At 69.9% G+C, this 56216-nt stretch carries 52 protein-coding genes and 3 tRNA genes (1 of these 55 running past the window's edge); 24 read left to right on the top strand and 31 right to left on the bottom strand.

Annotated elements, in window-relative coordinates:
• From ABZ948_RS26645 to ABZ948_RS26630, 4 genes are all read left to right on the top strand, one after another.
• A protein-coding gene (locus ABZ948_RS26645) for a hypothetical protein (protein WP_359763574.1) crosses the window boundary here: on the top strand, window positions 1–446 show its 3' portion. 265 nt of this gene lie to the left of the window's left edge; 446 of the gene's 711 nt are visible here — the last part of the coding sequence; its start codon lies beyond the left edge, outside the window; its stop codon occupies window positions 444–446.
• Between the two features lie 114 nt (window positions 447–560).
• Window positions 561–1379: a DUF5819 family protein gene (locus tag ABZ948_RS26640; RefSeq protein ID WP_359763573.1), complete on the top strand. Its 819-nt coding sequence runs from the start codon at window positions 561–563 to the stop codon at window positions 1377–1379.
• A 19-nt stretch (window positions 1380–1398) separates the two neighbouring features.
• Complete coding sequence (locus ABZ948_RS26635; protein WP_359763571.1) at window positions 1399–2538, top strand: HTTM domain-containing protein; 1140 nt, start codon at window positions 1399–1401, stop codon at window positions 2536–2538.
• Window positions 2539–2901: 363 nt separating this feature from the next.
• Window positions 2902–3945 carry a hypothetical protein gene (locus ABZ948_RS26630; protein WP_359763569.1) on the top strand — a complete coding sequence of 348 codons (1044 nt, stop codon included), beginning with the start codon at window positions 2902–2904 and terminating at the stop codon, window positions 3943–3945.
• Window positions 3946–4050: 105 nt separating this feature from the next.
• Here the strand turns inward: ABZ948_RS26630 and tuf are convergent, their stop codons facing one another.
• From tuf to ABZ948_RS26605, 5 genes are all read right to left on the bottom strand, one after another.
• Complete coding sequence (gene tuf, locus ABZ948_RS26625) at window positions 4051–5244, bottom strand: elongation factor Tu (protein WP_030233924.1); 1194 nt, start codon at window positions 5242–5244, stop codon at window positions 4051–4053.
• Between the two features lie 156 nt (window positions 5245–5400).
• Window positions 5401–7527, bottom strand: a complete 2127-nt coding sequence (fusA, locus tag ABZ948_RS26620; RefSeq protein ID WP_359763567.1) for an elongation factor G — start codon at window positions 7525–7527, stop codon at window positions 5401–5403.
• Window positions 7528–7566: 39 nt separating this feature from the next.
• Complete coding sequence (gene rpsG, locus ABZ948_RS26615) at window positions 7567–8037, bottom strand: 30S ribosomal protein S7 (protein WP_003998848.1); 471 nt, start codon at window positions 8035–8037, stop codon at window positions 7567–7569.
• 2 nt (window positions 8038–8039) lie between these two features.
• Window positions 8040–8411 (bottom strand): 30S ribosomal protein S12, encoded by a 372-nt coding sequence (gene rpsL, locus ABZ948_RS26610; protein WP_003948652.1) that lies wholly within the window; start codon window positions 8409–8411, stop codon window positions 8040–8042.
• A gap of 347 nt (window positions 8412–8758) precedes the next feature.
• Window positions 8759–9280 (bottom strand): DUF1707 and DUF4190 domain-containing protein, encoded by a 522-nt coding sequence (locus tag ABZ948_RS26605; protein ID WP_359763564.1) that lies wholly within the window; start codon window positions 9278–9280, stop codon window positions 8759–8761.
• A gap of 193 nt (window positions 9281–9473) precedes the next feature.
• On the opposite strand from ABZ948_RS26605, the gene ABZ948_RS26600 reads away from it, so the two are divergent.
• From ABZ948_RS26600 to ABZ948_RS26575, 6 genes are all read left to right on the top strand, one after another.
• On the top strand, window positions 9474–10178 hold the full coding sequence (locus tag ABZ948_RS26600; protein ID WP_359763562.1) for a Crp/Fnr family transcriptional regulator: 705 nt from the start codon (window positions 9474–9476) through the stop codon (window positions 10176–10178).
• Between the two features lie 123 nt (window positions 10179–10301).
• On the top strand, window positions 10302–11042 hold the full coding sequence (locus ABZ948_RS26595; protein WP_359763560.1) for a hypothetical protein: 741 nt from the start codon (window positions 10302–10304) through the stop codon (window positions 11040–11042).
• A complete protein-coding gene (locus ABZ948_RS26590) occupies window positions 11039–13153 on the top strand; it encodes a hypothetical protein (RefSeq protein WP_359763558.1) in 2115 nt (704 codons plus the stop codon). The genes ABZ948_RS26595 and ABZ948_RS26590 overlap by 4 nt, the downstream gene beginning before the upstream one ends.
• Window positions 13154–13174: 21 nt before the next feature.
• Complete coding sequence (locus ABZ948_RS26585) at window positions 13175–14146, top strand: SPFH domain-containing protein (RefSeq protein WP_359763556.1); 972 nt, start codon at window positions 13175–13177, stop codon at window positions 14144–14146.
• Window positions 14143–14649 carry a Pycsar system effector family protein gene (locus ABZ948_RS26580; protein WP_359763555.1) on the top strand — a complete coding sequence of 169 codons (507 nt, stop codon included), beginning with the start codon at window positions 14143–14145 and terminating at the stop codon, window positions 14647–14649. The genes ABZ948_RS26585 and ABZ948_RS26580 overlap by 4 nt, the downstream gene beginning before the upstream one ends.
• 37 nt (window positions 14650–14686) lie before the next feature.
• The gene (locus tag ABZ948_RS26575) at window positions 14687–15691 is read left to right on the top strand and encodes a M48 family metalloprotease (protein ID WP_359763553.1); all 1005 of its coding nucleotides are present in this window, start codon (window positions 14687–14689) and stop codon (window positions 15689–15691) included.
• A gap of 55 nt (window positions 15692–15746) precedes the next feature.
• Here the strand turns inward: ABZ948_RS26575 and ABZ948_RS26570 are convergent, their stop codons facing one another.
• From ABZ948_RS26570 to ABZ948_RS26525, 10 genes are all read right to left on the bottom strand, one after another.
• Window positions 15747–19646 carry a DNA-directed RNA polymerase subunit beta' gene (locus ABZ948_RS26570; protein ID WP_359763551.1) on the bottom strand — a complete coding sequence of 1300 codons (3900 nt, stop codon included), beginning with the start codon at window positions 19644–19646 and terminating at the stop codon, window positions 15747–15749.
• Window positions 19647–19739: 93 nt separating this feature from the next.
• Complete coding sequence (gene rpoB / locus ABZ948_RS26565; RefSeq protein WP_359763549.1) at window positions 19740–23225, bottom strand: DNA-directed RNA polymerase subunit beta; 3486 nt, start codon at window positions 23223–23225, stop codon at window positions 19740–19742.
• Between the two features lie 574 nt (window positions 23226–23799).
• Window positions 23800–24189: a 50S ribosomal protein L7/L12 gene (rplL, locus tag ABZ948_RS26560; protein WP_031118799.1), complete on the bottom strand. Its 390-nt coding sequence runs from the start codon at window positions 24187–24189 to the stop codon at window positions 23800–23802.
• Between the two features lie 114 nt (window positions 24190–24303).
• On the bottom strand, window positions 24304–24834 hold the full coding sequence (rplJ, locus tag ABZ948_RS26555; RefSeq protein WP_031118800.1) for a 50S ribosomal protein L10: 531 nt from the start codon (window positions 24832–24834) through the stop codon (window positions 24304–24306).
• A gap of 312 nt (window positions 24835–25146) precedes the next feature.
• On the bottom strand, window positions 25147–25977 hold the full coding sequence (locus ABZ948_RS26550) for an SCO4651 family lipoprotein (protein ID WP_359763546.1): 831 nt from the start codon (window positions 25975–25977) through the stop codon (window positions 25147–25149).
• Window positions 25978–26069: 92 nt separating this feature from the next.
• The gene (locus ABZ948_RS26545) at window positions 26070–26927 is read right to left on the bottom strand and encodes an SCO4651 family lipoprotein (RefSeq protein ID WP_359763544.1); all 858 of its coding nucleotides are present in this window, start codon (window positions 26925–26927) and stop codon (window positions 26070–26072) included.
• Between the two features lie 128 nt (window positions 26928–27055).
• Window positions 27056–27781: a 50S ribosomal protein L1 gene (gene rplA, locus ABZ948_RS26540; RefSeq protein WP_030233947.1), complete on the bottom strand. Its 726-nt coding sequence runs from the start codon at window positions 27779–27781 to the stop codon at window positions 27056–27058.
• A gap of 76 nt (window positions 27782–27857) precedes the next feature.
• Complete coding sequence (gene rplK / locus ABZ948_RS26535; RefSeq protein WP_003992325.1) at window positions 27858–28292, bottom strand: 50S ribosomal protein L11; 435 nt, start codon at window positions 28290–28292, stop codon at window positions 27858–27860.
• 789 nt (window positions 28293–29081) lie between these two features.
• Window positions 29082–29645 (bottom strand): GNAT family N-acetyltransferase, encoded by a 564-nt coding sequence (locus ABZ948_RS26530; protein WP_359763541.1) that lies wholly within the window; start codon window positions 29643–29645, stop codon window positions 29082–29084.
• On the bottom strand, window positions 29642–30415 hold the full coding sequence (locus ABZ948_RS26525) for a GntR family transcriptional regulator (protein ID WP_359763539.1): 774 nt from the start codon (window positions 30413–30415) through the stop codon (window positions 29642–29644). The genes ABZ948_RS26530 and ABZ948_RS26525 overlap by 4 nt, the downstream gene beginning before the upstream one ends.
• Window positions 30416–30607: 192 nt before the next feature.
• Between ABZ948_RS26525 and ABZ948_RS26520 the strand changes: the two genes are divergently transcribed.
• From ABZ948_RS26520 to ABZ948_RS26500, 5 genes are read left to right on the top strand one after another with little or no spacing between them, the layout of a single operon-like run.
• Window positions 30608–30946 (top strand): hypothetical protein, encoded by a 339-nt coding sequence (locus ABZ948_RS26520; RefSeq protein ID WP_359763538.1) that lies wholly within the window; start codon window positions 30608–30610, stop codon window positions 30944–30946.
• Entirely contained in the window at window positions 30943–31155 is a 213-nt protein-coding gene (locus tag ABZ948_RS26515; RefSeq protein ID WP_359763536.1) for a hypothetical protein, read from the top strand. Before ABZ948_RS26520 ends, ABZ948_RS26515 begins: the two co-directional genes overlap by 4 nt.
• A 26-nt stretch (window positions 31156–31181) precedes the next feature.
• On the top strand, window positions 31182–32579 hold the full coding sequence (gene repSA / locus ABZ948_RS26510; protein WP_359763596.1) for a replication initiator protein RepSA: 1398 nt from the start codon (window positions 31182–31184) through the stop codon (window positions 32577–32579).
• The gene (locus ABZ948_RS26505) at window positions 32576–32770 is read left to right on the top strand and encodes a helix-turn-helix domain-containing protein (protein ID WP_359763534.1); all 195 of its coding nucleotides are present in this window, start codon (window positions 32576–32578) and stop codon (window positions 32768–32770) included. Before repSA ends, ABZ948_RS26505 begins: the two co-directional genes overlap by 4 nt.
• Window positions 32770–34017, top strand: coding sequence for a tyrosine-type recombinase/integrase (locus ABZ948_RS26500; protein WP_359763532.1), 1248 nt, complete (start codon window positions 32770–32772; stop codon window positions 34015–34017). Before ABZ948_RS26505 ends, ABZ948_RS26500 begins: the two co-directional genes overlap by 1 nt.
• A 75-nt stretch (window positions 34018–34092) precedes the next feature.
• Here the strand turns inward: ABZ948_RS26500 and nusG are convergent, their stop codons facing one another.
• The 3 genes from nusG to ABZ948_RS26485 all read right to left on the bottom strand — a co-directional run bounded on the left by nusG (window position 34093) and on the right by ABZ948_RS26485 (window position 35463).
• Window positions 34093–34917 carry a transcription termination/antitermination protein NusG gene (nusG, locus tag ABZ948_RS26495; RefSeq protein WP_359763530.1) on the bottom strand — a complete coding sequence of 275 codons (825 nt, stop codon included), beginning with the start codon at window positions 34915–34917 and terminating at the stop codon, window positions 34093–34095.
• An 80-nt stretch (window positions 34918–34997) separates the two neighbouring features.
• Window positions 34998–35282 carry a preprotein translocase subunit SecE gene (gene secE / locus ABZ948_RS26490; RefSeq protein ID WP_030839741.1) on the bottom strand — a complete coding sequence of 95 codons (285 nt, stop codon included), beginning with the start codon at window positions 35280–35282 and terminating at the stop codon, window positions 34998–35000.
• Between the two features lie 108 nt (window positions 35283–35390).
• Window positions 35391–35463, bottom strand: a tRNA-Trp gene (locus ABZ948_RS26485).
• 306 nt (window positions 35464–35769) lie between these two features.
• Between ABZ948_RS26485 and ABZ948_RS26480 the strand changes: the two genes are divergently transcribed.
• Together ABZ948_RS26480 and ABZ948_RS26475 are read left to right on the top strand one after the other, a co-directional pair.
• A complete protein-coding gene (locus ABZ948_RS26480; protein ID WP_359763528.1) occupies window positions 35770–36996 on the top strand; it encodes a pyridoxal phosphate-dependent aminotransferase in 1227 nt (408 codons plus the stop codon).
• A 131-nt stretch (window positions 36997–37127) separates the two neighbouring features.
• Entirely contained in the window at window positions 37128–38159 is a 1032-nt protein-coding gene (locus ABZ948_RS26475; RefSeq protein ID WP_359763526.1) for an adenosine deaminase, read from the top strand.
• 78 nt (window positions 38160–38237) lie between these two features.
• On the opposite strand, the gene ABZ948_RS26470 is transcribed toward ABZ948_RS26475, so the two are convergent.
• From ABZ948_RS26470 to ABZ948_RS26435, 8 genes are all read right to left on the bottom strand, one after another.
• On the bottom strand, window positions 38238–39293 hold the full coding sequence (locus ABZ948_RS26470) for a UDP-N-acetylmuramate dehydrogenase (RefSeq protein WP_359763524.1): 1056 nt from the start codon (window positions 39291–39293) through the stop codon (window positions 38238–38240).
• Between the two features lie 124 nt (window positions 39294–39417).
• Window positions 39418–40854: an MFS transporter gene (locus tag ABZ948_RS26465; RefSeq protein ID WP_359763522.1), complete on the bottom strand. Its 1437-nt coding sequence runs from the start codon at window positions 40852–40854 to the stop codon at window positions 39418–39420.
• 100 nt (window positions 40855–40954) lie between these two features.
• Entirely contained in the window at window positions 40955–41521 is a 567-nt protein-coding gene (locus ABZ948_RS26460; protein WP_359763520.1) for a TetR/AcrR family transcriptional regulator, read from the bottom strand.
• 110 nt (window positions 41522–41631) lie between these two features.
• Window positions 41632–42060 carry a MaoC family dehydratase gene (locus ABZ948_RS26455; RefSeq protein WP_359763594.1) on the bottom strand — a complete coding sequence of 143 codons (429 nt, stop codon included), beginning with the start codon at window positions 42058–42060 and terminating at the stop codon, window positions 41632–41634.
• A gap of 8 nt (window positions 42061–42068) precedes the next feature.
• On the bottom strand, window positions 42069–42521 hold the full coding sequence (locus ABZ948_RS26450) for an FAS1-like dehydratase domain-containing protein (protein ID WP_359763518.1): 453 nt from the start codon (window positions 42519–42521) through the stop codon (window positions 42069–42071).
• A 100-nt stretch (window positions 42522–42621) separates the two neighbouring features.
• On the bottom strand, window positions 42622–42786 hold the full coding sequence (gene rpmG, locus ABZ948_RS26445) for a 50S ribosomal protein L33 (RefSeq protein ID WP_003948671.1): 165 nt from the start codon (window positions 42784–42786) through the stop codon (window positions 42622–42624).
• Window positions 42787–42875: 89 nt separating this feature from the next.
• Window positions 42876–42948, bottom strand: a tRNA-Met gene (locus ABZ948_RS26440).
• A gap of 47 nt (window positions 42949–42995) precedes the next feature.
• Window positions 42996–43068: transfer RNA gene (locus ABZ948_RS26435), tRNA-Thr, on the bottom strand.
• Window positions 43069–43316: 248 nt separating this feature from the next.
• Between ABZ948_RS26435 and ABZ948_RS26430 the strand changes: the two genes are divergently transcribed.
• Both ABZ948_RS26430 and ABZ948_RS26425 read left to right on the top strand, forming a co-directional pair.
• Window positions 43317–44576, top strand: coding sequence for an amidohydrolase family protein (locus ABZ948_RS26430; protein ID WP_359763592.1), 1260 nt, complete (start codon window positions 43317–43319; stop codon window positions 44574–44576).
• A 64-nt stretch (window positions 44577–44640) separates the two neighbouring features.
• Window positions 44641–45297 (top strand): NAD(P)H-binding protein, encoded by a 657-nt coding sequence (locus ABZ948_RS26425; RefSeq protein ID WP_359763516.1) that lies wholly within the window; start codon window positions 44641–44643, stop codon window positions 45295–45297.
• A 55-nt stretch (window positions 45298–45352) separates the two neighbouring features.
• Here ABZ948_RS26425 and ABZ948_RS26420 read toward each other — a convergent pair whose 3' ends face one another.
• Window positions 45353–45565: a hypothetical protein gene (locus tag ABZ948_RS26420; RefSeq protein ID WP_359763514.1), complete on the bottom strand. Its 213-nt coding sequence runs from the start codon at window positions 45563–45565 to the stop codon at window positions 45353–45355.
• A 190-nt stretch (window positions 45566–45755) separates the two neighbouring features.
• Here ABZ948_RS26420 and ABZ948_RS26415 point away from each other — a divergent pair, with 190 nt between their 5' ends.
• The gene (locus ABZ948_RS26415; RefSeq protein ID WP_359763512.1) at window positions 45756–48188 is read left to right on the top strand and encodes an MFS transporter; all 2433 of its coding nucleotides are present in this window, start codon (window positions 45756–45758) and stop codon (window positions 48186–48188) included.
• A gap of 112 nt (window positions 48189–48300) precedes the next feature.
• A complete protein-coding gene (locus tag ABZ948_RS26410; RefSeq protein WP_359763511.1) occupies window positions 48301–49374 on the top strand; it encodes a terpene synthase family protein in 1074 nt (357 codons plus the stop codon).
• A gap of 25 nt (window positions 49375–49399) precedes the next feature.
• Here the strand turns inward: ABZ948_RS26410 and ABZ948_RS26405 are convergent, their stop codons facing one another.
• Window positions 49400–49939, bottom strand: coding sequence for a CAP domain-containing protein (locus ABZ948_RS26405; protein WP_359763509.1), 540 nt, complete (start codon window positions 49937–49939; stop codon window positions 49400–49402).
• 210 nt (window positions 49940–50149) lie between these two features.
• Between ABZ948_RS26405 and ABZ948_RS26400 the strand changes: the two genes are divergently transcribed.
• On the top strand, window positions 50150–50404 hold the full coding sequence (locus tag ABZ948_RS26400) for a hypothetical protein (protein WP_359763507.1): 255 nt from the start codon (window positions 50150–50152) through the stop codon (window positions 50402–50404).
• Window positions 50405–50473: 69 nt separating this feature from the next.
• Here ABZ948_RS26400 and ABZ948_RS26395 read toward each other — a convergent pair whose 3' ends face one another.
• The 3 genes from ABZ948_RS26395 to ABZ948_RS26385 all read right to left on the bottom strand — a co-directional run bounded on the left by ABZ948_RS26395 (window position 50474) and on the right by ABZ948_RS26385 (window position 53476).
• The gene (locus tag ABZ948_RS26395; RefSeq protein ID WP_359763505.1) at window positions 50474–51235 is read right to left on the bottom strand and encodes an ABC transporter permease; all 762 of its coding nucleotides are present in this window, start codon (window positions 51233–51235) and stop codon (window positions 50474–50476) included.
• Entirely contained in the window at window positions 51232–52116 is an 885-nt protein-coding gene (locus tag ABZ948_RS26390; protein WP_359763503.1) for an ABC transporter ATP-binding protein, read from the bottom strand. The genes ABZ948_RS26395 and ABZ948_RS26390 overlap by 4 nt, the downstream gene beginning before the upstream one ends.
• Window positions 52117–52432: 316 nt before the next feature.
• Window positions 52433–53476, bottom strand: a complete 1044-nt coding sequence (locus ABZ948_RS26385) for a polyprenyl synthetase family protein (protein ID WP_359763501.1) — start codon at window positions 53474–53476, stop codon at window positions 52433–52435.
• A gap of 373 nt (window positions 53477–53849) precedes the next feature.
• Here ABZ948_RS26385 and ABZ948_RS26380 point away from each other — a divergent pair, with 373 nt between their 5' ends.
• Both ABZ948_RS26380 and ABZ948_RS26375 read left to right on the top strand, forming a co-directional pair.
• Complete coding sequence (locus tag ABZ948_RS26380; RefSeq protein WP_359763591.1) at window positions 53850–54524, top strand: HNH endonuclease family protein; 675 nt, start codon at window positions 53850–53852, stop codon at window positions 54522–54524.
• Window positions 54525–54847: 323 nt separating this feature from the next.
• Window positions 54848–55870: an aldo/keto reductase gene (locus ABZ948_RS26375; protein WP_359763499.1), complete on the top strand. Its 1023-nt coding sequence runs from the start codon at window positions 54848–54850 to the stop codon at window positions 55868–55870.
• Window positions 55871–56216 lie beyond the last annotated feature (346 nt).

Here is a 56216-nt window from a genome sequence, read left to right as displayed (position 1 = left end):
GTGACATCGGACTGACGACGGGGCTCATCGGCCTGATCGGCGGATCCAACGGGACCAACGGCCAGAACGGCACGAACGGCACCAATGGCACGAACGGTACCAACGGGACCAATGGAACCAACGGTACCAACGGTGAGACCACCAACCCGCGTCCCGCCGAGTGGTGCTCCCCCGGCTACTGGCGCCAGGACCAGCACCTGGACTCGTGGGTGGAGACGGGCTACAGCCCCGACGACAACTTCGAGGACGCGATCGGGGAGCCGGCCACCCGGTCCAACCTGGGGGTCATGCAGGGCGCTCCGGAAGACCCGACGCTGTTCGAGGTCGTCGACAACCCGCAGTGGTACGGCGGTGACGACACCAACAAGGTCGCCGACCTGCTCAGCGACGCCCACCCGGACATCAACTACCAGGGCACCCGCGTCGCCAACTGCCCCCTCAACTGAGCGGTAGGACATCCCGTCACAGGCCCGGCGATCGTCTCCGACGAGGCGCCGGGCGTGCGGCCCGTGTGGTGCAGGGTTCTCCCACCGCGCGGGCCGCCGGGCGTAAGGAACACGATGGAACCATCCACGCAGTCCGCGACCGAAGGCACGGCACGAGCGGTCCCGGCGGCGACGCAGTATCTTCCCCCGCCCCGGCCCGGCGCCCCGGCGGAAGAAGCGGACGGCGCGCGTCTCCCGCCGAGCACGGCCGGCGAGGACAGCGAGAACACCGCGGGCGGCGCGGGCAGCGCGGCCGGCACCAGCGGCACCGACCACACCTGGTCGCGCGCGTCCCTCGCCGCGCTGGCCGGCACCGCCGTCCTGCTGGCCGGTGCCGTGCTGACGCACACGGTCATGCTCTTCCTGACCCTGGCCCCGCCCAACGTGCTCACGGTCCGCCACCGCGGCGCGGTCAACGCCTACGTGCAGCCGGAGTTCGGCCAGGACTGGAAACTGTTCGCCCCCAACCCGAAGCAGCGCAACGACTCCATCGGCGTCCGGCTGCGCACCTCGGGGAGCGACGGGGGCCGCCGCGTCTCCCCCTGGATCAACCTCACGGCCCGGGACGTGGCACAGATCCAGGGCCACCCGGCCCCGAGCCACGTGCACCAGAACATGCTCCGCTCCGCCTGGGACAACTCCGAGTCCTGGCTCGGGCCGAACGACCGTCCCAAGGGCGTGCGCGGAGCCGTGGCCGCCGCCTATCTGAAGCGCGTCGTCCTGCAACGGGTCGGACGCCAGTGGAAGGGCGAGCGGATCACGGAGATCCAGATCGCGGGCCGCTACGAGCTCGTGCCGCCTCCGTCGTGGAGCTCCGAGGAGGCGAGCGACACCACCACCTACCGGGTCCTGCCGTGGTGGCCGGTGACCGACCAGGACTACAAGGGGCTGTGACGTGAACACCGTGACCCGTATGCCGGCCGTTCTCCGGGCGGTCTGCACCACCCGAGCCCCCTACCAGGCCGCCGTCTTCCGTATCGGCCTGGCCCTGGTCATCGCCGCGTTCCTGCTCCGCGAGTGGCCGCACCGCCGGGTGCTGTACGGCGACCGCAGCCCGCTGTCGTTCGAGATGGCGCTCGACCTGGCCCGGCTGGACGGCGCCTTCAGCGTGCTGCACTGGTCCGGCGGCCGCGCCTGGTTCGAGATCGTCTACGCGCTGACCATCGCCTCGGCCCTCGCGGTCCTGGTGGGCTGGCGGACCAGGACCACGAGCGTGCTCCTCATGGTCGGGCTGATGTCCGTGGAGAACCGCAACCCGCTCGTGGGGGACGGCGGCGACAACGTCCTGCGCATCATGGTGATCTACCTGGTCTTCACCCGCTGCGCCCAGGTGTGGTCCCTGGACGCCCGCCGGGCGCGGCCCGCGCACCCGCGGCCCAAGGACCCCAAAGCCCCCCTAGGCACCAGGGACACCACAGGCATCGTCCTCTGGGCGACGATCGGTCTGTTCCTGCTGGTGGCGTTCGGCTGGGAGACGGGATGGCCCCTGGTGCTGTGGCTCATGTGGGCGATCCAGGGTCTCTGGTACGCCGTCGACCGCGCTCGCTCCGGGACCGAGGCCCGCGCGCTGCTGGACGCGGGCGCGGCCATGCTGCACAACGCCGCCATGCTGACGATCGCCATCCAGGTCTGCCTGATCTACGCCACGTCCGGCTGGTACAAGGTGCAGGGCTCCCGGTGGCAGGAGGGCAGCGCCCTGCACTACGTGCTGGAACTGGAGTACTTCACGCCCTGGCCCTGGCTCTCCGCGTTCCTCGCGGCCCACACGGTGCTGGTCCTGCTGCTGAGCTACGGCACGGTCGCGCTCCAGGTGGCCTTCCCCTTCACCCTGGCCAACCGCAGGATCAAGAACGCCCTGCTGGCCGTGATGATCCTGGAGCACGCGGGCATCGCGGTGCTGCTCGGCATCCCGTTCTTCTCCCTGGCCATGATCGCCTGTGACGCGGTGTTCCTGCCCACGGCGTTCCTGGTGTGGCTGGGAGCGCGCTGCACCCGCCCGCGGCGACGGCCGACGGTGACGGAGTCGCCCGCAGGGGCCCCTGCGACGGTGTGAACGCCCCGCGAACTGCCCACCTGGGTGCGCGACTTCAGCCTCCGGCTGTCCGCCACCCCGCAGTGCCCGTCTCGCCGTCTCGCTCGTCTCGCCCGTCTCCTGGCGACGGAACGACTGCGTTCCTGGGGCTGTCCCTGGACCCGGCCGCGCAGCTCGTCGGGGAGCTGTCGACCACGCCGCCCCCCATGGCCGCCTCCCGGGGCGCGACGTCCGGCTGCTCCGGCTCGTCGACGCTCTCGCCGACCGCTGGGGCGTCCCCCCGGGCCTGCCCCCGCGCCAGACCCTCTGGGCAGAACTCGACCTGTGACCGAGCCCCGCCCCGGACGAGGTCCGGCTGTCAGTGCGGGCCCCTATCCTGCGCGCATGACCCGCACCACACCGCCCCGTCCGCTGGACGTCACGGCGCTGTACCCCGAGCTGGCCCCGCTCGCCCGCACCGCCGTCCGGCTGCATCCGCGGGCCGGGGCGCCCACCACCGCCGACAGTTCCGTCGGCGGTCCCCTGCTGTGGCCGGCCGACGAGCCGTGGCCGGGGTGCCCGGAGCACGCCGGCCCCTGGCATCTCGGGCTCGACCCGGAGAACGTCCGGCTCCGGCGGCGGATCCTGGCGGAGGCCTGGGCCCGGCCCCGCGCGCAGGGCGCCGCCCTGCTGACCGACGAGGAGCGGGTGATCGTCGACCGGGCGGCCAAGGAGACCCGCAGAACGCAGGACGGGCCGGTCCCGATGGTGCCCGTGATGCAGCTCTACGCCTCGGACGTGCCGGGCCTGCCCTGCCCCGACGGCACCGATCTGCTGCAGGTGCTGTGGTGCCCCTTCGACCACGACCCGGACTACCTGCCCCGCACGGAGCTGCGCTGGCGCACCGCCGCCGAGGTGGTCACGCCCCTCGCGGAGGCACCGCGGCCGTCCGTCATAGGCAACGACGACTACCTGCCCGAGCCCTGCGTCCTCCACCCCGAGCCGGTCACCGAATACCCGGCCCCGCACGAGCTGCCCGAGGAACTCGCCGAGCGGATCGAAGCCTGGGAGGAGCAGAACGAGGAGGAGGCCGAGGAAGGGGAAGAGGAAGGGGCAGGAGACGGGGAGGCCGACGTCTACTACCAGTACGACCTCTCCGTCGCGCCCGGCAGCAAGGTCGGCGGCCACGCGCCCTGGAGCTTCTCCGACCCCTTCCCCATGTCCTGCCCGGAGTGCGGCTCGGGCGTGCGCCCCCTGCTCACCATCGACGGCACCGAATGGGACGGCGGCAGCGGCAGCTGGCGCCCGCTGGAGGACGCCGACTACACCGGCCACCACACCGACGGCCCGGCCTGCGCCACCCACCTCAACATCGGGCGCGGCTACTGCCTGCAGCTCTACGTCTGCGAGACCTCGTACGACCACCCGCACCTGCAGAACATGCAGTGACGGCGGCGCAAGCCCCCTGGCACGGCAAAGGGGCCCGTACGACCGAAGTCGTACGGGCCCCTCCGAGCCACTCAGGTCAGTGGACCCTCAAGCCAGTCCGAAGACTCACTTGTTGATCTTGGTGACCTGGCCGGCGCCCACGGTCCGGCCACCCTCACGGATGGCGAACTTCAGGCCCTCCTCCATGGCGACGGGCTGGATGAGCTCCACCTTCATCTCGGTGTTGTCACCCGGCATGACCATCTCGGTGCCCTCGGGGAGGGTCACCACGCCGGTCACGTCCGTCGTACGGAAGTAGAACTGCGGGCGGTAGTTGTTGAAGAACGGCGTGTGGCGGCCACCCTCGTCCTTGGACAGGATGTAGGCCTGCGCCTCGAACTCGGTGTGCGGGGTGACCGAGCCCGGCTTGATGATGACCTGGCCGCGCTCGACGTCCTCGCGCTTGATGCCGCGGAGGAGCAGACCGACGTTCTCACCGGCCTGGCCCTCGTCGAGGAGCTTCCGGAACATCTCGATGCCGGTGACCGTGGTGGTGGTCTTCTCCTGCTTGATGCCGATGATGTCGACGGTCTCGTTGACCTTCAGGACACCACGCTCGATACGGCCGGTGACGACCGTACCGCGACCGGTGATCGTGAAGACGTCCTCGATCGGCATCAGGAACGGCTTGTCGACGTCGCGCTCGGGCTCCGGGATCGCCGTGTCGACGGCGTTCATGAGCTCGAGAACCGAGTTGCCCCACTCCTTGTCGCCCTCGAGGGCCTTCAGAGCGGAGACCTTGACGACGGGAACGTCGTCGCCCGGGAACTCGTACTCGGAGAGGAGCTCACGGACCTCGAGCTCGACGAGCTCCAGGATCTCCTCGTCGTCCACCATGTCGGCCTTGTTCAGGGCGACGACGATGTACGGAACGCCGACCTGGCGGGCCAGGAGCACGTGCTCCTTGGTCTGCGGCATCGGGCCGTCGGTGGCGGCGACCACGAGGATGGCGCCGTCCATCTGCGCCGCACCCGTGATCATGTTCTTGATGTAGTCCGCGTGACCGGGGCAGTCGACGTGGGCGTAGTGACGCGTCTCGGTCTGGTACTCGACGTGCGCGATGGAGATGGTGATACCGCGCTGGCGCTCCTCAGGAGCCTTGTCGATCTGGTCGAAGGCCGAGGCCTCGTTCAGGTCCGGGTACGCGTCGTGCAGCACCTTGGTAATGGCGGCCGTGAGGGTCGTCTTACCGTGGTCGATGTGACCGATGGTGCCGATGTTGACGTGCGGCTTAGTCCGCTCGAACTTCGCCTTCGCCACTGGGGTCCTCCTGTGGAGTGGTTCTGGTACGCCTTACTCATCGGCGCCAGGTGATCTTTGCTGGAAAGCCCGGGCCCCGGGGCATTCTCACCATGATTGCGGCGGAATGCCCCTCAAGGCTCCGGAGTCAAGCCTACGGCGTGTAGACGCGGTGCGTTACTCGCCCTTGGCCTTCGCGATGATCTCCTCGGCGACGTTCCGCGGAACCTCGGCGTAGGAGTCGAACTGCATGGAGTAGCTCGCACGGCCGGACGTCTTGCTGCGCAGGTCGCCGACGTAGCCGAACATCTCCGAAAGGGGCACGAGGCCCTTCACGACGCGGGCACCGGCCCGCTCCTCCATGGCCTGGATCTGACCACGGCGGGAGTTGATGTCGCCGATGACCTCACCCATGTAGTCCTCGGGCGTGGTGACCTCGACGGCCATCATCGGCTCGAGCAGCACGGGGCTGGCCTTGCGCGCGGCCTCCTTGAAGGCCTGCGAACCGGCGATCTTGAACGCGAGCTCGGAGGAGTCGACCTCGTGGTAGGCACCGTCGAGCAGCGTCACGCGGACACCGGTCATCTCGTAACCGGCGAGGATGCCGAACTGCATGGCCTCCTGCGCACCGGCGTCCACCGAAGGGATGTACTCCTTCGGCACACGGCCACCGGTCACCTTGTTGATGAACTCGTACGAGGCGTCGCCGCCCTCGATCGGTTCGATCGCGATGATGACGCGGGCGAACTGGCCGGTACCACCCGTCTGCTTCTTGTGGGTGAACTCGACCTTCTCGACGGCCTTGCGGATCGTCTCGCGGTAGGCGACCTGCGGCTTGCCGACGTTGGCCTCGACCTTGAACTCACGGCGCATGCGGTCGACCAGCACCTCGAGGTGCAGCTCGCCCATACCGCCGATGATGGTCTGGCCGGTCTCCTCGTCCGAGTGGACCTGGAAGGACGGGTCCTCCTCGGCCAGGCGCTGGATCGCGACGCCCAGCTTCTCCTGGTCGCCCTTCGACTTGGGCTCGATGGCGACCTGGATGACCGGCGCCGGGAAGTCCATGGACTCCAGGATCACCGGGTTCTTGTCGTCGGACAGCGTCTCACCGGTGGTGGTCTGCTTCAGGCCCATGACGGCGACGATGTCGCCGGCGCCCACCGACTCGATCTCCTCACGCTTGTTCGCGTGCATGCGGTAGATCTTGCCGATGCGCTCCTTCTTGCCCTTCACGCTGTTCAGCACCTGGGTGCCGGCGTGCAGGCGGCCGGAGTACACACGGACGAAGGTGAGCTTGCCGAGGTGCGGGTCGCTCATGATCTTGAACGCCAGCGCGGCGAGGGGCTCGTCCTCCGACGGCTTGCGCGCGATGACCTGCTCCGGGTCCTTGACGTCGTGGCCCTCGATGGCCTCGACGTCGAGCGGGGTGGGCAGGTAGCGCACGACGGCGTCGAGCAGGGGCTGGACGCCCTTGTTCTTGAACGCGGTGCCGCAGAACACGGGGGTGACGGTGGTGCCGCCGCCCTTGCCGGACGCGATGGTGATGCGACGGATCGCGGCGTAGAGCTGCTCCACGGTGGGCTCGGTGCCCTCCAGGTACAGCTCCATCAGCTCTTCGTCGTTCTCGGCGACGGCCTCGAGCAGCTTGCCGCGGTACTCCTCGGCAGCCTCGGCGTGGGTGTCGGGGATGTCGACGGTGTCGTACATCTCGCCCTTGGTCGCCTCGGCCGACCAGACCAGGGCCTTCATCGTCACGAGGTCGATGACGCCCTTGAAGTCCGCCTCGGCACCGATCGGCAGCTGCATGACGAGCGGCTGCGCGCCCAGGCGGTCCGAGATCATGTCCACGCAGCGGTGGAACTCGGCGCCGGTACGGTCCAGCTTGTTGACGAAGCAGATGCGCGGCACGCCGTAACGGTCGGCCTGGCGCCACACCGTCTCGGACTGCGGCTCGACACCGGCGACACCGTCGAACACCGTCACGGCACCGTCGAGCACGCGCAGGGAGCGCTCCACCTCGACGGTGAAGTCGACGTGACCCGGGGTGTCGATGATGTTGATGGTGTAGTCGTCGCCCTCGAGCGGCCAGTGACAGGTGGTGGCAGCAGAGGTGATCGTGATGCCACGCTCCTGCTCCTGCTCCATCCAGTCCATGGTGGCAGCGCCGTCGTGGACCTCACCGATCTTGTACGAAACGCCGGTGTAGAACAGGATCCGCTCGGTGGTGGTCGTCTTGCCCGCGTCGATGTGGGCCATGATCCCGATGTTGCGGACCCTGGCCAGGTCAAGCGAAGTGGTAGCCATAAGGCTTCAGTCTTCTCTCGGTCTCGATGGGGTCTGCGACTACCAGCGGTAGTGCGCGAAGGCCTTGTTGGACTCGGCCATCTTGTGCGTGTCCTCGCGCTTCTTCACAGCGGCGCCCAGGCCGTTGCTGGCGTCGAGGAGCTCGTTGAGCAGACGCTCGGTCATGGTCTTCTCGCGACGGGCGCGGGAGTAACCGACGAGCCAGCGCAGCGCCAGGGTGTTGGCACGGCCGGGCTTGACCTCGACCGGAACCTGGTAGGTGGCACCACCGACACGGCGGGACTTGACCTCGAGGGTCGGCTTGATGTTCTCGAGAGCGCGCTTGAGCGTGATGACCGGGTCGTTGCCGGTCTTCTCGCGCAGGCCCTCCATGGCGCCGTAGACGATGCGCTCGGCGGTGGAGCGCTTGCCGTTCAGCAGCACCTTGTTGATCAGGGAGGTCACCAGAGGAGAGCCGTAGACCGGGTCGATGATGACCGGGCGCTTCGGGGCGGGGCCCTTACGAGGCATTCTTACTTCTCCTTCTTGGCGCCGTAGCGGCTGCGGGCCTGCTTGCGGTTCTTGACACCCTGGGTGTCGAGCGAGCCGCGGATGATCTTGTAGCGAACACCCGGCAGGTCCTTCACACGGCCGCCGCGCACGAGCACGATGGAGTGCTCCTGCAGGTTGTGTCCCTCACCCGGAATGTAGGCCGTGACCTCGATGCCGCTGGTCAGACGCACACGCGCGACCTTACGGAGGGCCGAGTTCGGCTTCTTCGGGGTGGTCGTGAACACACGCGTGCAGACGCCACGACGCTGAGGGGAACCCTCGAGTGCGGGCGTCTTGTTCTTCTCGACCTTGTCCTGCCGGCCCTTGCGGACCAGCTGCTGGATCGTAGGCACTACTTCTCCGGTTTCTGTGTGCCGATGGGTACAGCTAACCTGGAACGTCGCCGACCCACGCGGTCGGGTGTGTCGAATCCCGCGGACTCCCGCCGCCAGGCAGAATTAAGCGCAGATTACGGTGGCCGGTATCAGCTCGCCGTGCGGTTGAAGGCACGCACGGGAGCCAGGGCACACCCCAGGCACAAGGTCTGAGCGTACCTATCGCATTCGCTGCGGTCAAAACAAATGGGCACCGCCCGCATCGCCAGGCGGGACATGTCAAGACCCTCGGCCGTTGTCGATCTTCAATTCGGTGGTGACTGTCCGATTCGCACACATCTCTTGCAGGTGTGTGCTGCGCACGGTCAGCCGGCCGCGATGGACACCACGGTGAGCAACACCAGGACGAGTGCCCAGCCTGCCGTGGACAACCATCCGAGTACGAGCCCGGTCAGCGCGAGCCCGTCGCCCAGCTCCCCGCGGCTGCGGATCTCGGCCCGCGCCACATGCCCGAGGACGACGGCCGGGATCCCGGTCAGCCCCATGCTCGGCACGCACAGCAGCCCGCACACCGCGGCGGCGACCGCCTTCCCGTTCGTCTGCGGCCGCGGCACCGACAGGAACGCCGGCGGCACGGACACGGCCGGCACCGACTGCGGCAGGGGCCCCTGGGGCAGATCGGCGACGAGCAGCGCCAGCTCCCCCACGGTCCGCGCGGCATACGCCCGCGCCACCCGCCTCTCGAACTCCCCGTGCTCCATCCGGCCCTCGCCGTACCCGGCCCTGAGCACGTCCACGGCCCGCTCCCGATCGGCGTGCGAGGCGAGCATCGAGGGAACCCTGGCCCCCTGCCAGGGCTGCCAGGACGGATAGGGCGGCTGCGACACGGAGCACCTCCCCGGAACCGGAGTCCTTCCATGATGCGCCGAAGCGGGGCCTTCCCGCACCGGGGCGTCGGCGGCCGGGCGTGGCGCGTCGGCCAGGCGGCCGATTGTCGCCCGTTGTTTCCATGGTCACTTCCAGTACGTTGACGCCTGTACACGGCACGCATCGACACGGATCAACGCGGGGGTCGGCGGGATGACCGGGGGGCAGGCACGTGTGTGGGACGACGACGGCGTCCCGTTCCTAGCCCGGCTGGAGCGGGAGGACCGCGCCGCGCTGCTCGCCATCGGCCGCCCCCTGCACTACCCGGCACGCGGCGTCATCCTGCACCAGGACGAGCCCTCGGCCCACGTCCTGCTGCTGCTCCACGGCTGGACCAAGGTCACCGCCATCGCGGCCAACGGCTACGAGGCCCTGCTCGCCCTGCGCGGCCCCGGCGACATCATCGGCGAGGGCGCGGCCCTGAGCGGCCGTGGCCGGTCGGCGACCGTGACGGCACTGGAGCCGGTCGAGGCCGTCGTGATCGACCAGCACCGTTTCACGGTGTTCGTCTCGAACAATCCCCGGGTGGCGCTGCACCTGCTGAGCCTGTCCACGGACCGGCAGCGCTCGACCGACCGCCGCCGGCTGGAGTGGGCGGCCCTCAGCGTGCGGGAGCGGCTGGCCGTCCTGCTCCTGGAACTCCTCCGCACGCACGGCAGCCGGACGGACGAGGGCATCGAACTGACCATCGGACTCAGCCAGCAGGAGTTCGCCGGTTCGGTCGGCTCCTCGCGCGAGGCGGTGGCCCGGCTCCTGAAGGAGCTGCGGGACCGGCAGGTCGTCGCCACCCGGCGGCGCCGGATCGTCGTACTCCGCCCCGACGTGCTGCGCCGCATCGCCGGCGAGAGCTCGGCCTGAGGCACGTCCGGGCGCTGCCGTCTGCGCACACGGTCACAGTCCGTCCGTGTCATCGGCCCTCCGCCGCTCGCCCCGGGCCCGCGATCGTGCTGGTCGACGGACACCGACGTGCGAGAGGCAGCCATGACCGACCCCGTGTACCGCACGATCCTCCTCTTCGACATCGAGCAGTACGGCTCACGCGACGACGTGGAACAGGCGTTCCTGCGGCGGGTCCTGTACGACGTCGTCGACACGACCCTGAACACCGCCGCGGTCGACGAGACCGCCCGGCTGCGCGCCGACCGCGGCGACTCCGTCATGGAGCTGATCGACACCGCGGTCCCCGTGCCGGCCCTGGTCAAGACCCTGCTGACCGAGACCCCGGCCCTCCTCCACAACAAGAACCGCCTCCTCGCCGCCAGCGCGCGCATGCGCCTGCGCATCGTCCTGTCCTCCGGCTACGTCGCCGTCGACGAACTCGACGGCTGGGTCGGCTCGGACCTCAACCACGCGGTCCGCCTCCTGGACTCCGACGCCCTGCGCGACGCCCTGAAGCAGCGGGAGGCCGACAGCGTCCTGTGCGTGTCGGACGACGTCTACCGGGGCGTGGTGCGGCACGGGCCGCTGGGAGTACGGCCGGAGGAGTTCCACCGGGTGACGGTGGGGACGAAGGAGGGGCCTACGGTGGCTTGGGTGCACGGGCTGCCGGGGACGCCGGGTTCCTCGGAGGTCGCCGCCGACGTCGCCCCGGGGCCGGACGCGCCCGCTCCCCGGCACACCGACATCCGCATCGGCGGTGACCAGTACGGCCAGGCGGGCGGCACCCACTACGGGGATCAACGCTTCGACTTCACCCGTCCGGCCCGGGACGAGCGCCGATGAGCCAGGACGCCGCGGCGGGCGGCGCGGCGAAACCGGCCGAGGAATCCGCGCCGGACGACGAGAAGAAGCAGCAGGACGAGACGGCCGGGGAACAGCCGAGGCAGGAGGCGTGGGCCGCACGCCGGGACCTGATCGCCCACGGCCCGGACATCGTCTCCACCCTCGTCGCCCGCGACCAGTTCGGCCAGACGGGCGGCTACCACTACGGCGACCAGCACTTCCACTTCGGTGGCCGGGCCGAGGCGCGTCCCACGCTGTCCGGGCCGATTCCGCAGTCGGAGATCGACGAACTGGCGGGCGTCTTCCGGGGCTGCGACAGCTTCGACGAGGCCCTGAAGCGGCTGCGGGACGACCGGTTGGTCATCCTGTCCGGCGGGCGCGAGACCGGCCGCCGTTCCGCCGCGCTGATGCTCCTGCACCGGCTGGGCACCGGCCCCATCCGCTCCCTCGACCCTCCGGCGTCGTTCACGACCCTGGCCGACCAGGTGGACACCTCGGCCGGATACGTCGTGTGCGACCTGGCCGTCAGCCGTAACCGTCCCCTGCGGGAAGCCCAGCTGCTGGCCCTGCGCGAGCGGCTGCGGCGCAGCCGGGCCCGTCTCGTGATCACCGTCGAGCCCTCGGCGGCCCTCGGCGACATCGCGTCCGTCCGGTGGGAGCCGCCGTCGGCCGAGGACCTGCTGCACGCCCATGTCGCTCCGGTGACCGGCGAGTCCGCCTGGGCCGGTCTCTCGGGCCTGACTGCGGTGAAGGAGTTCCTCACCCGGCACCACCGGCCGGAGGAGATCAAACAGTTCGCGCTGCGGCTCGTGGCACACCACCGCGGCGAGATCGACGAGGCCGAGCTGGCCGCCTGGGGTGAGACGGCAGTGGCGACACAGGTGTCCCGCTGGCTCACCGAGGAGAAGCCCGAGCTGCACGACAAGGCGTTCCTCGTCTCGCTCGCCGTGTTCGACAAGGCGCCCTATGCGGTGACCGCCGAACTCGCCGACGGCCTCTTCGTGCGCCTGCACGCCCTTCAGGAGCCGGGGCTCCGGCCGTCCATCCCCGTCTTCGGAAGCTCCCGGGAGGATCGGCTCCGGCTCGCGCACGCCGACGGGTATGTGACCACGGAGGTCACCGAGTGGGGTCCCCTGGAGGGCAGGTTCTGCGCTCGCTTCCGGGACGAACGGACGGCTCCGCTGCTGCTGGAGGAGGTGTGGAACCTCCACCCGTCGGCCCGCCCGGCCCTCGGGGAGTGGGTCCGCAAGCTGGCCGACGACCGCCGCCCCCTGGTACGGACCCGGGCGGCGTCGGCCGCCGCGCTGCTCGCCACCGCCGACCTGTCGTCCGCGATGGCCCATCTCATCGAGCCCTGGGCGGACGGCCGCAAACCGCACGCCTGGCTGACCGCGGCCAATGCCCTCACCATGGCGCAACTGCTGCGGGTGCCCACCGTCTCCCGGATCCTGCACGACTGGTGCGTCGGTGATGTCGAGAGCCGCCGCTGGACGGCCATCCGCGCGTACGGCCTCCTGGGCCCGGTGCACCACGAGGAGACCCTGGCGGCTCTCGTGGACGCCATGCACCGGCCGCCACCCACCGCCGAAACCGACACCGGCTCCGCGGACGACGAGGTACCCGAGGAGGCCCGGCAGCTCGCGGACGCCCTCGAACTCCTGCTCCTCGCCGTACGGGAACCCGTACTGGCGGCCCTGGCCGAACTCCTCACGACCGACCGCCTGGTCCGCCCGCACGCCCTGCTCGCCTTCCTCCAGGCCTGCAAGCAGACGAAAGGCGACGAGAGCGACCAGCCTCCGGTTCTCGACTGGTACGCGCGGGCCGCGGCAGCCGAGGATCCGACGGCCGCCCGGCACCTGGCCGCGTTCTGGGACGCGCTGCTGACCGACCGGACGCACAACCGGAAAGCCCTCGGCGTGCTGCGCGGCTGGGTGCGTGGAGCCGACGAGGACCCCGAGAGCGAGTCGGCCCTGGCCTCACTGCTCGGTGCCCTGGTCACCTCACCCACCAACCGCCGGCGCGTCGGCCATCTGCTGGACACCGTCCGCGACTCCAGGGGAGCCCGCTCACCGGCCGCCGTCCGGCTGAGCGAACGCCTCTCCCTCGACTGACCCGCTCCCGGAGGCCGAACCGTGGAACACACCGAACACGAACAGCTGGACTGGTTCCGGCAGCAGCCCCTGCACCCCGCCACCCCGCACACCGATCCCGACCCGGTCCGCACGGTCTGGCAGCTGCCACGCTTCCACCTCGGCGGCCGTCGGTTCACGGGGCGCATCGACCACGCCCTGGTCTGCGTCACGCGGAAGGGAGCGTACGAGACGTTCCTGCCGCCCGACCGTCCCACGTCCGTGCGGCGTTTCGTCGCCGTCTACGAGGTGAGCACCGATCCGCACATCTTCCAGTTGAACGTGCCCCTGCCCAGCGACGTCGACAGCTTCGAGTTCGAGGCCACGGCCGACGTGGGCTGGCGGGTGGCTCATCCGGCGCTGTTCGTCCGCAGTCAGGAGCGTGACGTGCCCTCGCTGCTCACACGCGAACTCCTGCCGCTGATGCGGGAGGCCGGCCGGCGGCACCCCATCGACGCGAGCGCCGAGGCGGAGCGGGAGGTGCAGCGGGCGGTGCGGGAGGCGACCTGGCTCGGCCAGGCCCAGGGCCTGCGCGTCACCAGCTCGATACGACTGCGCCGGGACGCCACCGAGCGCTCCCACCAGGACCGCCTGCGCACCGCCCGGCACGAGGTGGAGGCCGCGAAACCTGAGCATGCGGCGGCCCTCCTCCGGGAGACGTACGAGGCCGAGCGCAGGGCCGAACAGATCAGGTTCTACGAACTCACCCTGGCCAGGGGCGGCACCGCCGCGCTCGCCCTGCACCTGGCAGCGCACCCCGACGAGACGCAGCTCGTCCTGGAGCATCTCCAGTCGGGCCAGAACAGACTGCTGGACACCCAGGTGAGCCTGATCAACCAGGCCCTGGACAGCAAGCGTCTGGAGGACTACCACCTCGACAAGCCCCATGAGCTCATCGCCGAGCGGATGAAGGCCATCCTGCGGACCACGGACCCGTCCGCCCCGCCCGAGGACGATCCGGAGCCCGGCTCATGACCGCGGCGGACGGCCCCGAGGTGCGGGCGGGCGGCCAACTGCTCGCCGACCTCCGGAGCGAGATCGCCCGCGCCGACACCAAGGCGACCGTTCTGGTCGGCGCGCTCGGCATCTCCGGCGGCATGCTGGCGGCACTCCTCGCCAACCGCGGCTGGAGTCCCGCCCGGCTCCCGGCACTCGCCGCCCTGCTGTGGTGGGCCGGGGCGACGTCCCTGGTCGTCGCCCTGTTCGCCCTTCTGCTGGCGGTGCTCCCCCGGTACGGGAGGAGTCGCTGGACGCCCGGCCGTCCGCTCACCTACTTCGGCGACGTGCAGCGGGCCGCACGGGCCGGCCGGCTCTCCGCGGCCCTCGCGGAAACCGGGCGGGACCCCACTCGCGGTCTCCTCATCGCCCTGGCCGAGACCAGCGGCATCGCCGCCCGCAAGCACTTCTGGATCCGGACGGGACTGATCTCGTTCGGCTGTGCGGCGGCCCTGCTGCCCGGCTCGATGCTCCTCACCTGACCTCACCGCTCCGCACCCCGTACGGGAAGGACCGACCATGCCCAAGCCGTACGAGCCCGGGACACCGCAGCCGCCGGGCTCCTCCCCGTCGAACCGCGACGACGACCTTCCCCGCCGCCCCGGCCGTGTCCACATCGCCGCCCGCTCGCGCGGCGCGGACGTCACCGCCCTCGGCTCGCTGGCCCTGCACCTTCCGCACGGGGCCGCCAGTCTTGCCGTGGTCTTCGCCGTGTCGTACGCCCTGGGCCGGCTGACCGGTCTGCCGTGGTGGATCCTCTTCGGTTCCTGGGTCGTCAGCGGCGCCCTGGTGTTCCACCGGCCGTGCGAGCGGCTCCTGGCCCGGTGGTTGTTCGGCCTGCGCTACCCCACCCCGGAGGAGGACGAGCGACTGCGGCCGGTCTGGCGCGAGGTCGCCGCCCGGGCCGGAGTGGACGCCGACGGCTACCAACTGTGGATGGAGGAGAGCGACGAGATCAACGCCATGGCGGCGGCCGGTCACATCGTCGGCGTCACCAGCCACTCGCTGCGGACGCTGACGCCCGCACAGCTCGGCGGCGTCCTCGCCCACGAGCTGGGACACCACACCCGTGGACACGCGTGGGCCTCGCTGCTGTCCCTCTGGTACGCGCTGCCGGCCCGGCTCGCCTGGCGGGTGCTGCTCCGCCTGGTCGCGCTGGTGGGCCGGCTCCCGACCGGTGCCGCGGCCGTGGTGATCGGCGTGTCCGGCGCGGTCCTGGTCGCGCTGGCGACCGCCACCTACGGACTGATCTTCCTGCCCCTGGCCACGCCGTACCTGGTGGCCGCGGTCTCCCGGCGGTCCGAGCTGCGGGCCGACGAGCACGCCGCGCGCCTGGGCTTCGCGCACCAGCTGATCGCGGTGCTGCACCAGGAGTGCGGCCGGGAGGAGTCCCGCCGGGCCGCGGCCACCGCCCTCGGCGCCGCCTCCGCCGAGGAGGGACTGGTCGCGCGGCTGCTCGACTCCCACCCCGACGTCCACACCCGGCTCCACCACTTGCAGGCCCACCTGGAGAACCGGCGCTGACACGCCGAAGGGCGGCCACCCCAAAGGATGACCGCCCTTCGTTCAAGCGAGTCGCTTACTGGTTGTACGGACCGTAGTCGTAGTCCTCCAGCGGAACGGCCTGGCCGGAGCCCGTGCCGAACGGCGAGTAGTCGATGTCGTCGTAGCCGACGGCCGAGTACATCGCGGCCTTGGCCTCCTCGGTCGGCTCGACCCGGATGTTGCGGTAGCGGGACAGACCCGTACCGGCCGGGATGAGCTTACCGATGATGACGTTCTCCTTGAGGCCGATGAGCGAGTCGGACTTGGCGTTGATCGCCGCGTCCGTGAGGACTCGCGTCGTCTCCTGGAAGGACGCCGCCGACAGCCAGGATTCCGTCGCCAGCGAGGCCTTGGTGATACCCATGAGCTGCGGACGACCGGAGGCCGGGTGACCGCCCTCCTGGACCACACGACGGTTCTCGTGCTCGAACTTCGAGCGCTCGACCAGCTCGCCGGGCAGCAGCTCGGCGTCGCCGGACTCGATGATCGTCACGCGGCGCAGCATCTGCCGGATGATGATCTCGATGTGCTTGTCGTGGATCGACACACCCTGCGAGTTGTAGACCTTCTGGACCTCGCCGACCAGGTGGACCTGGACGGCACGCTGGCCCAGGATGCGCAGCACGTCGTGCGGGTTGGTGGCACCCACGGTGAGCTTCTGGCCCACCTCGACGTGCTCGCCCTCGCTGACCAGGAGACGGGCGCGCTTGGAGATCGGGTAGGCCGTCTCGTCGCTGCCGTCGTCCGGCGTGATGACGATCTTCTTGGTCTTCTCGGTCTCCTCGATCCGCACGCGGCCGGAGGCCTCGGAGATCGGGGCGACACCCTTCGGGGTACGGGCCTCGAAGAGCTCGACGACACGCGGCAGACCCTGGGTGATGTCGTCACCGGCCACACCACCGGTGTGGAAGGTACGCATCGTCAGCTGGGTGCCGGGCTCACCGATGGACTGGGCGGCGATGATGCCGACCGCCTCACCGATGTCGACCAGCTTGCCGGTGGCCAGCGAACGGCCGTAGCACATCGCGCAGGTGCCGACGGCGGACTCGCAGGTCAGGACCGAGCGGGTCTTGACCTCCTCGACGCCGCGGGAGACGAGCTCCTCGATGAGGACGTCGCCCAGGTCGGTGCCGGCCGGGGCCAGCACCTGACCGTCTACCACGATGTCCTCGGCGAGGCAGCGCGCGTACACGGACGTCTCGACGTCCTCCGCCTTGAGCAGGGTGCCCTCGGCGTTCCGGTCGGCGATCTTCAGACGCAGACCGCGCTCGGTGCCGCAGTCCTCCTCGCGAATGATGACGTCCTGGGAGACGTCGACCAGACGACGCGTGAGGTAACCCGAGTCGGCGGTACGCAGAGCGGTGTCCGCCAGACCCTTACGGGCACCGTGCGTGGAGATGAAGTACTCCAGCACGGACAGGCCCTCACGGAACGACGCCTTGATCGGACGCGGGATCGTCTCGTTCTTCGCGTTCGACACCAGACCACGCATACCGGCGATCTGACGCATCTGCATCATGTTGCCTCGTGCACCCGAGTTCACCATCATGAAGATCGGGTTGGTCTTCGGGAAGTTGTCGTTCATCGCCTCGGCGACCTCGTTGGTCGCCTTGGTCCAGATCGCGATGAGCTCCTGCGTGCGCTCGTCCTTGGTGATCAGACCGCGCTCGTACTGCTTCTGGACCTTCTCGTCCTGCGCCTCGTAGCCGCGGACGATCTCCTTCTTCGCCTCGGGGACGACGACGTCGGAGATCGCGACGGTGACGCCGGAGCGGGTGGCCCAGTAGAAGCCGGACGCCTTCAGGTTGTCGAGCGTCGCCGCCACGATGACCTTCGGGTAGCGCTCGGCGAGGTCGTTGACGATCTCGGAGAGCTGCTTCTTGCCGACCTCGTAGTCGACGAACGGGTAGTCCTCGGGCAGCAGCTCGTTGAAGAGCGCGCGGCCCAGCGTGGTGTTCAGCCGGAAGCTGTCACCCTGCTGCCACTCGGGCTCGCCCTCCTCGCGCGCCGGCGGGGTCCAGCCGCGCGGCGGGATGGTGCCGACCGGGAAGCGCACGTCGATCTTCGACTGGAGCGACAGCTCGCCCGCGTCGAAGGCCATGATCGCCTCGGCGACCGAGGCGAAGGAACGGCCCTCGCCCTTGAGGTCGCGCATCTCGCCGTCGGTGGTGAGGAAGAACAGACCGAGGACCATGTCCTGGGTCGGCATCGTCACCGGGCGGCCGTCGGCCGGCTTGAGGATGTTGTTCGAGGACAGCATCAGGATGCGGGCCTCGGCCTGCGCCTCCGCGGAGAGCGGCAGGTGGACGGCCATCTGGTCACCGTCGAAGTCCGCGTTGAACGCGGTGCAGACGAGCGGGTGGATCTGGATGGCCTTGCCCTCGACCAGCTGCGGCTCGAAGGCCTGGATGCCGAGGCGGTGCAGCGTGGGCGCACGGTTCAGCAGAACCGGGTGCTCCGCGATGACCTCTTCCAGCACGTCGTACACGACCGTGCGGCCGCGCTCGACCATGCGCTTGGCGCTCTTGATGTTCTGCGCGTGGTTCAGGTCGACCAGGCGCTTCATCACGAACGGCTTGAAGAGCTCCAGCGCCATCGCCTTCGGCAGACCGCACTGGTGCAGCTTCAGCTGCGGACCGACGACGATCACGGAACGCGCGGAGTAGTCCACACGCTTACCGAGCAGGTTCTGACGGAAGCGACCCTGCTTACCCTTCAGCATGTCGCTGAGGGACTTCAGCGGGCGGTTACCGGGACCGGTGACCGGACGGCCACGACGGCCGTTGTCGAACAGCGCGTCGACGGCCTCCTGGAGCATGCGCTTCTCGTTGTTCACGATGATCTCGGGCGCACCGAGGTCGAGAAGGCGCTTCAGGCGGTTGTTCCGGTTGATCACACGGCGGTACAGGTCGTTCAGGTCGGAGGTCGCGAAGCGGCCACCGTCCAGCTGCACCATCGGGCGGAGGTCCGGCGGGATGACCGGCACGCAGTCGAGCACCATGCCCTTGGGGCTGTTGCTGGTCTGCAGGAACGCGGAGACGACCTTCAGGCGCTTGAGCGCACGGGTCTTCTTCTGGCCCTTGCCGGTGCGGATGATCTCGCGGAGCTTCTCGGCCTCCTCGTCGAGGTCGAAGGACTCCAGGCGCTTCTGCAGCGCCGCGGCGCCCATCGAGCCGTCGAAGTACGTGCCGAAGCGGTCACGCAGCTCGCGGTAGAGCAGCTCGTCGCCCTCCAGGTCCTGGACCTTGAGGTTCTTGAAGCGGTTCCACACCTCGTCGAGACGGTCGATCTCGCGCTGCGCACGGTCGCGCAGCTGCTTCATCTCGCGCTCGGCACCCTCGCGCACCTTGCGGCGCACGTCGGCCTTGGCGCCCTCGGCCTCCAGCTCGGCCAGGTCGGTCTCGAGCTTCTTGGCGCGGGCCTCCAGGTCGGCGTCGCGGCGCTGCTCGATCTGCTGGCGCTCGACGGAGACGTGGGCCTCCAGCGAGGGCAGGTCGCGCGTACGGCGCTCCTCGTCGACGTACGTGATCATGTACGCCGCGAAGTAGATGACCTTCTCCAGGTCCTTCGGGGCCAGGTCGAGCAGGTAGCCCAGACGCGACGGAACGCCCTTGAAGTACCAGATGTGCGTGACGGGAGCGGCCAGTTCGATGTGGCCCATCCGCTCACGGCGCACCTTGGCGCGAGTCACCTCGACACCGCAGCGCTCACAGATGATGCCCTTGAAGCGGACGCGCTTGTACTTGCCGCAGTAGCACTCCCAGTCCCGGGTCGGACCGAAGATCTTCTCGCAGAAGAGTCCGTCCTTTTCGGGCTTGAGGGTGCGGTAGTTGATGGTCTCGGGCTTCTTGACCTCGCCGTGGCTCCACTGACGGATGTCGTCAGCGGTGGCCAGGCCGATCCGGAGCTCGTCGAAGAAGTTGACGTCGAGCACTATGCGTCAATCCCTCTCAGGGTTGTAAGTCTTTGGTCTGAAACGGGGGTCCTGGGGCCGGGGACCTGTGAGACACAGGCCCCCGGACTCCCGTCAGACCTCTTCGACGCTGCTCGGCTCGCGCCGGGACAGGTCGATGCCGAGCTCCTCCGCAGCGCGGAAGACGTCCTCGTCGGTGTCACGCATCTCGATGGACATACCGTCGCTGGACAGCACCTCCACGTTCAGGCAGAGAGACTGCATCTCCTTGATGAGCACCTTGAAGGACTCGGGGATGCCGGGCTCGGGGATGTTCTCGCCCTTGACGATGGCCTCGTAGACCTTCACGCGGCCGGTGACGTCGTCGGACTTGATGGTCAGCAGCTCCTGGAGGGCGTAAGCGGCGCCGTACGCCTCCAGCGCCCACACCTCCATCTCACCGAAGCGCTGGCCACCGAACTGGGCCTTACCACCCAGCGGCTGCTGGGTGATCATGGAGTACGGACCGGTCGAGCGGGCGTGCAGCTTGTCGTCGACCAGGTGGTGCAGCTTGAGGATGTACATGTACCCGACGGAGATCGGGTCCGGGAACGGCTCACCGGAGCGGCCGTCGAACAGCCGCGCCTTGCCGGACGGGAGCACCATGCGCTCGCCGTCGCGGTTCGGGATGGTGTGGTTCAGCAGACCGGCCAGCTCGTCCTCGCGGGCACCGTCGAAGACCGGCGTCGCGACGTTGGTCCGCGGCGGGACCTGGTCGGCGTCGATGGCCTGCAGACGCTGCGCCCACTCGTCGGCGAGGCCGGAGACGTCCCAGCCCTGGCTGGCGAGCCAGCCGAGGTGGATCTCCAGGACCTGTCCCGGGTTCATTCGGGACGGCACACCCAGCGGGTTGAGGATGATGTCGACCGGGGTGCCGTCCTCCAGGAACGGCATGTCCTCGATCGGCAGGATCTTCGAGATGACGCCCTTGTTGCCGTGACGGCCGGCGAGCTTGTCACCGTCGGTGATCTTGCGCTTCTGCGCGACGTACACGCGCACCAGCTGGTTCACACCGGGGGGAAGCTCGTCGCCCTCCTCGCGGTCGAAGACGCGGACGCCGATGACCTTGCCGGTCTCGCCGTGCGGCACCTTCAGCGAGGTGTCACGGACCTCACGGGCCTTCTCACCGAAGATCGCGCGCAGCAGGCGCTCCTCGGGGGTCAGCTCGGTCTCGCCCTTGGGGGTCACCTTGCCGACGAGGATGTCACCGGCGATGACCTCGGCACCGATGCGGATGATGCCGCGCTCGTCGAGGTCGGCGAGGACCTCCTCGGAGACGTTCGGGATGTCCCGGGTGATCTCCTCGGGGCCGAGCTTGGTGTCACGGGCGTCGACCTCGTGCTCCTCGATGTGGATCGAGGAGAGGACGTCGTCCTGCACGAGGCGCTGCGACAGGATGATCGCGTCCTCGTAGTTGTGACCCTCCCACGGCATGAACGCCACGAGCAGGTTCTTGCCCAGCGCCATCTCGCCGTTCTGGGTGGCCGGACCGTCGGCCAGGACCTGGCCCTCGATGATCCGGTCGCCCTCGTTGACGATGACCTTCTGGTTGACCGAGGTGCCCTGGTTGGAGCGGGCGAACTTGGCCAGGCGGTACGTGATGTACGTGCCGTCGTCGTTGGCGGTGGTGATGTAGTCCGCGGAGACCTCCTGGACCACACCGGGCTTCTCGGCCTTGACCACGTCGCCGGCGTCGACCGCGGAGCGGTACTCCATGCCGGTGCCGACGAGCGGGGACTCGGACTTAATCAGCGGCACGGCCTGACGCATCATGTTCGCGCCCATGAGGGCACGGTTGGCGTCGTCGTGCTCGAGGAAGGGGATCATGGCGGTCGCGACCGACACCATCTGGCGCGGCGAGACGTCCATGTAGTCCACGTCCTCGGGGCCGACGTAGTCGACCTCGCCGCCCTTGCGGCGGACGAGCACGCGGGCCTCGGCGAAGCGGAGGTCGTCCGTCAGCGGCGCGTTGGCCTGCGCGATGACGAAGCGGTCCTCCTCGTCGGCCGTGAGGTAGTCGACCTGGTCGGTGACCTGGCCCTCGAACACCTTGCGGTACGGGGTCTCGACGAAACCGAACGCGTTCACGCGGCCGTAGGTGGCGAGCGAGCCGATCAGACCGATGTTCGGGCCTTCAGGGGTCTCGATCGGGCACATGCGGCCGTAGTGCGAGGGGTGCACGTCACGGACCTCGAAGCCGGCCCGCTCACGGGAGAGACCACCCGGGCCGAGCGCGGAAAGACGCCGCTTGTGCGTCAGACCCGACAGCGGGTTGTTCTGGTCCATGAACTGGGACAGCTGGCTGGTGCCGAAGAACTCCTTGATGGAGGCGACGACCGGCCGGATGTTGATCAGGGTCTGCGGCGTGATCGCCTCGACGTCCTGGGTCGTCATCCGCTCGCGGACGACACGCTCCATACGCGCCAGACCCGTGCGGACCTGGTTCTGGATGAGCTCGCCGACGCTGCGCAGACGACGGTTGCCGAAGTGGTCGATGTCGTCGGTCTCGACGACCACGGAGGTGCCGTTGTCACCGACCGTCTCGGTCTCGCCGGCGTGCAGCTTCACCAGGTACTTGATCGTCGCGATGATGTCCTCGACGGTCAGGATCCCGGCGTCCAGCGGGGTGTCCGTGCCCAGCTTCTTGTTGACCTTGTAGCGGCCGACCTTGGCCAGGTCGTAGCGCTTGGGGTTGAAGTAAAGGTTCTCCAGCAGCGTCTGCGCGGCCTCGCGCGTGGGGGGCTCGCCCGGACGCAGCTTGCGGTAGATGTCGAGCAGCGCGTCGTCCTGGCCCTGGGTGTGGTCCTTCTCCAGGGTGGCGCGCATGGACTCGTACTCGCCGAACTCCTCGAGGATCTGCTCGGTGGTCCAGCCGAGCGCCTTCAGGAGGACGGTGACGGACTGCTTGCGCTTGCGGTCGATACGGACACCGACCATGTCGCGCTTGTCGATCTCCATCTCCAGCCAGGCACCCCGGGACGGGATGATCTTGGCGGAGAAGATGTCCTTGTCGGACGTCTTGTCGATGGAGGAGTCGAAGTAGACACCGGGGGAGCGGACCAGCTGCGACACCACGACACGCTCGGTGCCGTTGATGACGAAGGTGCCCTTGTTCGTCATGAGCGGGAAGTCACCCATGAAGACGGTCTGGGACTTGATCTCGCCGGTCTCGTTGTTGGTGAACTCGGCCGTGACGAAGAGCGGGGCCGCGTACGTGAAGTCGCGCTCCTTGCACTCGTCGATCGAGTTCTTCGGCGGCTCGAAGCGGTGGTCCCGGAACGTCAGCGACATCGACCCGCTGAAGTCCTCGATCGGGGAGATCTCCTCGAAGATCTCCTCGAGCCCGGACTTGGTGGGGACGTCCTGACCGTTCTCCAGAGCCTCCTCGACCCGACTCTGCCAGGCCGTGTTGCCGAGCAGCCAGTCAAAGCTCTCGGTCTGCAGCGCGAGCAGGTTGGGAACCTCGAGAGGCTCCTTGATCTTTGCAAAAGAGATGCGCAGCGGGGCGGTGCTGGCGCCGTTGTTCGTATTCGCGGTCGAGGCGTTGCGCGAGGCGGCCAAGAGGGGGTCCTTCCGAGGGCTCGGACTCACTACGCGCGTACCGGCCCCTCTCCCGTACACGGAGACAAGCTGTGCCCACAGGGCCGAAAGGCCAGGTCAGGCATATCTTGTCGTCGATGCTCGGGCGAGGGCAGACCCCTGGTGACGGGCAGGGGGCAGCTAACAGGCAGCGCAAAGGGTCAGTGTAGCCACTTGGCACACTGATGTCCAGTGCGGGTTCTGGAACCCGTGTTCACCCTCGTTGTTCCACTCCTGCGACAAGGCCCTGCCCTCAACGCACGTTGATACTGCCCTCTTCGTCGCCGATCCATGCCTCGGATTCGGATCCTTGTGACGACGCGTCCTGAGAATTGCGCGCTGCGTGCGGTTCGTCAAGGCCCCCCTGCCCGAACCGGGGCCGTCCCAGAGACACGACGAAGATCACCATACCCCCCGCCACCGAGGGTGCAAGGCAACCGTGGCCGGACCCCTGAAACGCCGAAGAGCGACCACCCGGATGGATGATCGCTCCTCGGCGCTTACGCGTTACACGTCCAGGTGGACGTGGAGTGGATCCTGGCGGATCCGAAAGGTCTTACTTGACCTCGACGGAGGCACCGGCGCCCTCGAGGGCCTCCTTGGCCTTGTCGGCGGCCTCCTTGTTGACCTTCTCCAGAACCGGCTTCGGCGCACCGTCGACCAGGTCCTTGGCCTCCTTCAGGCCCAGGGAGGTGAGCTCGCGCACGACCTTGATGACCTGGATCTTCTTGTCACCGGCGCCGGAGAGGATGACGTCGAACTCGTCCTTCTCCTCCGGGGCCTCGGCGCCGGCGGCGGCACCGGCACCACCGGCGACGACGACCGGGGCGGCCGCGGCGGCGGTGACGTCGAACTTCTCCTCGAACGCCTTCACGAACTCGGAGAGCTCGATGAGGGTCATCTCCTCGAACTGCGCGAGCAGGTCTTCCTGGCTGAGCTTCGCCATGATGGCGGTCCTTCCACTAAATCGGCAGGTGCCGGATGTACATGTGAGGCGGGCGTACGTGTGGCCCGCTACGGTCGCCGCGTTCAGGCAGCGGCGGCCGGGATGCGAGCCGAGTTACTCGGCACCGCCCTGCTCGTCCTGCTTGGCACGGAGCGCGTCCACGGTGCGGACGAGCTTCGACGGCAGCGCCTGGAAGACGGAGGCAGCCTGGGACTGCTTCGCCTTGAAGGCACCGGCCAGCTTGGAGAGCAGAACCTCGCGGGACTCGAGGTCCGCAAGCTTCTTGATCTCATCGGCGGACAACGCCTTGCCGTCAAGGACGCCGCCCTTGATGACGAGGTTGGGGTTGTCCTTGGCGAAGTCACGGAGACCCTTCGCCGCCTCGACCGGGTCACCGGTCACGAAGGCGACGGCCGACGAACCGGTGAAGAGGTCGTCGATCGTGGTGATCCCGGCCTCGTTGGCCGCAATCTTGGTCAGCGTGTTCTTCGCCACACGGTACTGAGCGTTCTCACCGAGTGAACGGCGCAGCTGCTGGAGCTGAGCCACGGTGAGACCGGTGTACGCGGTAACGACGGCGCCGTTGGAGTTGCGGAACTTGTCCCGCATCTCCTCGACGGCATCGACCTTGTCAGGCCTCGCCATGAGCCTCGGCCTCCTTCCGGGTGATTCGGACCGCGCGGACCCGAAGGAGGACTGGGGAAAACGAAACGCCCCGGCGCAAGCGCACGGGGCGTAGCTCGACCGGTTTCACGCACGCACGGGGCGGCGGACTCCGGGAGCTTCTCCTGTGTCACCTGCGCGGGTCGTCCGCCGTTTCAGCGGATCCTTCGGCCACCGCGCCCTCGTCCGAGCGCGCGGTAACGACCAGCGGTCTTTGGCTTCTGTAGGAGGGTACGGGAACGAATCGCTGTCAAGCAAATCCGCCCGTACGACGGATCGGAGGGACCGGACGGATCAGCTCGCGTCGAGGCCCTTGAACAGGTCGGCGAGGTCGGCGACGTCCTTGGCGGGCGGCGCCTTGATCTCCACCGGCTTGTTGTAGTCGAGGAAGGTGATGGTCATGTCGAGCGGGCCCTTGTCGGCGTCGCCCTTCATCCGGAACTGCTTGGTGCGGTCGTCGCCGTCGACCCACATGTCCATCGTGAGCTTGTCGATGCCCATCTTCTCGTACTGCTTGACGCTCTTCTCGCGCCGCTCGCGGGTCTCCGCGTCCTCCTTCTTGAGGGAGGCGCGCAGGTCGGCGATGGTGACCGTGCCGGTGTAGTGGGTCGTCTCGACGCCGTCGACCTTCTCGGAGCCGACCTTCTTCACGTCCTTGGCGCCGGTGAGGAAGGTGGACTCCGCCGCCGGGTTCTGCTCGGCCTGGCTGGTGGAGCCCAGCTGGTCCAGCTCCTTGCCGGCGTCGGAACCGGACAGGTCGAACTTCATCCAGGTCTTGCCGTCCATCTCCTTGGCCATCTCGGCTCCCCCACCGATGTACATGGCCTTGTCGACGAGGCGGATCTCGGTCTCACCGGCGGTGGCCGCCTGGCCGGACGCCGAGACCTTCATGCTCATGGCGATCGTGGGCTTCAGGCGCATGGACGCCTCGCCCTCGACCTTGCCGGACTCCGGCGCCGTACCGTTCATGCGGTAGTGGAGGGACGTGATGTCCTCCGTGTTCTTCGCCGCCTTGGCGACGGCGGCGGCGGGCGTCATCTCCGGCGACTGCTCGGATCCGCAGCCGACGGCGCCGGCGGCGAGCAGCAGGGCCCCGAGACCGGCGACAGGTATGGACTTCTTCATTGATTCCCCCCAAGGAATGCATGCTTGCTGCACAGCAAGGCCGCGAGCCTATACCAGAGGGGCACAAGTGATCTATCCGGATTCCCGGGACTTCAGGGCGTTCCGTCTCGCTGTCGCACGAGGTCCTCGAAGTCCCCGGTGTCGGACCGCGGGGGCCGCTCGGCCCTGACGCGCACGCCGTAGTCGCCGTAGTGGGCGGTCTGGGTCATCGGGCCCGTCGTCGTCCGGGCCTTCTCCACCTTCTTGACGAGCAGGTTCCGCTTGTCGATCCAGATGTCGACGGTCTCGGTGGTGACGCCGGCCTCGGTGAGCCGCTTCCGCAGGGCGGGGTCGGTGACGTCCGCCGTCTCGACGGTGCCGGACCAGTGCGTGGCGGGCCGGCCGCGCACGGACTCCTCGCCGACCTTCCGGACGTCCTCGGAGGCCAGCAGGAGCTTCACGGACTGGTTGGGCGTGCTGCTGCGGATCTGTTCGCCGAGGTGGGATCCGGAGCCGCCGGTGAGGGCCTCCAGGTCCTCGTACGCGTACCGGATCCAGTTCTTGCCGCCGGCCCGCTCGGCGAACTTCTCGCCCATGCGCGCGTAGTAGGCGTCGGGCAGGTAGCGGGCCTCCATCGAGGTGCTGCCGAGCCGGCGCATGGTGTCGGCGACGGTGCCGCCGGTGTAGGTGATGGTCAGGGTGCCGGTGACGCCGTCGCCCCAGCCGAGGGTGCCGTCGGCGGTCATGGACATCAGCGAGCCCATGGTGGTCGTGGACTCGACCCGGGCGGAGCCGGCCCGCTCGGTGGCGCGCTCGGCGGAGCGCAGGGCGGTCAGGGAGCCGCCGCGCGGGGCACGGTCGTCCTCGCCCGGGCGGTCGGCGGGGTCCGGGGAGGTGCAGGCGGTCGGCCCGGCCAGCGCTGTCACCAGCGCGAGCACCAGCCCCACGCGGCGCACGGTCGTGCCCTGCATACGTCCCCCGATCCCCTCCGGTTCCCGCACGTTAACCCAGGCCGCGGACGCGCGTACCGGAAAAGGGAACGGGCCCCGCACCTGTGAGAGGTGCGGGGCCCGTGACCGGTTGGGTTGAGCCGTCAGGCTCAGACCGCGGCCGGGTCCTCCTCGACGAGGAGGTTGCGGGTGCGGTTCGGGTCGACCGGGATGCCGGGGCCCATCGTGGTGGTGATGGCGGCCTTCTTGATGTAGCGACCCTTGGCGGCGGACGGCTTCAGACGGAGGATCTCCTCCAGCGCGGCGCCGTAGTTCTCCACCAGCTTGCTGTCGTCGAACGACGTCTTGCCGATGATGAAGTGCAGGTTCGAGTGCTTGTCGACGCGGAACTCGATCTTGCCGCCCTTGATCTCGGTGACGGCCTTGGCGGTGTCGGGGGTGACGGTGCCGGTCTTCGGGTTCGGCATCAGACCACGCGGACCGAGCACCCGGCCGAGGCGGCCGACCTTGCCCATGAGGTCCGGGGTGGCGACGACGGCGTCGAAGTCCAGACGGCCCTTCGACACCTCGTCGATCAGCTCGTCGGCGCCGACGATGTCGGCGCCCGCGGCACGCGCGGCCTCGGCACGGTCACCGGTCGCGAAGACCAGGACCCGGGCGGTCTTGCCGGTGCCGTGCGGGAGGTTCACGGTGCCACGGACCATCTGGTCGGCCTTGCGCGGGTCGACACCCAGGCGGAAGGCGACCTCGACGGTGCCGTCGAACTTGGTCGTGGAGGTCTCCTTGGCGAGACGGACGGCCTCGAGCGGGGCGTAGAGCTTCTCCCGGTCGACCTTGGCGTCCGCAGCGCGAAGGGACTTGCTGCGCTTGCTCACTACTGCTCCTGTGGGTTCTTAGGAGTCGTGGTCCGGGCCGAGCAGGCCCTGCCACTTCTGCTGATGGTGGTGGGGCTCAGCCCTCGACCGTGACGCCCATGGAACGGGCGGTGCCGGCGATGATCTTCTCGGCGGCGTCCAGGTCGTTGGCGTTGAGGTCGGGCATCTTCGTGGTGGCGATCTCACGGACCTGGTCACGCGTGATCTTCGCGACCTTGGTCTTGTGCGGCTCGCCGGAGCCCTTCTCGATGCCCGCGGCCTTCAGGATCATCTTGGCGGCCGGCGGGGTCTTGGTGATGAAGGTGAAGGAGCGGTCCTCGTAGACCGTGATCTCCACCGGGATGACCCAGCCACGCTGCGACTCGGTCGCGGCGTTGTAGGCCTTGCAGAACTCCATGATGTTGACGCCGTGCTGACCCAGCGCGGGGCCGACCGGCGGGGCCGGGTTGGCGGCACCGGCCTGGATCTGGAGCTTGATGAGCCCCGTGACCTTCTTCTTCTTGGGAGGCATAGCTCTCCGGGTCCTTTCGATTCGGGTCCTGCCCACGTCCGGGGACCACCCGGATGCAGGCATACCGCACAACGATAACGGGTATAGATGCGCGGCCAAAAACCGCGCAGGTCAGACAAGCGCCGGAGCGTTCGCCTGACCTGCGCGGAAGCGGTGGGTCCGGAAGAAAACCGGTTCTGAGAACTAGTTCTTCTGGAAGTGGTGCGCCAAGTCTCCCACGTGGACCGCTCCAGTGTCCCATGGGTTCTGACCAGTGCAGACGCGGGGACTAGTTGTCATCATCTGTCAACGTCGGTTCCCCTCGCACGGCCCAGGGACGGCCCGGCCCGACTCACGCCTGTAGCTCACGGCGACGCCTCGCATCTCCCCACCCCACCCCCTCCTTCTTCCCCTCTCTCCCCTGCCAGAGCATGTCGGCGACGGCGAGAGGTCGGCTCCGAGACTTTGGGCTGGAGCTGCTTTGGGGCGAGTGATCATGGCCCATTACGCTGACCCGCGAATCGGGCAGGCTTGTGGACCTGCCCGTTAGTGCCCGATCTTGGGCCATGATCTTGGAGGCTCGCCCCAAAGTGGCTGCCTAAAGTCTCGGAGTCGACCGGCCCCCTAGTGGCGGATGCCGCAACGGTGATCGACTCATGACCACCGGCCCTATCCATACGTGGGCGCGCGTCGGCGCAGCCCGCCGGAGCGGGCCGGAGGCAGGAGCGGCGGCGGAGCGGAGCCGGGAGCGCGCCCGGCGGAGCGGAGCGCAGCCGGGGAGCTTGATGAGGTAGAGAAACCTGTAACGCGCTAGCTGACCAGCGGCGTTGGGGGCGGAGTCTGGTCTACGAAGCCATGATCGGCGGGCCTTGCCTCTCGTTGGGCAAGCCATCCTGAGACTCGTGGGCCCCCGTTGACGGCGCTACCTTCGCGGACGGTTCGAACGTGCCTGAACCCTTGTCGCAGGTAATAGCGCTGGAGGGCTTCATTGGTCGTCCAGGCGTCAAGACGTAGCCATTTGGCCGATGCTCGGAACGCTCGATCTCCTGCCCAATTGAGGAGCCGCCCACCCAGGTTCTGACCCGCGTATCGGCGGGACACTGTGAGCTTGTTGACGAATATCGAAGGCTCGGAGAGTTCCCCCTCAGCCCACAACCCCTCCTCCGCCTCCGGCGTGAGCGTGATGGTTGCGGCTGTCATCTCCCCGTGACGCACCATGAACACCGTCCCGGCCTCGATCGTGGCCAGGAGACGATCTGCGGGGTAAGGGCGGCTCCATTGATCGCTTCCCAGCTCGCGAAGCCAGGATGCCGCCTCCTCGCGGAACGCCAAGAGCTGGGCCAGGTCATCAGGTGCGGCGGGGAGGATTATCACTGGGGCTCGTTCTCGTCTCGGGCCGAGAGATCGCCGATCTCGTAGTTCATGCGGTTCAGGTCGCCTCGGAGGGTGGTCACGGTGCACCGGATCGGCATCTCGTTCGAGTAGCCCGTGCGCGTCCACAGAAGAACCGGCACGCCAGCACCGATCTCCAAGAGACGGGCCTCGTCCGGCGTCGGCATGCGAGTCGAGATCTCGTCCGCGTAGCCGATCTGCTCGATGCCAAGGCTTGTCAGGTAGCGCGTCGTCCCCTCAGCTATGTCGCCAGGCTCGGTGAGACGGGGGGCTTCCTTGATCAGCCATTCCGGGTAGTGCGTAGCCTGAGTCGACCATGGCACGTCGTCTACGAACCGGTGACAGAACCGAAGTACGGTCCTGGACCCAACATCAACCTTGAGCCGCTGGCCGATGTACTCGGGTGCAGTGGTCAGCTCGACCCGGAAGGTCTGGTGTGGCCGGCGTCCTGCGTTCGTGACGTCGGTGGAGTAGGCGTCGCCATTCTGCGGGAAGTTGAGGTTCTCGAATCGCGAGGCGTTCAGCACGAAAACTTCGTGCTTCCGAACCTCGTACCCAAGCCCCTGGCTTGAGGAGATCAGCCCCTCACTGACCAACAGGTTCAGCCCTGCACGGACCGTGTTCCTGGATGCGTCGAAGCGGGCCATCAGCTCGCTTTCCGAGGGGAGCCGTGCGCCCGGAACGTAGGTCCCGATGTCGATATCGCGGCGCAGGGCGTCCGCTACCTGTCGATACTTCGGCTGCTTGCTCATACCTACCATCATGACGCACCCGGTCAACTTGTTGGTACATGTGGCACAGAATCTCTTGACGTTGGACACATCACAACGCAAGCTTGTACCAACAAGTTGAGCAAGGGGGGTAACCCCTTCCTCTCAAGCAGGGAGCGGCGCCCAACCGCCAAGTCAGATCGCCGCTCCCGCCCCCTTGAAGGGAGCTCCATCATGCCTGCTTCTGTCCTGGTCGCGCGCGTCTCACTTCGGCGTGCTTGCCCGGCGTGCGGCAGCGCCCAGTGCGCTGACCCGGCTGACTGCCTGTACTTCCTGACCTCGCGTCCCTGGGGCGACTGCATCAAGTGCGACGGCTCCGGCTGGGCGGGTGAGGACCGTCCGTTCGAGGTCTTCTGCCCGTTCTGCCTAGGCTCCGGTCTCGACGAGTACGTGCCCGGCACGGTCGAGCCGGACGAGATCAGCGAGGGCGCCAGGGAGCGGCACGCCGCCTACGTCGCCCACCTCACCGCGCTCGTGGCCCAGTCCCCGGCTCCGCTGGCGGTTGCCGCGTGACGTACTTCGAAGATCCCCTGCACGCGCATGAGGCTGCCGACGAGGAGCGCACCGTCCGGATCGCCACGTGGCTGGACCGGCACGACGTGAGGCCGCGAACACAGTTCTTCACCGTGGTCGACGACGCGGTCTACGCAGAAGATCAGGCCAAGCTGTTCGGCACGTATCCGCCCCTCGGTCACGGCTACCCGAGGGAGGAGTACCTGTGACGGTCTTCCCCGTCGCCCCGGAGGCCGTGGCCAGTGTCGCGGCCTCCATAGGTACCGACCCCATCACCCTGGCTGACCTGCTGCGGGTGGCCAACTCACCGGGCTTCGACCGGTGGCAAGAGCAGATCAAGCGCACGGGCGGCTGCGCCAACCCGATCCGCCTCATGGGCCAGACCGTCACCCGGGACGCGAAGACCGGGGACGTCCTGTACTCCTACAGCACCGAGCACGAGCCGGGCGGCATGCTCCGGGTCGCCTGCGGCAACCGCCGTGCCTCTCGCTGCCCGGCCTGCGCCTGGACCTACGCCGGAGACACCTACCACCTGATCCGCGCCGGAATCACCGGCGACGTGAACAAGGGCGTGTCTCCGGTCGTGCGGGATCACCCCCGGGTGTTCGCCACCCTCACCGCCCCGTCGTTCGGGCCCGTGCACAACCGGCCCGACTCCGGCCGCTGCCGCTGCGGGAGCTCCCACGCCGACGATGACCCGGCGCTCGGCACGGCACTCGATCCCGGACGGTACGACTACGCCGGGGCAGTGCTGTGGAACAACCACGCCGGGGACCTGTGGCGCCGCTTCACGATCTACCTCCGCAGGGAGATCGCCGCTCGTGCGGGCCTGACCCAAGCGGCCCTGAGGGAGGTATGCCGGGTCTCCTTCGGCAAGGTCGCCGAGTTCCAAAAGCGCGGCTCCGTGCACTTCCACGCCGTGGTGCGCCTCGACGGTCCCGACGGGCCGGACACGTCCCCGCCCGCATGGGCAACGGTCGCGCTCCTGGACGACGCGATCAGGGCGGCTGCCGCACGGGTCTCTGTGCCGGTGCCCGCCTCCGGCGACTTCCCTGCCCGCACGCTGCGGTGGGGCTCGCAGGTCGACGTTCAGCCGATCGGCGCCCTCGGACATGAGGAGCTGACGGAACAGGCGGTGGCCTCGTACGTGGCCAAGTACGCCACCAAGGCGGCCGAGACCACCGGCACCGTGGACCGCCGGATCGGGGAACTGGCCGAACTCGACAAGCTGGCCCTGCCCGCACACACGCGACGACTGATCGAAGCGTGCTGGGACCTCGACGACGCCTACCCGGAACGGATGCTCGCCCGCTGGGCTCACATGCTCGGCTTCCGAGGTCACTTCTCCACCAAGTCCCGCCGATACTCCACCACCCTCAGCGCCCTACGCCAGGTGCGCGCCGACTACCGCGCCCGCCAAGAACGCCGCGAACGCGGGCTCTCCGAGGACCTCGACGACACGGAGGGCTCCACGCTCGTGCTCGCCCACTGGACCTACGCCGGACAAGGCCACACGCCGGGTGAGTCCTGGCTGGCCGCATCGATCGCAAAAGACATCCACCTGAACCGCGAGACGGCACGCGAAGCACTCGCTGACCTGCACGACATGGACGACATGGAGGTGTGGGCATGAAGCGCTCGCTACCCGACCGCTACCTGACCCCGGTAGACCTGGCCGACCTTCTCGGCGTCCCCGTCGAGACCGTCTACCAGTGGCGCCGCAAGCACACCGGACCGCGCGGCTTCCGCGTCGGCCGGCATCTCCGCTTCGACCCCGAGGACGTCCGCGTCTGGGTCGAGTCCCAGATGGAAGAGGCAGCCTGATGGCCGGACACGTTCAAGACCGCTGGTACAAGACCGAGACGCGGCCGGACGGCAAGACTTCCAAGGTCAAGACAGACCGGTACGGGCTTGGTCTCCGCTATCGGGCTCGCTACGTCGCGCCGGACGGTACCGAGAAGTCCAAGAGCTTCCCGGACCGAAAGAAGCGTGAGGCCGAGCGCTGGTTGGCCAACATCGAGGCCGACATGTCGCGCGGCCACTACATCGACCCGACCGCCGGGAAGATCACGTTCAGGAAGTACGCCGAAGACTGGCTGGCGTCACAAACGACCGACCCGGCTACCCGTGTGGCGGTCGAGAGTCGGCTACGGCTCCACGCTTTCCCGTACCTGGGCAGTCGGCCGCTGGCGTCCTTCCAGCCGTCGCACATCCGCTCCTGGGCTCGGCTCCTGGAGGACACCGGGGCGGCAAGCTCGTATCGGCGGGTGATCTTTGGGAACGTCTCGGCTGTGCTGTCGGCCGCCGTAGATGACGGCTACCTGGCGCGCAACCCGTGCCGTGCTGGTTCGGTCCGGCCGCCCAAGCCGTCCCCCGGACGAGTCACGCCCTGGTCGCCTGAGCGGGTCTTCGCGGTCCGGGAGGGGATGCCTGATCGGCTCCGGGCCATGGTCGACGTGGGTGCGGGCTGCGGCCTCCGACAGGGTGAGATCTTCGGGCTCGCCGTGGATGACGTGGACCCGCTGTCCGGAGTGCTGCATGTCACACACCAGGTGAAGCTGGTGAACGGTCACCTGATCTTCGCGCCGCCCAAGAACAACAAGCTGCGTGACGTACCTCTCCCCGACTCGGTGGCGTCTGTCCTCGCCACGCACATGACGGCCTTCCCGCCGGTCGAGGTGACCTTGCCGTGGCTGCGCTCGGACGGGCCGCCGGTGACCAGGCTCCTCTACTTCTCCACCCAGGAGGGAGGGGCGCTCCGCCGGAACGACTTCAACACCCACGCTTGGAAGCCTGCCCTGGCTTCCGCTGGCGTCATCCCAGTGCCCGGCGTGGGCGAGCGGTACAAGGAATCCCGCGAAGACGGCATGCATGCCTTGCGGCACTTCTACGCCTCGGTCCTCCTGGACTCGGGCGAGAGCGTCAAGGCCGTGAGCACCTACCTGGGACACAGCGATGCCGGGTTCACCCTGCGGACGTACACCCACCTGATGCCGACCAGCGAGACCCGGACCCGGAAGGCCGTAGACGCGGTCTATCGCAAGGCCCGGAGGCGACCCACGGCCCAGTGACGGCCCCCTGGACGCGAGAGAGCCCCTGCCCAACGGGAAACCGCTGGTCAGGGGCTCTTTCGGATGATCGTTGACCTAGTTCTTCTGGATCTGGTCGAAGGAGAGCTCGACCGGCGTCTCGCGGCCGAAGATCTCGACGAGGCCCTTGACCTTCTTCGAGTCGGGGTTGATCTCGTTGATGGTCGCCTGCAGCGTGGCGAACGGGCCGTCGGTGACGGTGACCGAGTCGCCGACCTCGAAGTCCAGCACCTGGACCTCGACCTTGCGCTGCGGAGCCGGCTTGCCCTCGGCCTCGGCGGCCTCGCGGGCGGCCTTCTCCTCGGCCTCCGGGGCGAGCATCTTGACGATCTCGTCCAGGGTCAGCGGGTACGGGTCGTAGGCGTTGCCCACGAAGCCGGTGACGCCGGGGGTGTTGCGGACGACACCCCAGGACTCGTTCGTCAGGTCCATGCGGACGAGGACGTAGCCCGGGAGCTTGTTCTGCTTGATCGTCTTGCGGTCGCCGTTCTTGATCTGGACGACCTCTTCCTGCGGCACCTCGGCCTGGAAGATGTAGTCCTCGACGTTCAGCGAGACGGCGCGCTGCTCCAGGTTGGTCTTCACGCGGTTCTCGTAGCCGGCGTAGGTGTGGATGACGTACCACTCGCCGGGCAGGACGCGGAGTTCCTCGCGGAGCTTCTCGATCGGGTCGCGGTCGTCCTCGACCTCTTCCTCGGGCTCGTCCGCGGCCTCTTCGCCGGCCTCGGTCTCCGCTTCGGCGGCGTCGTCCGCGACGGCGTCGGCAGCCTCGACCTCGGCGGAGGCCTCGGTGTCCTCGCTGTCCGCGCCCTCGACGATGTCGAGCTCGTCCTCGACGGACTCGACCGGCTCGATGGCGTCGTTCACGTTCGGGTCAGACACGGTGGCTGCTTCTTCCTGGATACATAGGGGTGGAACATGCGAAAGGAGCGCCGGGTACCTCGGCGCTCTTCGCTGGCGACTCAGCCGAACACGTACTTGGCGGCGTTGCTGAGCCCATAGTCAATCACGGTGACCAGGCCGATCATGATGACGACAAAGATGATCACCACGGTCGTGTACGTCGTGAGCTGGTTGCGGGTCGGCCAGACGACCTTGCGCAGCTCCGCGACGATCTGGCGGTAGAAGAGGGCAAGCCGCTTCAGCGGGCCCTTCTTGCCGCGCTTGCCGCCCTTGCGGGTCTTCTTGGACTCCGGCGCCTCGTCCTGGGCATCAGGCATGTCGATGGAGCCCACGGCGTCCGTCACTCGTCCTCACCTGATTCCGGGTCGTGGCCGTGCCGCGCCCGGTCTGAGCCGCACGGCGGTGCATTGCTGTACGTACATGCGCACACATCCTGGCGAAGGTGTGTGTAGCAGGGCCGGAGGGACTTGAACCCCCAACCGCTGGTTTTGGAGACCAGTGCTCTACCAATTGAGCTACGACCCTTTGTGTGTCCCCCAACGTACCGCATCCGTCCGGATGCTTGGTGTGCACCGAACGGGCGCGGCCTGCGGGAGGCCAACGAGGTGAGAGTGTACGTGGTCTGCGGCCGGTCGTCGAACAGAAAGGGCCGCGGCAGGGGCTCGTTGGCGGAAGATCGCCTGGGGAGAGGGCCCCGGCTGCCGGGATATCGACTGAAGATCGCCCTGGCCGTGGGGGCGATCCGGACTGTTGTTCAGGGGTTTGCCCGGCGTTGTTCAGTCTGTGAAACCCCCGTGCCGCGCGCGTTTCCTGTCTGAAACGATGGGGCCCATGAGCGCTGCAACCCCTCCCACCGAGCGCCGGGTCTCCGCCCGAGTCGGCGCGATCTCCGAGTCCGCCACCCTCGCCGTGGACGCCAAGGCCAAGGCCCTCAAGGCCGCCGGGCGGCCGGTGATCGGCTTCGGCGCCGGTGAGCCCGACTTCCCGACTCCGGACTACATCGTCCAGGCGGCCATCGAGGCCTGCTCGAACCCGAAGTTCCACCGCTACACGCCGGCCGGCGGCCTCCCCGAGCTGAAGGCCGCGATCGCCGCGAAGACGCTGCGCGACTCGGGCTACGAGGTCGACGCGTCGCAGATCCTCGTCACCAACGGTGGCAAGCAGGCCATCTACGAGGCCTTCGCCGCGATCCTCGACCCGGGCGACGAGGTCATCGTGCCCGCGCCGTACTGGACGACGTACCCGGAGTCGATCCGGCTGGCCGGGGGTGTCCCGGTGGAGGTCGTCGCCGACGAGACGACCGGCTACCGCGTGACCGTCGAGCAGCTGGAGGCGGCCCGTACGGAGAAGACGAAGGTCGTGCTCTTCGTCTCGCCGTCGAACCCCACCGGCGCGGTCTACAGCGAGCAGGAGACCGAGGCGATCGGCCGCTGGGCCGTCGAGCACGGTCTGTGGGTGATGACCGACGAGATCTACGAGCACCTGGTCTACGGCGGCGCCTCCGCGGTGTCGCTGCCGGCGGTGCTGCCCGAGCTGCGCGACAAGTGCGTCGTGGTCAACGGTGTCGCGAAGACGTACGCGATGACCGGCTGGCGCGTGGGGTGGATCATCGGCCCGAAGGACGTGGTCAAGGCCGCGACGAACCTCCAGTCGCACGCCACGTCCAACGTCTCCAACGTCGCCCAGGCCGCGGCGCTGGCCGCCGTCTCCGGTGACCTGGAGGCCGTGGCGAAGATGCGCGAGGCCTTCGACCGGCGCCGCAAGACCATCGTGCGGATGCTGAACGAGATCGACGGCGTGGTCTGCCCGGAGCCGGAGGGCGCGTTCTACGCGTACCCGTCGGTGAAGGCGCTGGTCGGCAAGGAGATCCGGGGCAAGCGGCCCAAGGACACGGTCGAGCTGGCCGCGCTGATCCTGGAGGAGGCCGAGGTCGCGGTGGTGCCGGGTGAGGCGTTCGGTACGCCCGGGTACCTGCGGCTGTCGTACGCGCTGGGCGACGAGGACCTCGTCGAGGGCGTGAGCCGGATCCAGAAGCTGCTGGCGGAGGCGCGGGACTGACGTCCGCTTCGCCGGCCCTCGGCCCTGGGGCACATACCGAATCCGGTATGTGCCCCATTTGTTTGTGCGAGCAAGACCACTAAAGGGGAAACCGCTACCGGGACGGCTGAGACGTACGGCAGGATCCTGGGATGGAGCGTGTACGTGATGTCTCTGAGCTGCCGAAAGCCCATCTGCACCTGCACTTCACCGGGTCGATGCGGCCCTCGACCGTGCTGGAACTGGCCGACAAGTACGGGGTGCGACTGCCCGACGCGCTGACGGACGCGCTGGTCGGCGGGGAGCCGCCGAGACTGCGGGCGACGGACGAGCGGGGCTGGTTCCGCTTCCAGCGGCTCTACGACGCGGCGCGCTCGTGCCTGCGGGAGCCGGAGGACATCCAGCGGCTGGTGCGGGAGGCCGCGGAGGAGGACGTGCGGGACGGGTCGGGGTGGCTGGAGATCCAGGTCGACCCGACGTCGTACGCGCCTCGGCTGGGGGGTCTGATCCCGGCGCTGGAGGTCATCCTCGACGCGGTGGAGACGACGTCGCGCGAGACGGGGCTCGGGATGCGGGTCCTGGTCGCGGCGAACCGGATGAAGCACCCGCTGGACGCGCGGACGCTGGCGCGGCTGGCGGTGCGGTACGCGGACCGGGGCGTCGTCGGCTTCGGCCTGTCGAACGACGAGCGGCGGGGCATGGCCCGGGACTTCGACCGGGCGTTCGGGATCGCGCGCGAGGCCGGGCTGCTGTCGGCGCCGCACGGGGGTGAGCTGGCGGGGCCGTCGTCGGTGCGGGACTGCCTGGACGACCTGGGTGCGAACCGGGTGGGGCACGGCGTGCGGGCGGCGGAGGACCCACGGCTGATGAAGCGGCTGGCGGACCGGCAGGTGACGTGCGAGGTGTGTCCGGCGTCGAACGTGGCGCTGGGGGTGTACGAGAAGCCGGAGGACGTGCCGCTGCGGACGCTGTTCGAGGCGGGTGTGCCGTTGGCGCTGGGCGCGGACGACCCGTTGCTGTTCGGGTCGCGGCTGGCCGCGCAGTACGAGATCGCGCGGCTGCACCACGGCTTCACGGACACGGAGCTGGCGGAGCTGGCGCGGCAGTCGGTCCGGGGGTCGGCGGCGCCGGAGGACGTGAAGGCGAAGCTGCTGGCGGGCGTGGACGAGTGGCTGGTGTCGTAGCGCCCGGCCCCCGGGCACGTCCCCTTGCGCACGGGGGCGGGTGCGGGGGCGGGGGCGGGTGCGCCCGGCTGGTGGCGCCTACAGGCTGACGCCGACCGTCACCGGCTCGTTCACCAGGGTGATCCCGAACGCGTCGCGGACCCCGGCCACGACCTCACGGGCCAGGGCGAGGAGGTCCTCCGTCGTCGCGCTCCCCCGGTTCGTCAGGGCCAGCGTGTGCTTCGTGGAGATGCGCGCCGGACCGTCGCCGTAGCCCTTCGTGAAGCCCGCCTTGTCGATCAGCCAGGCCGCGGAGGTCTTGGTGTGCCCCTCACCGGCGGGGTACGCGGGAGGCTCCGCTCCCTCGCCCAGCCGCTCGCGCACGCGCGCGCGGAACACCGCGAAGTCCGCGTCCGTGAGGATCGGGTTGGTGAAGAACGACCCGGCCGACCATGTGTCGTGGTCCTCGGGGTCCAGGACCATGCCCTTGCCGGCGCGCAGCTTGAGCACCGTGTCACGGGCCTGCGCGAGCGGGACGCGGTCGCCCGCCTCCACACCGAGGGCGCGAGCCGTCTCGGCGTACCGCAGGGGCGCGGAGAGGCCGCCGGCGTCCTCCAGGGCGAAACGGACGCGCAGCACCACGTACCGCTCGGGGTCGGACTTGAAGCGGCTGTGGCGGTAGGAGAAGGCGCAGTCCTCGTTGGCCAGGGTGACCGTCTCGCCCGTGCGGCGGTCGTACGCGACGACCTCCGTGATCGTCGAGGAGACCTCCTGGCCGTACGCCCCGACGTTCTGGATGGGCGTCGCGCCCGCCGAGCCGGGGATGCCGGCCAGGCACTCGATGCCGGCCAGGCCCGCCTCGACCGTGCGGGCGACGGCGTCGGTCCACACCTCTCCGGCCGCGAGCTCGAGCTTCGTGCCGTCGAGGGAGAAGCCCTGCGTGGCGATGACGAGGGCCGTGCCGTCGAAGCCCTTGTCGCCGATGACCACGTTCGAGCCGCCGCCGATGAGCAGCAGCGGGGTGCCCGCCTCGTCGGCTTCGCGGACGACGGCGATCACCTCGTCGTCGGTCGTCGCGGTGATCAGCCGGGTCGCGGGACCGCCCAGCCGGAAGGTGGTCAGCGGGGCGAGGGGGGCGTCGTGGAGTTCCTGCACGGGCTCAAGAGTACGAGACGGCACTGACGGCGCCGGGCACGCGTGCGTGCGGCCCCGTTCGCGGGGAACCGGGCCGCACGCGCGCGTGGCTTCGGCGGCAGGCGCCGGAGCGCCTGCCCGGAGGTCAGCGGGCCGCCGTCTCCAGTACGGGTGCCGGTTCCCCCGGGGCCGGCTGCCGTTCCGTGCGGCGGCGGGTCGGTATCAGCAGGGCCGCGACGCCCGCGAGGGCGACCACCGCGGAGCCCGTCACCAGGGCGGGCCGCATGCCGTCGACGAAGGTCTGGCCGGTCTCGTAGCCGCCCTGGGCCGCGAAGATCGACGCCATGACGGCGATGCCGAGCGCTCCCCCGACCTCGCGCAGGGCGTTGTTGGCCCCGGAGGCGATGCCCTGCTCCTGGGGCCGGACGCTGGACATGACCAGGTGGGAGGCGGGGGCGAAGAACAGGGCCATGCCGATGCCGCTGATGATCAGGGCGGGCAGCTGGGCGGCGTAGGAGGCGTCCGCCGTGGCCACGACCGCCATGTAGCCGAGGCCCAGGGCCTGGAGGAAGAGGCCGGCGGCGACGACCGGGCGGCCGCCGACGCGGTCGGCCAGGATGCCGGCGATCGGGGCGACGAGCATCGGCATGCCGGTCCAGGGCAGCATCCTCAGGCCCGCCTCGGTGGGCGAGTAGCCGAGGACGCCCTGCATGTACTGGCTGAGCAGGAAGATCGAGCCGAACATGCCGAGGAACATCAGCAGGCTCGCCGCGTTGATGCCGGCGAACGCCCGGGAGCGGAACAGCCGCATCGGCAGCATGGGGTTCTTGGCGCGGGTGCTGTAGAGGACGAAGCCGGTGAGCAGCGCCGTGCCCGCGAACAGGCCCGTGAGGACCAGGCCGCCGGTCCAGCCGTCGACGGGGCCGCGGACCAGGCCGTAGACGATGCCGAACAGGCCGCCGCTGGCGAGGAGGGTGCCGGGGAGGTCGAGCGGGGCTCCGGTGCCGTGGGACTCGGCGAGGCGGAGGCGGGCCAGCGGCAGCAGGGCCAGGCCGAGCGGGACGTTCAGCCAGAAGATCCACTGCCAGGAGATGTGTTCGGTGAGGGTGCCGCCGACCAGGGGTCCGGAGGCGACCGCGAGTCCGTTGACGGCTCCCCAGATGCCGTACGCCATGCCCCGTTTGGCGGCGGGCACGGCCGCGGTCAGCAGGGTGAGCGTCAGCGGCATCATCACCGCGGCTCCGGCGCCCTGGACGGCGCGGGCGGCGATCAGCGAGTCGATGCCGGGTGCCAGGGCCGCCGCCGCGGACGCCCCGGTGAAGACGGTGAGCCCGGCGAGGAAGAGCCGGCGGCGGCCGAAGCGGTCGCCGAGGGCCGCGCCGAACATCAGCAGGACGGCGAAGGTGAGCGTGTAGGCGCTCACGGTCCACTCCAGGTCGTGCAGCGCCCCGCCGAGGTCCTCGCGGATGGAGGGCAGGGCGGTGGTGACGACGAGGTTGTCCAGGGCCGCCATGAACCCGGCGACGCTGGTGATCACGAGGGCCCAGACGGCTCCTCCGCGGTGTGCGGTCTGCTGTGACATCGCTCCCCCAGGAGTGTGTGGTGTCTCTGCGATGATCGATTAGTTATTGATTACTAACCTTCGCGGACATCGAAAGGCGCAGCGCAGGCACCTTCACAGGTCAGTGCTGCAGCCCCTTGGCGCGCGCCGAGGGGTACATGCCCTCCCAGACGCGGTGCTCGGGCGGGAATCCCATGGCGACCAGGCAGTTGATGAGCATCCCGTACGCCATGAACTGCGTCGTCTCGGCGGCGTCGGCCCCGAGCGGCAGATGGACGGTGTCCCACAGCCGCATCCAGCCGGCCCGTACCGATTCGCCGAACTCGTGGTCGCCCTCTTCCTCGGCGGCCTTCACGGCGACGTACATCTGCATCTGCATCAGGAGCCGCTCGGGCCGCTCCTCGATGACCTTGGTGTAGGCGTTGCCCATGGCGTGCAGGGCCTCTTCGCCTTCGAGACCCTCGGCGGCCTCCGCGAACGTGCGGATGGTGTCCTCCACGCAGCGCTCCGCCGCCGCCAGGAACATCGCCTTCTTGCCCGGGAAGAGCCGGAACAGGTACGGCTGCGAGACCCCGACGCGCCGGGCGATCGCCTCGGTCGACGTGCCGTGGTAGCCGCCGCGGGCGAACTCGGTCGTCGCGGCCCGGATGACGCTCTCGCGTCGCTCCTCCGCACTCATCCTGGGCATGCCGGTAAGTTAGTACTCAATCACTAACTAAGTCAAGCGGTACCGCCGGATGCCATGACAAAGGGCGTCCTCCCCCGGGAGGACGCCCCTGGCCCTTGTCTCTCGCCGGCTCAGGCCAGCCGTACGACCGCCCGCGACATGCCCAGCACCTTCTGCCCGGCGCTGGTCGCCGTCAGGTCCACGCGGACCGTGTTGTCGTCGAGCTTGGCCGCGACCTTGCCGCTGACCTCGATCTCGGCGCCCTTGTCGTCGTTCGGCACGACGACCGGCTTGGTGAACCGGACGCCGTACTCGACGACGGAACCCGGGTCGCCGGCCCAGTCGGTGACCACGCGGATCGCCTCGGCCATGGTGAACATGCCGTGCGCGATGACGTCCGGCAGGCCGACCTCCTTGGCGAACTTCTCGTTCCAGTGGATCGGGTTGAAGTCGCCGGAGGCGCCCGCGTACCGGACGAGGGTGGCGCGGGTCACGGGGAAGGTCTGCGCGGGGAGTTCGGTGCCGACCTCGACGTCGGAGTAGGAGATCTTCGCCGTCATGGGATCGCTCACGCCTCCTCGGCCGCGCGGGCCACGAGCTTGGTCCAGGCGGTCACGACGTGCTTGCCGGCCTCGTCGTGGACCTCGCCGCGGATGTCCAGGATGTCGTTGCCCGCGAGGGACTTGATGGCCTCGATGGTCGAGGTGACCGTGAGCCGGTCGCCGGCGCGGACGGGGCGGCGGTAGGCGAACTTCTGGTCGCCGTGCACCACGCGGCTGTAGTCCAGGCCGAGCCGGGGGTCCTGGACGACCTGGCCGGCCGCCTTGAAGGTGATCGAGAACACGAAGGTCGGCGGGGCGATGACGTCCGGGTGACCGAGCGCCTTGGCGGCCTCAGCGTCCGTGTACGCCGGGTTGGCGTCCCCGACCGCCTCGGCGAACTCACGGATCTTCTCCCGGCCCACCTCGTACGGCTCGGTGGGCGGGTACGTCCGCCCCACGAAGGACTGGTCGAGCGCCATGGCCCGGCACCTCCTGGTTGCGCTACTGAACGGTACGGGTCATTCAACGACGCGAGGCCGCCCCCGATCACTCGGGAGCGGCCTCGCGTACGAGCCTGTTTTATCGCGTCTCGCGGTGCGCGGTGTGCGCGTTGCAACGCGGGCAGTGCTTCTTCATCTCAAGACGGTCCGGGTTGTTACGCCGGTTCTTCTTGGTGATGTAGTTCCGCTCCTTGCACTCCACGCAGGCCAGCGTGATCTTCGGGCGGACGTCGGTGGCAGCCACGTGAGTGCTCCTTGACGAACGGATTGATTCTGATTAACGCAAGAAGAGTAGCCGATCGAAGGACCGACCCCGCAATCGGCTACTGAGAGTAGCGGTGACCGGACTTGAACCGGTGACACAGCGATTATGAGCCGCTTGCTCTACCGACTGAGCTACACCGCTTTGATGTGGTCCGGACCCCGTCTTGCGACGGGAGCCAGTCACACCAGAGCCCCAAAACGGAATCGAACCGTTGACCTTCTCCTTACCATGGAGACGCTCTGCCGACTGAGCTATTGGGGCGAGCGATGAAGACATTACACGGTCCGCCGCCGTTCACCCAAATCCGTTTCGAGGCACCCGCTCCGCGCGCCCGGACCGTTCTCCCAGCCGTCCCGCGCCGTCCCACGCGTGCCTCCCGCTCCGCACGGCGGACCACGCCGGTACGACTATTGCGCTCCTCCCCGCGACGGGCGGGAGGCCGTCCTAGGCTCGACTCACTCTGAGTGATCATGCGTCCTCGCGTGCGCAGCCCGAGCCCCTGGAGCGCGATGCCCGACAGCCAGCCGCAGCCACCACCGCCCCCGTCGTCCTCACCGGGGGCGGCCGACGCGTCCTCGCTGCTGCTGTGCGGGGCGCGGCTCACCGACGGCCGGACGGTGGACGTGCGGCTGGGCGGTGGGCGCATCGAGGCCGTCGGCACGGCCGGGAGCCTGGCGGCGGGCGGCACGCGCGCGTGCGGGGCGCGGGTGGACCTCAGCGGCTATCTGCTGCTGCCGGCCCCGGCCGAGCCGCACGCGCACGCCGACACGGCCCTGTCGGCCGACGCCGGGGGCCCGGTCTCGTACGAGCCGCAGGACGTCCAGCGCCGGGCGACCGAGGCCGCGCTGCTCCAGCTCGGGCACGGGGCGACGGCGGTGCGGGCGCACGTGCGCGTGGGGGACGTCCAGGGGCTGGGCGCGCTGGCGGCGGTGCTGCAGGCGCGGCGGGCGCTGCGGGGGCTCGCGGAGCTGACGACGGTGGCGATGCCCCGGGTGCTGACCGGGGTGGCCGGGGCGGACGGGCTGGCGGTGCTGCGGGACGCCGTGAAGATGGGCGCCTCGGTGGTGGGCGGCCGGCCCGACCTCGACCCGGATCCGGCGGGGTACGTGGAGGCGGTCCTGGAGGTGGCCTCCGAGCACGGCTGCCCCGTCGACCTGCACACGGACGCCGGTGATCCGGCGCGGCTGGCCCGGCTCGCGGCCATGGCGGGCGGACTGCGTCCCGGGGTGACGCTCAGCCCGTGCGGTGACCTCGGCCGGCTCCCTTCGGAGGTGGCCTCGCGGACGGCCGACCAGCTCGCGGCGGCCGGAGTGGCGGTGGTGTGCCTGCCGCAGGGCGGTTGCGGCGGCGTCGACCGGCGGGGGGCGGCTCCGGTGCGGCTGCTGCGCGCGGCCGGGGTGCGGGTGGCCGCCGGGAGCGGGGCGCTTCGGGACGTGTCGAACCCGGTGGGGCGCGGGGACCCGCTGGAGGCGGCGTTCCTGCTGGCCTCGCGCTACGGGCTGGCGCCCGAGGAGGCGTACGACACGGTGAGCTCCTCCGCGCGGGCGGTGCTGGGGTTGCCCGAGGTGCGGGTGGAGGCGGGGTTCCCGGCCGAGCTGCTCGCGGTGCGCGGGGACCGGCTGGCGGGGGCGCTCTCGCTGGCGTACAGCAGGGTGGTCGTGCACCGGGGGCGCGTGGTGGCGCGGACCAGCGCGGTGCGCGAGTACTGCAGTTCGGCGGCCTCGGTGGAGCTGGGGCTGCCGCGTCAGGGGCGGGGCGAGGTGTCGTAGGGGCCGGGGCGGTGTGGCTCAAGTCGTGCGGCGGTCGGGGCCGTCCGGGCGTACGGTCGAAGGCATGCGCATTGTCATCGCTGGTGGTCATGGTCAGATCGCGTTGCGGCTGGAGCGGTTGCTCGCCGCACGCGGGGACGAGGTAGCGGGGATCATCCGCAAGGCCGAGCAGGCCGACGATCTGCGGCAGGCCGGTGCCGAACCGGTCGTGCTCGACCTGGAGTCGGCGTCGGTGGACGAGGTCGCGGAGCGGCTGCGGGGTGCCGACGCGGCGGTCTTCGCGGCGGGCGCGGGCCCGGGCAGCGGGGCGGCCCGCAAGGACACGGTGGACAAGGCCGCGGCGGTCCTCTTCGCGGACGCGGCGGTGAAGGCGGGCGTGCGGCGCTTCCTGATCGTGTCGTCCATGGCCGCCGACCCGCTGCACGAGGGCGACGAGATCTTCGACGCGTACCTGCGCGCCAAGGGTGAGGCGGACGCGTACGTACGCGGTCTGGACGCCCTGGACTGGACGATCCTGCGCCCCGGCCGGCTCACCGACGACGCCGGCACCGGCCTGGTCCGCCTGGAGGCGCACACGGGCCGGGGGCCGGTCCCGCGCGAGGACGTGGCCGCCGTCCTGGCCGAGTTGGTGGACACCCCCGCGACGGCCGGGCTCACCCTGGAACTGATCAGCGGCTCCGCGCCGGTGTCGGTGGCGGTGAAGTCGGTGGCGGGGAACTGAGCCCTCCGGCACGGCGGTTGGCGGCGGGCCCCGGCTCCGGCCGCCGCCGCGACGTTCAGAACAGGGGCAGTTGGCCCGGGAACTCCGGCACCGCGTAGCCGTCCAGGGACGGTTGTTCCGGGCCGGGGCGGGCCTGGCGGCGGGAGCCCGGGCACGAGGTGAGTTCGCCGTGCTCGCGGGCGCCGGGCGGGTCGTGGCGCGCGTACCGCCCGGCGACGACGGCGATCTCGCGGCGGCACTCGGGGCAGGTTCTGCGGCGGGAGGACATGGGGCCAGTGTGCCGCGCCGGCGGCCCGGGCATGCCCCTCCACCGTGAGCGCCTCCGCGGTTCCAGCCTCCGCGGTTCCAGCCTCCGCGGTTCTCGCCGCGCCCCCGTCCGCATCATGTTGCTTAAGTCAATCAATTGGCTTAGCTTGGTCGGGTCGCGCTGTCCCTGACGCCCCTACGGAGGCCCGGCCGTGTCCCACGCCCTTCCCCGCCCCGCCGACGGAGGGACGCCCGCCGCGCCACGGGCGAACGCCGTCGTCGCGGTCCTGGCCTTCGGCGGGATCGTGGTCTCGCTGATGCAGACCCTGGTCATCCCGATCGTCCCGGAACTCCCCCGGCTGCTGAACGCCCCGGCCTCGGACACCGCATGGGCCGTCACCGCCACCCTGCTCGCCGCCGCCGTCGCCACGCCGGTGACGGGCCGGCTCGGCGACATGTACGGCAAACGCCGCATGCTGCTGATCAGCCTCGTCATGCTGGTGGCCGGGTCGGTGACCGCCGCCCTCAGCGACTCCCTCGCCCCGATGATCGTCGGACGGGCGCTGCAGGGCCTCGCCTCCGGCGTGATCCCGCTCGGCATCAGCATCATGCGCGACGAGCTGCCCGCCGAACGGCTCGGCTCGGCGACCGCGCTGATGAGCGCCTCCCTCGGGGTCGGCGGCGCCCTCGGCCTGCCCGCCGCCGCGCTGATCGCGGACCACTTCGACTGGCACGCCCTGTTCTGGGCCTCGGCCGGACTGGGTGCCGTCGCGCTGGTGCTGGTGCCGGCCATCGTGCCGGAGTCCCGGGTGCGCACCGGCGGGCGCTTCGACCTCGTCGGCGGTATCGGCATGGCGGCCGGGCTGGTGTCCCTGCTGCTGGCCATCTCCAAGGGCGCCGACTGGGGCTGGAGCAGCGGCACCACCCTCGGGCTGTTCGCGGCGGCCGTCGTCGTGCTGCTCGTGTGGGGTTGGTGGGAGCTGCGCGCCCCGCAGCCGCTGGTCGACCTGCGGACCACCGCCCGCCGTCAGGTGCTGGTCACCAACCTCGCCTCGATCGCCGTCGGGTTCGCGATGTTCGCGATGTCCCTGGTCATTCCGCAGCTCCTGCAGTTGCCTGAGGCGACCGGCTACGGGCTCGGGAAGTCGCTGCTCGTCGCGGGGCTGACGATGGCCCCGTCCGGCCTGGTCATGATGGCCACGGCGCCCGTGTCCGCCGCCCTGTCCAAGGCGAAGGGCCCGAAGATCACGCTCATGGTGGGCGCGCTGATCGTGGCCGCCGGGTACGGGCTGAACATCGTGCTCATGTCCGAGCTGTGGCACTTCGTGCTCGTCACCTGCGTCATCGGCGCCGGCATCGGTTTCACCTACGGTTCCATGCCCGCGCTCATCATGAGCGCCGTGCCGGCCTCGGAGACGGGCGCGGCGAACAGTCTCAACACGCTGATGCGGTCCATCGGCACGTCGACGGCCAGCGCGGTGGCCGGGGTGATCCTGGCGCAGATGACGACGGCCTTCGGGCCGGCCGCCCTGCCGTCCGAGAACGGCTTCAAGGTCGTCCTGGCCATCGGGGCCGGAGCGGCGCTGCTCGCCTTCCTGGTCGCCTCGTTCATTCCGCGGCAGCGGGTTGCGGAGGCGGGGGTGGAGGCGCCGGCGGGGTCGGAGGCGGTGGACGCCCGCCGCGCGGTGGACGCGGAACCGGCGGTCGCTGAAGGGGGTGTCTCCGGGTCGGGTCTTCCTGGGGTGGGCCTCTCTGGGCCGGGTGTCCCCGAGCCGGGTGCCTCCGGGCCGGGTGCCTCCGGGCCGACAGTTGACGAGCCGACTCTTGACGGGCCGACTGTCGACGGGCCGGCTGTCAGGGAGCCCGCCGTCGGGGGCGGCAGTGCCGGGATCCCCGTCCAGGGCCGTGTCCTCGGGGCCGAGCGGGTGCCGGTCGGCGGGGCCGCGGTGACGTTGATCTCGCTCGGCGGGAAGCAGCTCGGGCGGTCGGTCGCGCGGGCGGACGGGTCGTACGGCGTGGACGCTCCCGCCGCCGGCTCCTACGTGCTGATCGCCTCCTCGGAGGGCTACCAGCCGCAGGCCTCCACGATCGTCGTGGCCGGGGAGCCGGTGGCGTACGACGTGCTGCTGAGCGGTACCAGCGGCCTCGCCGGTGTGGTGCGATCCGCGGAGGGCGGGACGCCGGTCGCCGAGGCCGTGGTGATCGTCACGGACGTGCGCGGGGAGGTGCTGGCCACCGGACGGACCGACGTGCTGGGCGAGTTCACCGTCACCGACCTGGTGCCGGGCCCGGTCACTCTCGCGGTCAGCTCCCCCAAGCACCGGCCGCTGGCCCAGGTCGTCGAGATCGGCGGGGCCGGGACCACCCGGGTCGAGCTCGAACTGCGCTCCGGCTCGCAGGTGCGGGGCACGGTGCACGGTGGGGGCGCCCCGCTGGGCGACGCGCGGGTGACGCTGGTGGACGCGGCGGGCAACGTCGTCGCCACGACCCGGACCGGTCTCGACGGCGCGTACGCCTTCTCCGACCTGGACACCGGCGCGTACACGGTCATCGCGACCGGTTACCCGCCGCAGGCGGCGCCGGTGACAGTCTCGGGCCCCGGCGTGGACGACCACGACATCGAACTCGCCCACGCGAGCGAGTAGGCGCGCGGCCTGGCTTCCTTTCCTTTTTGTCATCTCGGCCGCCTGTGTGTCTTTTGTCGGGGGCGGGTGTTCCCGTCGCTTCGCATACACGGGGTCCCAGATGATCGTTCCCATGGGATCTCGTATGTCCGAGGTGGAACTCCCGCCTCTTTTCTGCCCCCTGGAATCCGCCATTCATCCGCGCGTCCGGCAGGTCGAAAAACGCGCCGAGGAGTGGATCCGCAACAGCGGAATGTGCGCGACCGAAGAGGAAAAGGCCTGGGTCGTCGCCACGCACAGCGCCGATTTCTACGCGCGGTTCGCCCCGGACGCCGACGACGACCGGCTGCTGGCGACGGCCCTGTGGGTGTACTGGGGTTTCGGATTCGACGACACACGCTGCGACAGCGGGCCGCTCAGCGCGCGTCCGGCGCAGTTCAACGAGCTGGCCTGCCGGGTGCAACGGGTGTGCGAGAGCGCGACGGCGACCGGCGAGGACCGGTACATCGGCGCCCTGCAGGACATCGTGCGCCGCTTCCGGTCGCTCGGCACGCCCACGCAGGTCAGCCGGTTCGCCCACGCGCACCGCGCCTGGCTGTCGGGCGTGGCCTGGCAGGTCGGCAACCAGGCGCTGGGCCGCATGCCGGGCCTGGACGACTACCTGACGATGCGGGCGCTGGCGGCGGGCGGATCGCCGACCATGGCGATGCTGGAGATCGCGAACGGCGCCGAGGTGCCCGACCGGGACATGAACCGGCCGGTGGTCCGCGCGCTGACGGAGATGGCCATCATGGTGGCCTCGCTCGACAACGACCAGCACTCCCTGCGCAAGGAGCTGAGCCGGGAGCACGCCGACCAGAACATCTACGCGGTCCTGATGCAGGAGCGGGACCTCTCGCTGCAGCAGGCGGTGGAGGCGGCGACCGGGCTGCGCGACCGCGTCCTGCTCCGGTTCCTCCACCTGCACGACCGCGTCCGCCCGACGGCCGGCCAGGAACTCGCGACGTATCTGCAGGGGCTGCGGTACGGCATCCGCGGCAACAACGAGTGGGGGCAGCGCGTGCCCCGCTACCTCAGCCTCGGGCACTGGCCCGACGCGATGGAGGACGCCGCGCTGACCTGGGCCGAGGAGCCGTCCGACAGCCGCCCCGGTCCGCTGGAGGGCGCCCCCGGCGTCGCCTGGTGGTGGGACGAGGACCTGGTCTGAGCCCTGCCCTCAGTGGCCCGTGCCCTCAGTGGCCGGTGGCCAGGTCCAGGGTCCACCAGGGACCTCCGCCGCCGTCCGCGACGCCGACCCCGGCGTGGGTGTAACGGCAGGTGAGGATGATGTCCCGGTGCGGGGCGCTGTCCATCCACGTGCGGACGGCGGCCTGCGGCGTGGCGACGCCGGCGGCGATGGTCTCGGCGGTGTGGCGGGGGTGGTAGCCGGCGGCCCGCATCCGGGCGGCCGGGCCACTGCCGTCGGTCCCGGTGTGAGTGAGGCGCTGCCTGCGGGCCATGTCGGCGCTGTGCGCCTGCGCGGCGCGGTTGAGGGGGGCCCGCAGCCGTACGGGACCGCAGCCGGCCCGGGTCCGGTGCCGGTTGACGGCGGCGGCGACCTCGGCGGCCGCGTCGCCGCGGGCGTATCCGGTGGTGTCACGGGACTCCGGAGGCGCTTGGAAGGGGCGGGGCGCGGGCCACAGGGGAGCCTCGTAGTGCGGCGGCGGAGCCGGTACGGGCGGCCCGGCCCAGGCGAGGAGAGCGCTTCCCAGGGCGAGAGCCGCCCTGCGCATCCCGGTCATTTTTTCTCTCTTCTTTTCTCTACGTCCTGCGTATTGCAGGGCACACCGTACCGATATTTATTTCCGCTGTTGTGCCCAGCCGTTCGTTCGGGGGAACACGGCATTTCCCGGCGAGGTCCGGGCCGCTCGGATGGCTAGGCTTGATCCGCTCGTCCACTCTTTTCCTGCTCTTCCCTTTCCTTTCTTCCTCGGAGGTTTCTCATGTCGCTGCGGGTTCGCCGCATCGCTGTCATTTCGCTCGCCGCGCTGGCTCTCACCGCGGGCGGGACGGCGGCCGCCGGCGCCTCGGCACAGCCGGCGGCCACCACCATCGGCAACCCCGGCCCGGACGGGTTCGGCGGCGGCCACGGCGGGGGTCACGGCGGCCACCACGACGGACCGCTGAACTTCGGCCCGTTCGAGTTCCCCCGCTACGGCTCCGTCTCGGGCGGCTTCTCCTGGGGTGTGCGGGACTAGCGGAAACCGACCGTGCCGAGGGCCGCCCCCGGGCGGCCCTCAGCCATGTGCGCGGCCGGCCGGGCTCGGTCAGCGCTTCAGCGTGGTCGCGCTGGCGACGAGCACCAGGACCACACAGCCCAGGATGAGCAGCGCGTCGCGGACGAACACCCCGGTGACGCCGGTGTGCGTGGCGGCCTCACCGGCGGCCTGGACGGCGTACGTCATCGGCATGGCCTTGGCCACGGCCGACAGGGCGCCGTGCATCTCGTCGCGCGGCACGAACAGCCCGCACACCAGGAACTGGGGCAGCACCCCGGCGGGCAGGAACTGCACCGCCTGGAACTCGTTGCGCGCGAAGGCGCTCACCAGCAGCCCCAGCGCCAGCCCCAGCAGGGCGCCGAGCATCGCGATGACCATCAGCAGATAGGCGGGGCCCTTGATGTCCAGGCCGAGCGGGCCGATGGACAGCAGCGTGGAGAGCACCGCCTGCAGCAGCGCCAGGAACGCGAAGGCGAGGCTGTAGCCGAACACGATGTCCAGCCGCCGCACGGGCATCGTCAGCAGCCGCTCGGCGGTTCCGGTGGTGCGTTCCCGCAGCGTGGACACGGACGCCACCAGGTACATCACGATGACCGGGAAGATGCCGAAGACCTGCGGTCCGACCCGCTCGAACGTGGCTTCCGAGTCGTGGAACATCAGCTTCAGCAGCACCATGAGCATGCACGGGATGCCCAGCAGCAGTGCGGTGCTGCCCTTGTCGCGGGAGACCTGCTGGAGCACCCGCACCGCGGTCGCGCCGGTGATCGTGGGCGAGAACGGCAGCCGCTCGGCCAGCCCGATGCCGCTCACCGCGCCGTGTCCGCGGCGAAGTAGGCCCGTTCCGCTTCAGGGGCGCCGCCCTGGTCGAGGAGACCGGGCAGCGCGGGCAGCAGGCTCTGCTGTGCGGCCCGCCGCCGGGCGCGTTCCTCCGCCTCGGTCGCGGCCTGCACCAGGTGCATGAACGCCTCTTCCACGTCGTCGCAGCCGGTGTGCTCCAGCAGCGTCTCCCGGTCGGCACCGGCCAGCAGCCGGCCGGAACGCATCAGCAGCAGCCGGTCGCAGCGGTCGGCCTCGTCCATGACATGGCTGGAGACCAGCAGCGTCGTGCCCTCCTCGGCCAGCCGCTGGAACACCAGCCACAACTCCCGGCGCACCATGGGGTCGAGGCCGACGGTCGGCTCGTCCATCACCAGCAGGTCGGGCTTGTTCAGCAGCGCCACGGCAAGCGACACCCGCGAGTACTGGCCGCCCGAGAGCCGCGCGACCAGTTTGTCCGCGTACGAGGCCAGGTCGACCTCCTTCACCACCCGGACCACCGCGTCCTCCCGGCGCCAGCCCCGCATGCCGAGGGCGGCGGCGAAGTAGCGCAGGTTCTCCAGCACCGTCAGGTCGGCGTAGACCGAGGGTGCCTGGGTGACGTAGCCGACGCGGGTCCGCAGCTGCGGGGCGCCGGCCGCGTAGCCGAGGACCTGGACGTGGCCCGCCGTGGTCTGCTGCACGCCGACCACGGACCGCAGCAGCGTCGTCTTCCCGCAGCCGCTCGGCCCGAGCAGGCCGACGATGCAGCCCCGGGGGACGGTGAAACTGACGTCCTGCAGGACCGTGTGGCGGCCGCGGACCACCCGCACTCCATAGGCGGCCACGGCGGGCAGGTCCCCCGGCAGCGCTGCGCTCGTATCGGTCTGCTGCACGGCTCCACTGTGTTTCGTCACGATCGGTTCCGCTCGGAGCGGCCACGGCGCGGCGGGGGCCGCGCCGGTGGGCTGTGGCCATCGGCCAGGACGTGGATCACGGCCATGGGCCGCCGCACAGACAACGGCCCACCCGGACCGAAGTCACGGCTTTTGTCCCCGGCTGCCCGGGGTGGCCGTACTTGTGGTGCTCTCGGCCGTAGGTGTGGTGCTATCGGTCGTACTTGTGGTGCTCTCGGTCGTACTTGTGGTGCTCTCGGTCGTACGTGGGAGGGCCGCGGGTCGTCGCCCTCGGCCGCACGCGCGGGGACCGGCGTCAGGACTCCCGGTGGGTCATCGCCCAGGCGATGTCCCGCAGTTGCCGGTAGGCGTCGGGGGTGGGCCGCGCCCACGACAGTGCCCGCAGCGCGGCCGAGACCTGGCGGCGGGCCTCCTGCTCGGCGGCCTCGCGGCCACCGGCCTCCTCGACCAGCTCGCGCGCCAGGACGACGTCCCGCTCGTCGAGGGGGTGCGTGGCGGCGTACAGCGTGCGCAGCCGGTCGGCCGCCGCGCCCTCGCCGCTCAGGGCCGCCACCACGGGCAGCGACTTCTTCCGTGCCGCGAGGTCCGCGCCGACCGGCTTGCCGCTGCGGGAAGTGCGGCCCCAGATGCCGAGGATGTCGTCGGCGCACTGGAAGGCCACGCCCAGTCGCCGCCCGAACTCCCGGAGCCCCCTGACCCGTTCGGCGTCCGCTCCGGCCAGGATGCCGCCGAGGGCGCACGAACACCCGATCAGCGACCCGGTCTTGCCCTCCGCCATGGCGAGGTACTGGGCCACCGACACCTCCGGCGCCTTCTCGAACGCCACATCGCGGCTCTGCCCCTCGACCAGCTCCAGCAGGGCCGTGACCAGTTCCTTCACGGCTTCGGCCGCGCGTTCCTGGGCCACGTCCGCGAGCACCCGCATCGCCGAGACGAGCAGGGCGTCGCCGGTCAGCACCGCCGCCGGGGTGCCGAACACGGACCAGGCGGCCGGCCGGTGGCGGCGCAGGGCGTCGCCGTCGATGACGTCGTCGTGCAGCAGGGTGAAGTCGTGCACCAACTCCACGGCGACCGCGCCCGGTACGGCGAGTTCCGGGCCGCCGCCGACCGCCGCGGCGGAGAGCAGGGCCAGGGCCGGGCGGACCGACTTGCCCGTGCGGGACGCCGTCGCCATCGGGGTGCCGTCGGCCTCGCACCAGCCGCGGTGGTACCCCGCCACCCGGCCCTCGGCCGCCGGCAGTGCCGCCACAGCCGACCGGAGGGCGGGGTTCAGCAGGTCGTCGACCCAGCCCAGACGGGGAAACGTGCCGACCGGGGCCGGGTCGGTGATCTGCGCCATTACTGCTCCTCAGGACTCGGACAGGGACCGCGTACGGCAGGGACTGCCGGGCGCGCACCCGCCTCAGTCAATCGGTGGTCCCGCGCCCCGGAGAAGCCGCAGCGCACCGCCCGCTCAAAGATCACTTGGCCGGACGAGCCCTACTACGGTGCATCTAGCCGACGATCGGGCCATCCCACCGGGGAGTTGGGGTCCGGGCCGCGTCAGTGGTGGTCAGACGGCTGCGGGAGCGGATGGAAGCGTGTGGACGCCCCCGCCGGCCGCCGCCGACGTCAACCCACGGCTGACGCCCAGGAGCTGGGGCATCGTTTCTGCATACGACCGCCGAGTGATCTTCGTGCGCGTCCGAGCGGCCCGGCGGGGCTGGTCGCCGATGCTGCTGGGCGTGATCGTTTCCCTGGCACGAGCCTGTGCTGCCGCCTTGCTCGGCACCGCCTGCACCTTCGCCCTGTCCTGCCCCGCGCACGCCGCGAAATCGCTGCCGCTGGACCAAGCCGTCGCCGCCCTGCCCCAGGCCGCCGAGTCCCGGGACGGCTACGAGCGGACCAGCTTCAGATACTGGAACGCCGGCGCCAATCCCGACGACGGGTGCGACACCCGCAACGAGGTGCTGATCGCCGAGGCGGTCGAACCGCCGGCCACCGACCCGGGGTGCAAGCTCAAGGGCGGCACCTGGTCGTCCTATTACGACGCCCGTCAGGTGACCTCGGCCGCGGCCATGGACGTCGACCACATGGTGCCGCTGCCGGAGGCCTGGGACTCGGGCGCCTCCCAGTGGACGGCCACCCGCCGCGAGGCCTACGCCAATGACCTCGCGGACCCGCGCGCCCTGGTGGCCGTCTCCGCCGCGGCGCACCGCAGCAAGGCCGACCAGGACCCCGCCCAGTGGCTGCCGTCCAACACCAAGGCCACGTGCCGGTACATCGTCGAGTGGACGGCCGTGAAACTGCGCTGGAGCCTCACCGCGGACATCGACGAGCGGGAGTCCCTCGCCCGCCTCGCCGAGGCGTGCCCGGACGCGACCGTCACGTATACGCCGGCGCCGTAGCCGGGGCGGGTTGGGCTGGGCCGGGCCGGGCCTGGTGGGCTGGCCTGGTCTGGTCTGTCCTGGTCTGGCCTGCGGTTCGACGGTACCGGGCGGGGCCATCTTCACGGCCTGGCACGGCCTGACACGGCCTGGCACGCGCGGTCTGCTTCAGCCCGGCCGGCGTCCGGCGCCTACGAGCCGGCGGTGACCGGGTCTTGCCGAACGAGGGGTCCCTGTCGTTACCCCTCACAACTGTGTCTGTCTCCTGGGCGCGGCCGCTGTTTCCGTGGATCCGACGACCCGAACGGCTCCGCTGAACCCGTACACGATCCTGGGAGACGACCGTGGAACACCGTCTGCTCGGCCGTACCGGCCTGTCCGTCAGCAAGATGTGCCTCGGCGCGATGATGTTCGGCCCCTGGGGCAACTCCGACCCCGACGAGTCCAAGCGGATCATCCACCACGCCCTGGACGCCGGCATCAACTTCATCGACACGGCCGACGTCTACTCCCACGGCGAGTCCGAGGAGATCGTCGGCCGGGCGATCAAGGGCCGTCGCGACGACCTCGTCCTGGCCACCAAGTTCCACAACCCGATGGGTGACGATCCCAACCGGCGCGGCAACTCGCGGCGTTGGATCATGCGCGCAGTAGAGGACTCCCTGCGCCGGCTGAGGACCGACCACATCGACCTCTACCAGGTGCACCGGCCCTCCCCCGACACCGACATCTCCGAGACGCTGGGCGCCCTGACCGACCTGGTGCGCCAGGGCAAGGTCCGCTATCTCGGCTCCTCCACCTTCCCCGGCAGCCAGATCGTCGAGGCCCAGTGGGCCGCCCGCGACCGCCGGCTGGAGCGGTTCGTGTGCGAGCAGGCGCCGTACTCCATGCTGGTGCGCGGCATCGAGGCCGACGTCCTGCCCACCGCCGCCCGCCACGGCATGGGAGTGATCACCTACAGCCCGCTCGCCGGCGGCTGGCTCTCGGGCCGCTGGCGCCGGGACGCCGACCTGCCCACCCCCTCCCCCGCCCGGCAGCGACTGGTCGACCGCTTCGACATGTCCCTGCCGGTCAACCAGCGCAAGCTGGAGGCGACCGAGGCTCTCGCCCAGGTGGCCGAGGACGCCGGCATGACGCTGATCGAGATGGCCATCGCGTTCGCGCTCAACCACCCCGCGGTGACGTCGGCCCTCATCGGCCCGCGCACCCTGCAGCACCTTCAGACGCAACTGCCCGCGGCCGACGTGACCCTCGACGCGGCGGTCCTGGACCGCATCGACGAGCTCGTCACCCCCGGCACGGTCATCAACCCGGCCGACAGCAGCTTCGTCAACCCGGCTTTGCAGCCGGAGGCCCGCCGACGCTGACGGCACCCGGGCGAGCGCCTTTATGATCTTCCTCACGCCGCGGTGTCCCACCGGGCTCGGTTCCGTGGCCTGACCGCCGTTCGTCGCCGAGCGGGCCGGTGTCCGCAGCGTGGCCGGGCCGTTCCGCATGGACGCGAGGTCCGGGTGGACGGCGGCGAGGCGGCGGAGGCCAAGATCCAGGCGCGCGGCCGCACGGGCACGGCTGATCGCCGTTGATGCCCGTAGGTCGTGCGACGCGGGCTGGTCTCGCGATCACATGACGAAGGGCCCGTGACCTGCGATCTTCGCAGGTGACGGGCCCGTCGTTCCCGGGTGGCGGCGCCAGGATTCGAACCTGGGAAGGCTG

The organism is Streptomyces olindensis (genome assembly GCF_040645895.1).
Lineage (GTDB): Bacteria > Actinomycetota > Actinomycetes > Streptomycetales > Streptomycetaceae > Streptomyces > Streptomyces olindensis.
Note: the sequence above shows the minus strand (reverse complement) of the source record. Positions and strands in the feature narration are given on the sequence as shown.

What these genes read in the sequence shown, in the direction of transcription:
- ABZ948_RS26640 (WP_359763573.1), top strand. Translation starts at nt 561, where the DNA reads ATGGAACCATCCACGCAGTCCGCGACCGAAGGCACGGCACGAGCGGTC.
- ABZ948_RS26635 (WP_359763571.1), top strand. Translation starts at nt 1,399, where the DNA reads ATGCCGGCCGTTCTCCGGGCGGTCTGCACCACCCGAGCCCCCTACCAG.
- ABZ948_RS26630 (WP_359763569.1), top strand. Translation starts at nt 2,902, where the DNA reads ATGACCCGCACCACACCGCCCCGTCCGCTGGACGTCACGGCGCTGTAC.
- fusA (WP_359763567.1), bottom strand. Translation starts at nt 7,527, where the DNA reads ATGGCTACCACTTCGCTTGACCTGGCCAGGGTCCGCAACATCGGGATC.
- rpsG (WP_003998848.1), bottom strand. Translation starts at nt 8,037, where the DNA reads ATGCCTCGTAAGGGCCCCGCCCCGAAGCGCCCGGTCATCATCGACCCG.
- ABZ948_RS26600 (WP_359763562.1), top strand. Translation starts at nt 9,474, where the DNA reads ATGACCGGGGGGCAGGCACGTGTGTGGGACGACGACGGCGTCCCGTTC.
- ABZ948_RS26595 (WP_359763560.1), top strand. Translation starts at nt 10,302, where the DNA reads ATGACCGACCCCGTGTACCGCACGATCCTCCTCTTCGACATCGAGCAG.
- ABZ948_RS26590 (WP_359763558.1), top strand. Translation starts at nt 11,039, where the DNA reads ATGAGCCAGGACGCCGCGGCGGGCGGCGCGGCGAAACCGGCCGAGGAA.
- ABZ948_RS26580 (WP_359763555.1), top strand. Translation starts at nt 14,143, where the DNA reads ATGACCGCGGCGGACGGCCCCGAGGTGCGGGCGGGCGGCCAACTGCTC.
- ABZ948_RS26575 (WP_359763553.1), top strand. Translation starts at nt 14,687, where the DNA reads ATGCCCAAGCCGTACGAGCCCGGGACACCGCAGCCGCCGGGCTCCTCC.
- rplL (WP_031118799.1), bottom strand. Translation starts at nt 24,189, where the DNA reads ATGGCGAAGCTCAGCCAGGAAGACCTGCTCGCGCAGTTCGAGGAGATG.
- rplJ (WP_031118800.1), bottom strand. Translation starts at nt 24,834, where the DNA reads ATGGCGAGGCCTGACAAGGTCGATGCCGTCGAGGAGATGCGGGACAAG.
- ABZ948_RS26550 (WP_359763546.1), bottom strand. Translation starts at nt 25,977, where the DNA reads ATGAAGAAGTCCATACCTGTCGCCGGTCTCGGGGCCCTGCTGCTCGCC.
- ABZ948_RS26545 (WP_359763544.1), bottom strand. Translation starts at nt 26,927, where the DNA reads ATGCAGGGCACGACCGTGCGCCGCGTGGGGCTGGTGCTCGCGCTGGTG.
- rplK (WP_003992325.1), bottom strand. Translation starts at nt 28,292, where the DNA reads ATGCCTCCCAAGAAGAAGAAGGTCACGGGGCTCATCAAGCTCCAGATC.
- ABZ948_RS26525 (WP_359763539.1), bottom strand. Translation starts at nt 30,415, where the DNA reads ATGAGCAAGCAGCCGAAGTATCGACAGGTAGCGGACGCCCTGCGCCGC.
- ABZ948_RS26520 (WP_359763538.1), top strand. Translation starts at nt 30,608, where the DNA reads ATGCCTGCTTCTGTCCTGGTCGCGCGCGTCTCACTTCGGCGTGCTTGC.
- ABZ948_RS26505 (WP_359763534.1), top strand. Translation starts at nt 32,576, where the DNA reads ATGAAGCGCTCGCTACCCGACCGCTACCTGACCCCGGTAGACCTGGCC.
- ABZ948_RS26500 (WP_359763532.1), top strand. Translation starts at nt 32,770, where the DNA reads ATGGCCGGACACGTTCAAGACCGCTGGTACAAGACCGAGACGCGGCCG.
- ABZ948_RS26480 (WP_359763528.1), top strand. Translation starts at nt 35,770, where the DNA reads ATGAGCGCTGCAACCCCTCCCACCGAGCGCCGGGTCTCCGCCCGAGTC.
- ABZ948_RS26475 (WP_359763526.1), top strand. Translation starts at nt 37,128, where the DNA reads ATGGAGCGTGTACGTGATGTCTCTGAGCTGCCGAAAGCCCATCTGCAC.
- ABZ948_RS26465 (WP_359763522.1), bottom strand. Translation starts at nt 40,854, where the DNA reads ATGTCACAGCAGACCGCACACCGCGGAGGAGCCGTCTGGGCCCTCGTG.
- ABZ948_RS26460 (WP_359763520.1), bottom strand. Translation starts at nt 41,521, where the DNA reads ATGCCCAGGATGAGTGCGGAGGAGCGACGCGAGAGCGTCATCCGGGCC.
- ABZ948_RS26455 (WP_359763594.1), bottom strand. Translation starts at nt 42,060, where the DNA reads ATGACGGCGAAGATCTCCTACTCCGACGTCGAGGTCGGCACCGAACTC.
- ABZ948_RS26450 (WP_359763518.1), bottom strand. Translation starts at nt 42,521, where the DNA reads ATGGCGCTCGACCAGTCCTTCGTGGGGCGGACGTACCCGCCCACCGAG.
- ABZ948_RS26430 (WP_359763592.1), top strand. Translation starts at nt 43,317, where the DNA reads ATGCCCGACAGCCAGCCGCAGCCACCACCGCCCCCGTCGTCCTCACCG.
- ABZ948_RS26425 (WP_359763516.1), top strand. Translation starts at nt 44,641, where the DNA reads ATGCGCATTGTCATCGCTGGTGGTCATGGTCAGATCGCGTTGCGGCTG.
- ABZ948_RS26420 (WP_359763514.1), bottom strand. Translation starts at nt 45,565, where the DNA reads ATGTCCTCCCGCCGCAGAACCTGCCCCGAGTGCCGCCGCGAGATCGCC.
- ABZ948_RS26410 (WP_359763511.1), top strand. Translation starts at nt 48,301, where the DNA reads ATGGGATCTCGTATGTCCGAGGTGGAACTCCCGCCTCTTTTCTGCCCC.
- ABZ948_RS26405 (WP_359763509.1), bottom strand. Translation starts at nt 49,939, where the DNA reads ATGCGCAGGGCGGCTCTCGCCCTGGGAAGCGCTCTCCTCGCCTGGGCC.
- ABZ948_RS26400 (WP_359763507.1), top strand. Translation starts at nt 50,150, where the DNA reads ATGTCGCTGCGGGTTCGCCGCATCGCTGTCATTTCGCTCGCCGCGCTG.
- ABZ948_RS26385 (WP_359763501.1), bottom strand. Translation starts at nt 53,476, where the DNA reads ATGGCGCAGATCACCGACCCGGCCCCGGTCGGCACGTTTCCCCGTCTG.
- ABZ948_RS26380 (WP_359763591.1), top strand. Translation starts at nt 53,850, where the DNA reads ATGCTGCTGGGCGTGATCGTTTCCCTGGCACGAGCCTGTGCTGCCGCC.